Source organism: Tuberibacillus sp. Marseille-P3662, assembly GCF_900178005.1.
GTDB lineage: Bacteria > Bacillota > Bacilli > Bacillales > Sporolactobacillaceae > Marseille-P3662.
Genome location: NZ_FXBS01000005.1, coordinates 346,029 through 403,699, shown reverse-complemented (window position 1 = coordinate 403,699; position 57,671 = coordinate 346,029). Strand labels below are relative to the sequence as shown.

55 protein-coding genes and 1 pseudogene (2 of these 56 cut by a window edge) are annotated in these 57,671 nt (G+C 38.8%); 11 read left to right on the top strand and 45 right to left on the bottom strand.

Annotated features, from left to right (window positions below; genetic code table 11):
* Together B9Y89_RS08060 and B9Y89_RS08055 are read left to right on the top strand one after the other, a co-directional pair.
* Window positions 1-1,411: the 3' portion of an AbgT family transporter gene (locus B9Y89_RS08060; RefSeq protein WP_085522715.1), read on the top strand. It extends 101 nt beyond the left edge of the window; the window shows 1,411 of its 1,512 coding nt (coding positions 102-1,512); the start codon falls outside the window, past its left edge; its stop codon occupies window positions 1,409-1,411.
* 23 nt (window positions 1,412-1,434) lie between these two features.
* Entirely contained in the window at window positions 1,435-2,730 is a 1,296-nt protein-coding gene (locus B9Y89_RS08055; protein WP_085522714.1) for an amidohydrolase, read from the top strand.
* A gap of 469 nt (window positions 2,731-3,199) precedes the next feature.
* Here the strand turns inward: B9Y89_RS08055 and B9Y89_RS08050 are convergent, their stop codons facing one another.
* The 5 genes from B9Y89_RS08050 to B9Y89_RS08030 all read right to left on the bottom strand — a co-directional run bounded on the left by B9Y89_RS08050 (window position 3,200) and on the right by B9Y89_RS08030 (window position 8,857).
* Complete coding sequence (locus B9Y89_RS08050; RefSeq protein ID WP_085522713.1) at window positions 3,200-4,687, bottom strand: aldehyde dehydrogenase family protein; 1,488 nt, start codon at window positions 4,685-4,687, stop codon at window positions 3,200-3,202.
* A 66-nt stretch (window positions 4,688-4,753) separates the two neighbouring features.
* On the bottom strand, window positions 4,754-5,656 hold the full coding sequence (dapA, locus tag B9Y89_RS08045; RefSeq protein ID WP_085522712.1) for a 4-hydroxy-tetrahydrodipicolinate synthase: 903 nt from the start codon (window positions 5,654-5,656) through the stop codon (window positions 4,754-4,756).
* Window positions 5,657-5,723: 67 nt separating this feature from the next.
* Window positions 5,724-6,638 (bottom strand): proline racemase family protein, encoded by a 915-nt coding sequence (locus tag B9Y89_RS08040; RefSeq protein WP_085522711.1) that lies wholly within the window; start codon window positions 6,636-6,638, stop codon window positions 5,724-5,726.
* A 14-nt stretch (window positions 6,639-6,652) separates the two neighbouring features.
* Window positions 6,653-7,675, bottom strand: coding sequence for a proline racemase family protein (locus B9Y89_RS08035; RefSeq protein ID WP_085522710.1), 1,023 nt, complete (start codon window positions 7,673-7,675; stop codon window positions 6,653-6,655).
* The gene (locus B9Y89_RS08030) at window positions 7,676-8,857 is read right to left on the bottom strand and encodes an NAD(P)/FAD-dependent oxidoreductase (protein WP_085522709.1); all 1,182 of its coding nucleotides are present in this window, start codon (window positions 8,855-8,857) and stop codon (window positions 7,676-7,678) included. It abuts the gene before it with no gap.
* 153 nt (window positions 8,858-9,010) lie between these two features.
* Here B9Y89_RS08030 and B9Y89_RS08025 point away from each other — a divergent pair, with 153 nt between their 5' ends.
* From B9Y89_RS08025 to B9Y89_RS08005, 5 genes are all read left to right on the top strand, one after another.
* Window positions 9,011-10,729 carry a sigma-54 interaction domain-containing protein gene (locus B9Y89_RS08025; RefSeq protein ID WP_254901214.1) on the top strand — a complete coding sequence of 573 codons (1,719 nt, stop codon included), beginning with the start codon at window positions 9,011-9,013 and terminating at the stop codon, window positions 10,727-10,729.
* A gap of 62 nt (window positions 10,730-10,791) precedes the next feature.
* On the top strand, window positions 10,792-11,064 hold the full coding sequence (locus B9Y89_RS08020; protein ID WP_139822754.1) for a (2Fe-2S)-binding protein: 273 nt from the start codon (window positions 10,792-10,794) through the stop codon (window positions 11,062-11,064).
* Window positions 11,057-11,395 carry a (2Fe-2S)-binding protein gene (locus B9Y89_RS08015; protein ID WP_085522708.1) on the top strand — a complete coding sequence of 113 codons (339 nt, stop codon included), beginning with the start codon at window positions 11,057-11,059 and terminating at the stop codon, window positions 11,393-11,395. The genes B9Y89_RS08020 and B9Y89_RS08015 overlap by 8 nt, the downstream gene beginning before the upstream one ends.
* On the top strand, window positions 11,388-12,614 hold the full coding sequence (locus tag B9Y89_RS08010) for an NAD(P)/FAD-dependent oxidoreductase (protein WP_085522707.1): 1,227 nt from the start codon (window positions 11,388-11,390) through the stop codon (window positions 12,612-12,614). Before B9Y89_RS08015 ends, B9Y89_RS08010 begins: the two co-directional genes overlap by 8 nt.
* A 204-nt stretch (window positions 12,615-12,818) precedes the next feature.
* Window positions 12,819-13,928, top strand: a complete 1,110-nt coding sequence (locus B9Y89_RS08005) for a M24 family metallopeptidase (RefSeq protein WP_085522706.1) — start codon at window positions 12,819-12,821, stop codon at window positions 13,926-13,928.
* A 333-nt stretch (window positions 13,929-14,261) separates the two neighbouring features.
* Here B9Y89_RS08005 and B9Y89_RS08000 read toward each other — a convergent pair whose 3' ends face one another.
* The 5 genes from B9Y89_RS08000 to nhaC all read right to left on the bottom strand — a co-directional run bounded on the left by B9Y89_RS08000 (window position 14,262) and on the right by nhaC (window position 22,021).
* A complete protein-coding gene (locus B9Y89_RS08000; RefSeq protein ID WP_085522705.1) occupies window positions 14,262-15,614 on the bottom strand; it encodes a purine-cytosine permease family protein in 1,353 nt (450 codons plus the stop codon).
* A gap of 276 nt (window positions 15,615-15,890) precedes the next feature.
* On the bottom strand, window positions 15,891-17,654 hold the full coding sequence (locus tag B9Y89_RS07995) for a hydantoinase B/oxoprolinase family protein (protein ID WP_085522704.1): 1,764 nt from the start codon (window positions 17,652-17,654) through the stop codon (window positions 15,891-15,893).
* Window positions 17,655-19,700: a hydantoinase/oxoprolinase family protein gene (locus B9Y89_RS07990; protein WP_085522703.1), complete on the bottom strand. Its 2,046-nt coding sequence runs from the start codon at window positions 19,698-19,700 to the stop codon at window positions 17,655-17,657.
* A 42-nt stretch (window positions 19,701-19,742) separates the two neighbouring features.
* The gene (locus tag B9Y89_RS07985) at window positions 19,743-20,285 is read right to left on the bottom strand and encodes a helix-turn-helix domain-containing protein (RefSeq protein WP_085522702.1); all 543 of its coding nucleotides are present in this window, start codon (window positions 20,283-20,285) and stop codon (window positions 19,743-19,745) included.
* A 308-nt stretch (window positions 20,286-20,593) separates the two neighbouring features.
* Complete coding sequence (gene nhaC, locus B9Y89_RS07980; protein WP_085522701.1) at window positions 20,594-22,021, bottom strand: Na+/H+ antiporter NhaC; 1,428 nt, start codon at window positions 22,019-22,021, stop codon at window positions 20,594-20,596.
* A 559-nt stretch (window positions 22,022-22,580) separates the two neighbouring features.
* Here nhaC and B9Y89_RS19350 point away from each other — a divergent pair.
* A pseudogene (locus B9Y89_RS19350) lies at window positions 22,581-22,708 on the top strand (IS256 family transposase); the annotation flags it as partial.
* Window positions 22,709-22,726: 18 nt separating this feature from the next.
* Here B9Y89_RS19350 and B9Y89_RS07975 read toward each other — a convergent pair.
* The 9 genes from B9Y89_RS07975 to B9Y89_RS07935 all read right to left on the bottom strand — a co-directional run bounded on the left by B9Y89_RS07975 (window position 22,727) and on the right by B9Y89_RS07935 (window position 30,692).
* Window positions 22,727-23,503 (bottom strand): SDR family NAD(P)-dependent oxidoreductase, encoded by a 777-nt coding sequence (locus B9Y89_RS07975; RefSeq protein WP_085522700.1) that lies wholly within the window; start codon window positions 23,501-23,503, stop codon window positions 22,727-22,729.
* Window positions 23,504-23,622: 119 nt separating this feature from the next.
* Window positions 23,623-23,781, bottom strand: coding sequence for a restriction endonuclease (locus B9Y89_RS19580; RefSeq protein WP_085522699.1), 159 nt, complete (start codon window positions 23,779-23,781; stop codon window positions 23,623-23,625).
* 57 nt (window positions 23,782-23,838) lie between these two features.
* The gene (locus B9Y89_RS07965) at window positions 23,839-25,038 is read right to left on the bottom strand and encodes a M48 family metalloprotease (protein WP_085522698.1); all 1,200 of its coding nucleotides are present in this window, start codon (window positions 25,036-25,038) and stop codon (window positions 23,839-23,841) included.
* A gap of 259 nt (window positions 25,039-25,297) precedes the next feature.
* Window positions 25,298-26,473, bottom strand: coding sequence for a M20 metallopeptidase family protein (locus B9Y89_RS07960; RefSeq protein ID WP_085522697.1), 1,176 nt, complete (start codon window positions 26,471-26,473; stop codon window positions 25,298-25,300).
* A 78-nt stretch (window positions 26,474-26,551) separates the two neighbouring features.
* Window positions 26,552-27,571 (bottom strand): TRAP transporter substrate-binding protein, encoded by a 1,020-nt coding sequence (locus tag B9Y89_RS07955; protein ID WP_085522696.1) that lies wholly within the window; start codon window positions 27,569-27,571, stop codon window positions 26,552-26,554.
* 29 nt (window positions 27,572-27,600) lie between these two features.
* On the bottom strand, window positions 27,601-28,383 hold the full coding sequence (locus tag B9Y89_RS07950; RefSeq protein WP_085522695.1) for a creatininase family protein: 783 nt from the start codon (window positions 28,381-28,383) through the stop codon (window positions 27,601-27,603).
* A 19-nt stretch (window positions 28,384-28,402) separates the two neighbouring features.
* Window positions 28,403-29,680, bottom strand: coding sequence for a TRAP transporter large permease (locus B9Y89_RS07945; RefSeq protein WP_085522694.1), 1,278 nt, complete (start codon window positions 29,678-29,680; stop codon window positions 28,403-28,405).
* Entirely contained in the window at window positions 29,677-30,183 is a 507-nt protein-coding gene (locus B9Y89_RS07940) for a TRAP transporter small permease (RefSeq protein ID WP_085522693.1), read from the bottom strand. The genes B9Y89_RS07945 and B9Y89_RS07940 overlap by 4 nt, the downstream gene beginning before the upstream one ends.
* 323 nt (window positions 30,184-30,506) lie before the next feature.
* Window positions 30,507-30,692 carry a helix-turn-helix domain-containing protein gene (locus B9Y89_RS07935; RefSeq protein ID WP_085522692.1) on the bottom strand — a complete coding sequence of 62 codons (186 nt, stop codon included), beginning with the start codon at window positions 30,690-30,692 and terminating at the stop codon, window positions 30,507-30,509.
* A gap of 164 nt (window positions 30,693-30,856) precedes the next feature.
* Between B9Y89_RS07935 and B9Y89_RS07930 the strand changes: the two genes are divergently transcribed.
* Window positions 30,857-31,237 (top strand): helix-turn-helix domain-containing protein, encoded by a 381-nt coding sequence (locus B9Y89_RS07930; protein ID WP_176222153.1) that lies wholly within the window; start codon window positions 30,857-30,859, stop codon window positions 31,235-31,237.
* 117 nt (window positions 31,238-31,354) lie between these two features.
* Here the strand turns inward: B9Y89_RS07930 and B9Y89_RS07925 are convergent, their stop codons facing one another.
* The 12 genes from B9Y89_RS07925 to B9Y89_RS19345 all read right to left on the bottom strand — a co-directional run bounded on the left by B9Y89_RS07925 (window position 31,355) and on the right by B9Y89_RS19345 (window position 43,458).
* Entirely contained in the window at window positions 31,355-32,308 is a 954-nt protein-coding gene (locus tag B9Y89_RS07925; RefSeq protein WP_085522690.1) for a ribose-phosphate diphosphokinase, read from the bottom strand.
* Window positions 32,309-32,331: 23 nt separating this feature from the next.
* The gene (locus tag B9Y89_RS07920) at window positions 32,332-33,309 is read right to left on the bottom strand and encodes a 2-hydroxyacid dehydrogenase (protein ID WP_085522689.1); all 978 of its coding nucleotides are present in this window, start codon (window positions 33,307-33,309) and stop codon (window positions 32,332-32,334) included.
* Between the two features lie 27 nt (window positions 33,310-33,336).
* Entirely contained in the window at window positions 33,337-34,839 is a 1,503-nt protein-coding gene (locus B9Y89_RS07915) for a xylulokinase (RefSeq protein ID WP_085522688.1), read from the bottom strand.
* Between the two features lie 9 nt (window positions 34,840-34,848).
* A complete protein-coding gene (locus tag B9Y89_RS07910; protein ID WP_085522687.1) occupies window positions 34,849-35,676 on the bottom strand; it encodes a class I fructose-bisphosphate aldolase in 828 nt (275 codons plus the stop codon).
* A 38-nt stretch (window positions 35,677-35,714) separates the two neighbouring features.
* Window positions 35,715-36,752: a zinc-binding dehydrogenase gene (locus B9Y89_RS07905; RefSeq protein WP_085522686.1), complete on the bottom strand. Its 1,038-nt coding sequence runs from the start codon at window positions 36,750-36,752 to the stop codon at window positions 35,715-35,717.
* Window positions 36,753-36,865: 113 nt separating this feature from the next.
* Window positions 36,866-38,143: a TRAP transporter large permease gene (locus B9Y89_RS07900; RefSeq protein ID WP_085522685.1), complete on the bottom strand. Its 1,278-nt coding sequence runs from the start codon at window positions 38,141-38,143 to the stop codon at window positions 36,866-36,868.
* 2 nt (window positions 38,144-38,145) lie between these two features.
* The gene (locus B9Y89_RS07895; RefSeq protein WP_085522684.1) at window positions 38,146-38,628 is read right to left on the bottom strand and encodes a TRAP transporter small permease; all 483 of its coding nucleotides are present in this window, start codon (window positions 38,626-38,628) and stop codon (window positions 38,146-38,148) included.
* A gap of 100 nt (window positions 38,629-38,728) precedes the next feature.
* Window positions 38,729-39,784: a DctP family TRAP transporter solute-binding subunit gene (locus B9Y89_RS07890; RefSeq protein WP_085522683.1), complete on the bottom strand. Its 1,056-nt coding sequence runs from the start codon at window positions 39,782-39,784 to the stop codon at window positions 38,729-38,731.
* Between the two features lie 165 nt (window positions 39,785-39,949).
* Window positions 39,950-40,816, bottom strand: coding sequence for a MurR/RpiR family transcriptional regulator (locus tag B9Y89_RS07885; RefSeq protein WP_085522682.1), 867 nt, complete (start codon window positions 40,814-40,816; stop codon window positions 39,950-39,952).
* 310 nt (window positions 40,817-41,126) lie between these two features.
* Complete coding sequence (locus tag B9Y89_RS19575; protein ID WP_085522681.1) at window positions 41,127-41,354, bottom strand: restriction endonuclease; 228 nt, start codon at window positions 41,352-41,354, stop codon at window positions 41,127-41,129.
* An 838-nt stretch (window positions 41,355-42,192) separates the two neighbouring features.
* The gene (locus B9Y89_RS07875; protein ID WP_085522680.1) at window positions 42,193-43,191 is read right to left on the bottom strand and encodes a PDDEXK family nuclease; all 999 of its coding nucleotides are present in this window, start codon (window positions 43,189-43,191) and stop codon (window positions 42,193-42,195) included.
* Between the two features lie 138 nt (window positions 43,192-43,329).
* Window positions 43,330-43,458, bottom strand: coding sequence for a hypothetical protein (locus tag B9Y89_RS19345; protein WP_254901213.1), 129 nt, complete (start codon window positions 43,456-43,458; stop codon window positions 43,330-43,332).
* Window positions 43,459-43,500: 42 nt separating this feature from the next.
* Here B9Y89_RS19345 and B9Y89_RS07870 point away from each other — a divergent pair, with 42 nt between their 5' ends.
* Window positions 43,501-44,301, top strand: a complete 801-nt coding sequence (locus B9Y89_RS07870) for a winged helix-turn-helix domain-containing protein (protein WP_085522679.1) — start codon at window positions 43,501-43,503, stop codon at window positions 44,299-44,301.
* A gap of 527 nt (window positions 44,302-44,828) precedes the next feature.
* Window positions 44,829-45,275 (top strand): VanZ family protein, encoded by a 447-nt coding sequence (locus B9Y89_RS07865; protein ID WP_254901220.1) that lies wholly within the window; start codon window positions 44,829-44,831, stop codon window positions 45,273-45,275.
* A gap of 48 nt (window positions 45,276-45,323) precedes the next feature.
* Here the strand turns inward: B9Y89_RS07865 and B9Y89_RS19010 are convergent, their stop codons facing one another.
* The 14 genes from B9Y89_RS19010 to B9Y89_RS07805 all read right to left on the bottom strand — a co-directional run.
* On the bottom strand, window positions 45,324-45,482 hold the full coding sequence (locus tag B9Y89_RS19010; RefSeq protein WP_176222152.1) for a hypothetical protein: 159 nt from the start codon (window positions 45,480-45,482) through the stop codon (window positions 45,324-45,326).
* A gap of 63 nt (window positions 45,483-45,545) precedes the next feature.
* The gene (locus B9Y89_RS19005) at window positions 45,546-45,692 is read right to left on the bottom strand and encodes a hypothetical protein (RefSeq protein ID WP_176222151.1); all 147 of its coding nucleotides are present in this window, start codon (window positions 45,690-45,692) and stop codon (window positions 45,546-45,548) included.
* A 122-nt stretch (window positions 45,693-45,814) separates the two neighbouring features.
* Window positions 45,815-46,756, bottom strand: a complete 942-nt coding sequence (locus B9Y89_RS07860) for an LCP family glycopolymer transferase (protein WP_085522677.1) — start codon at window positions 46,754-46,756, stop codon at window positions 45,815-45,817.
* Between the two features lie 41 nt (window positions 46,757-46,797).
* Window positions 46,798-46,920, bottom strand: a complete 123-nt coding sequence (locus B9Y89_RS19340; RefSeq protein WP_369596725.1) for a hypothetical protein — start codon at window positions 46,918-46,920, stop codon at window positions 46,798-46,800.
* Entirely contained in the window at window positions 46,917-47,849 is a 933-nt protein-coding gene (locus B9Y89_RS07850) for an LCP family glycopolymer transferase (RefSeq protein ID WP_085522676.1), read from the bottom strand. The genes B9Y89_RS19340 and B9Y89_RS07850 overlap by 4 nt, the downstream gene beginning before the upstream one ends.
* Before the next feature lie 27 nt (window positions 47,850-47,876).
* Window positions 47,877-48,860 carry a UDP-glucose 4-epimerase GalE gene (gene galE, locus B9Y89_RS07845; RefSeq protein ID WP_085522800.1) on the bottom strand — a complete coding sequence of 328 codons (984 nt, stop codon included), beginning with the start codon at window positions 48,858-48,860 and terminating at the stop codon, window positions 47,877-47,879.
* A 465-nt stretch (window positions 48,861-49,325) separates the two neighbouring features.
* Window positions 49,326-50,444 carry a hypothetical protein gene (locus B9Y89_RS07840; RefSeq protein WP_085522675.1) on the bottom strand — a complete coding sequence of 373 codons (1,119 nt, stop codon included), beginning with the start codon at window positions 50,442-50,444 and terminating at the stop codon, window positions 49,326-49,328.
* A 70-nt stretch (window positions 50,445-50,514) separates the two neighbouring features.
* Entirely contained in the window at window positions 50,515-51,459 is a 945-nt protein-coding gene (gene fcl, locus B9Y89_RS07835; protein WP_085522674.1) for a GDP-L-fucose synthase, read from the bottom strand.
* Between the two features lie 22 nt (window positions 51,460-51,481).
* Window positions 51,482-52,444: a GDP-mannose 4,6-dehydratase gene (gene gmd / locus B9Y89_RS07830; RefSeq protein WP_085522673.1), complete on the bottom strand. Its 963-nt coding sequence runs from the start codon at window positions 52,442-52,444 to the stop codon at window positions 51,482-51,484.
* Window positions 52,445-52,500: 56 nt separating this feature from the next.
* A complete protein-coding gene (locus tag B9Y89_RS07825; RefSeq protein WP_085522672.1) occupies window positions 52,501-53,886 on the bottom strand; it encodes a sugar phosphate nucleotidyltransferase in 1,386 nt (461 codons plus the stop codon).
* 4 nt (window positions 53,887-53,890) lie between these two features.
* The gene (locus B9Y89_RS07820) at window positions 53,891-55,132 is read right to left on the bottom strand and encodes a glycosyltransferase family 4 protein (RefSeq protein WP_085522671.1); all 1,242 of its coding nucleotides are present in this window, start codon (window positions 55,130-55,132) and stop codon (window positions 53,891-53,893) included.
* A 19-nt stretch (window positions 55,133-55,151) separates the two neighbouring features.
* On the bottom strand, window positions 55,152-56,270 hold the full coding sequence (locus B9Y89_RS07815) for a glycosyltransferase family 4 protein (protein WP_085522670.1): 1,119 nt from the start codon (window positions 56,268-56,270) through the stop codon (window positions 55,152-55,154).
* 45 nt (window positions 56,271-56,315) lie between these two features.
* Complete coding sequence (gene tagD, locus B9Y89_RS07810; RefSeq protein ID WP_085522669.1) at window positions 56,316-56,705, bottom strand: glycerol-3-phosphate cytidylyltransferase; 390 nt, start codon at window positions 56,703-56,705, stop codon at window positions 56,316-56,318.
* A gap of 89 nt (window positions 56,706-56,794) precedes the next feature.
* On the bottom strand, window positions 56,795-57,671 hold the 3' portion of the coding sequence (locus tag B9Y89_RS07805) for a hypothetical protein (RefSeq protein WP_139822752.1). It continues 299 nt past the right edge of the window; only the last 877 of its 1,176 coding nucleotides appear in the window; its start codon lies beyond the right edge, outside the window; the stop codon is at window positions 56,795-56,797.

Here is a 57,671-nt window from a genome sequence, read left to right as displayed (position 1 = left end):
TCTCATGATCATCGTATCTTATGTCTTCAGTCTATTTAATGCCTCTGTTGTTCACCCAGGTACCGGTGAAACATTGCAGATTAAAAACTTATTATCAGCTGAAGGTCTACAATTTATATTAACGTCGATGCTTGACAACTTTACTGGCTTTGCCCCATTGGGATTGGTGCTCGTTATGATGATGGGCATCGGTTTGGCGGAAAAAGTCGGTCTGCTAGATTATGCTATTAGAAAAACGATTTTACGATCACCGCCATTCCTCATCACATATACGGTTGTCTTTGTAGGTATATTAGGGAATTTGGCCTCAGACGCTGCTGTCGTCTTAGTCCCTCCTTTAGCTGCATTAGTTTTCTATAAGGTTGGCCGACACCCGCTTGCTGGTTTGGCGGCTGGTTTTGCAGGGGCAGGAGCTGGGTTCACAGCTAACTTATTCATAGCCGGAACCGATGCTTTACTTTCTGGCATTTCGACGGAGGCAGCTGCTATTATCAATGATTCCATCGTTGTGACAGCCATTGATAACTGGTATTTTAACATTGTCTCAGTATTTGTTATGACCATTGTTGGGGGACTCATCACTCGTCACTTCATTGAACCAAGACTGGGTGAATATGCAGGCGATGCCGTTGAGGAAGAGGATCATGAAGAACTGGCCCATGCAGGCAAAGGACTCAGAAATGCGCTTATTGCTGGGTTTGCCTATATCGCACTGATTGCTTTGGCTATCTTTATTCCAGGGAGCCCTTTAACGAATGAGGATGGGGGCATTGTTCCATCTCCCTTTTTAGATGGAATTATCCCAATTATTTTATTTTTCTTTGTCATCATTGGCGTTGCCTTTGGCGTGACGGTAGGAAAAATAAAGTCTGGTAAAGATGTTGGTGACTATATGGCTGATTCGATGAAGGATATGGCCAGTTACATCGTTTTAGTCTTTGCCATCGCCCAATTTATTGCTTACTTTAACTGGTCTAACTTAGGAACATGGGTCGCTGTCAATGGAGCAGAATTTTTAAAAGATATCAACTTTACAGGAATCGGGTTAATCTTAGCTTATATTGTTTTCACAGCCCTGATGAACTTCTTGATCACATCCGGGTCTGCGAAATGGGCCATAGAAGCACCTGTCTTTATTCCCATGTTCATGCAACTGGGTTATCATCCCGCCTTTATTCAGGTCGCTTATCGTGTGGGAGATTCATCGACAAATATTGTAACACCGCTATTCCCATATATGGTCATCATTCTAGCGTTTATGAAAAAGTATGATAAAAGTGCGAGCATTGGCACTTATATTTCATTAATGCTCCCTTATACAATTGCGTTTCTAATTTCCTGGATCATCTTAATTTTGATCTTTTTCTTTGCAAGTATTCCGTTCGGCCCTGGCATATCCCCATTTCTGTAATTGTATAAGGAGGTCATCAGCAAATGGAGAAAGAAAATTTATCAAGACAATTAATTCAATGGAGACGCCAATTTCATCAATATCCTGAAACGGGTTTTCTAGAGATGAGAACTGCTTCAATTGTGGCATCGATTCTAGATCAGCTAGGTTTTGACTTACAAATGGGACAAGGCGTCATGTCCAAAGATCACTGCATGGGAAAGCCCAATGAGCAAACAACCTATGAACATTACCAATGGGCACTTGAGAATGGCGCTGACAAAGATTATATCGACTATTTCCGGGATGGTTACACAGGCATTGTTGCGACTTTAGATACAAAGAAAGAAGGCCCAACAATCGCTTATCGATTTGATATGGATGCGCTAGATATTCATGAATCACATTCAGACGACCATTTTCCAACCCAAGAAGGTTTTCAATCGAAGGTGCCTTATAAAATGCATGCGTGTGGACATGATGCCCATACTTCAATGGGTCTCGGTCTAGCCACTTTAGTGGCTGCACACAAAGACAATTTAAGCGGTAAAATCAAACTGATTTTTCAGCCTGCCGAAGAAGGTACCCGTGGAGCGAAATCCATGGTTGCAGCCAATGTGGTTGAAGATGTTGATTATTTTATTGCGACACACATTGGTACTGGCATTCCACATGATCACTTCGTTGCCGCTAATAATGGATTCTTAGCAACGTCGAAGCTAGACATTTCGTTCAATGGGGTTGCATCTCATGCGGGCGGTAAGCCTGAAGAAGGTCGAAATGCATTATTGGCTGCTGCCACTGCGTCGTTAAATATATATGCCATCCCTCGACATTCAGATGGTACAACAAGAATCAATGTCGGTGAACTTCACGCTGGGTCTGGAAGGAATATCATCGCTGATCACGCCCAATTAAAAGTAGAAACCCGGGGAGATACTGCTCATATCAATCAATATGTCAAAGATCAAGTCGAATCGATCGTCTCAGGTGCAGCCAAAATGTACCAAACAGATTATCATATTGAGACAGTCGGTGAAGGTTTAAGTTGTCAAGGCTCAAAAGCCTTAGCTTCCATTCTCAATGAATGCGCACAGGAATCTCCAACAATAAAAAGGAGCTGTGTTGAGAGTAATGAGAGTGCGGGTTCCGAGGATGCGACGTATTTTATGGAGGCTGTGCAAAATAATGGGGGTTTAGCGACTTATTGCGTTTTCGGAACCGAGTTAGCCGCGGGACACCATAATGAAAGATTCGACATTAATGAAGATACCTTGCTTCCGTCTGTGGACACTTTATATCAATCGATTGTGAAATTGAATCAGACATACAATCAGTGACTCTTTAACATGGGCTGTTCTACAGAGGACAGCCTTGATTTTTAAAGGCACGAAACATTAGCTTACGTTACACCTGGAAGCCATATGATCTTCCGAGTGCTCATTAGGTAACGTCCTTTAGAGACAGGGACTGATCAAAAAGGGTACCAGAAATAATTGGGCTCAATAGATCCAAAATCCAAATTTTGCAACATTTTATTTCTTGATATTAATAATGAAAGTAGATATCATACTAATAAAAAGACCCGAATAATCGGTGCCCTACAGCTAGCAAAACCAAGAGTTAGAAAGAAGTAGCTTACCCCACTAATCTTTGGTAGGATGCAGGGTGGCTACTTCTTTTTTGACTGAAAAATGACTTGAACAATCGAAAAATTAACACACCAAAACTGATGAGCAATCCAAAAACATCAAGCGTTCTGCCTTATAGGGATATCAGATTCGCCAGCCATTAATTGGACAGTCCTTTTTATTCTTGCAAATTCACCCATACACTTTTTACTTCCGTATAATTGTCCAGCGCATAGTTGCCCATTTCCCGGCCAATACCGGATTGTTTATAGCCGCCAAATGCAGCTGCTGGGTTTTCTTGGTTGGTATCATTGATCCATACCGTTCCTGCTTTTAGACGGCGTGCCACCTTGTGCCCTGTGCGGATATTTTCCGTAAAGACTGCAGCAGCCAATCCATATTCACTGTCGTTCGCCCGGCGGACTGCTTCCTCCATTTTGTCAAATGGGAACACCGTAACGACGGGGCCGAAGATTTCTTCTCTGGCGATGCGCATATCATCTTCTACATCTGCAAAGACAGTCGGCTGTACAAAGTAGCCTCGATCAAATGCTCTGTCACCGCCGGCAACAAGTTTGGCGCCTTCCTCTTTTCCAATCTCAATATAGTTCATAACGCGATCAAATTGTTCTTTGGAAACGAGCGGCCCCATGTCGATACCTTCATTCATCCCGTTACCCATTTTAGTAGCTTTAGCACGTTCAACTAGTCCTTCCACAACACGGTCATAATGTTTGCGATGCACGTAGACGCGTGATGTTGCGCTGCAGTTTTGTCCGTGATTATCCATGATCCCTGAAAATGCTGCGTCAATAGCTTTTTCCACATCAGCATCCTCAAGAATAATGTTTGGCGATTTGCCGCCAAGTTCAAGGGTCACATGTTTCACTTGGTCTGCAGCTTTGCGCATAATCGATTTGCCTACATCAGTTGACCCAGTAAATGCAAGTTTGTTGATATCGGTATGATTTACAAGCGCTTCACCTGTCGTTTCCCCATATCCTGAAACAATGTTAACCACACCATCAGGGAATCCAGCTTCTTTAAACAGACCAGCAGCATACAACATTGAGAGCGGCGTTTGCTCAGCCGGTTTTAATACAGATGTACATCCTGTTGCCAGTGCTGCACCTAATTTCCACGAAGCCATGGACAACGGAAAATTCCAAGGAATAATTTGACCGACAACACCAACCGGTTCATGTTCTGTATAATTTAAATAATCAGACGAAATCGGTGTTGTCTGTCCTAAGACTTTGGTTGCCCACCCTGCATAGTAACGGAAATGCTCTACCGTACCATCAATATCATCTTCCAAGGCAATTGTATATGGCTTGCCATTATCTAAAGATTCTAATTGTGCCAGCTCTTCTCGATTTTCTTCGAGCAAATCAGCAAACTTATAAATAAGATGGGATCGTTCCGCTGTTGTCATAGTGGCCCATTCACTGTTTTCAAATGCGTTTCTAGCAGCTTTAACAGCTTGATCAACATCTTCTTCCTGTGCTTCACTGACTTCAGCCAAAACGTCCTCCGTTGCCGGATTATATACTTTGAACGTTTTGCCACTGGCTGCAGGTATATAGGCACCGTTCATGTAAAGTTGTTTCTCCCCTTCCAGAAACCCCTTTACTTTTGGCTTTAATTCTACCTGTGATGTAATCAATAGAGTATCCTCCTTCTGAATGATAAGTATATAGTTTCATATCAACTTTTGCTGTCAGTCACCGATTCAGCTTCTCAGAGCTGGATTCTTATCAAGTTCATTTAACAATCCTTGCAACGTTTTATCCTCATCCCCTGTTAAACCCAAGCGTGGTTTTCTCGATGGGCCGCCTGCCAACCCTTTAAGATCCATCGCTCGTTTAACGATTTGCACATACTTGCCGGACCCTTCTATAAAGTTGCAAAGCGGAAGAACTCTATCATACAATTCCCAAGCGCGTTCCATGTTGTTTTCCTGTACACTATTATACAAATCCGTTACTAATTCCGGTACAATATTTCCGGCAACCGAAATCCATCCGGTTGCTCCGACTAAAAGTGATTCGAGTGCTAGGTCATCGGATCCGCAAAACGTTTCAATGAATCCTTTCCCTTGTCTGGATATGTCACGCGCTTTACTTATATCCCCGCTTGATTCCTTGATGTGAGTGATATTATTGACATCACGGGCAACCTTTAAAATAGTCTCTGTCCCAATATCCACACCAGATGTGAACGGATTATTGTAAATCATGACCGGAAAATCGACCGATTCTGCTACAGCTTTGAAGTGTTCGTAAACTTCTTCATCCTTTGGGTGTGCGTAATAGGAATTAATGAGCAATGCAGCATCAGCACCTGCTTCCTCCGCTTGCTTCGTATACATAATCGCATCTTTTGTAGTCTCTGCCGCGGTACCGAGAATCAGAGGAATACGGCCATTCACCTGTTTGACCGCGATCTCGGCAATTTTAAATTTTTCCTCATTCGTTAAGCTGACGAATTCACCGGTACTTCCATTAACAGCAATTCCTGCTACACCTTGATTAATAAAATACTCAATATTCTCCTTTAAGCCTTCATAATTAATCGCTTCATCCTCATGCATCGGCGTAGCGAGCACAGGAAATGCTCCTTTTAAAGCTTTCATTCTAAAGCGCCTCCCTAAGTAGTAGTTTTTATTTTTATAATTTAATGGACACAACAACACATAGAAACTACTTCAGTAAAAAACCCCTTTCCAATGGGTCATCCGGATCATACAAAAACTGATGTTCACCCGTAATAAATGCTTGTGCTGCCATAGCATAACGCTGTCCCGACTTCTCTTCTTGAACAGCCGTCAGCTGGCTCCCGAAAATACTATGATTGATAAGTTTTGACGGTTGTTCTTTTTTTTCTGCTAATGCGGTACACAATGCAAACGTGCTGTCCACCCCCGGCGACCGCAGTATAGCCCCATCTTTTTCAAATGTGACGGACCGGATTTCGCCTGAAGATATGGTCGACATTTTTAAAATAACACCATCAAGTGAGTTCTTAGCCATTTCTATGGTTATTTGCTTTCCCCAGTTCATAATGGAAGATAGATAGGTCATGTCAATCGCTGGTATCGATTCAGGAAGAGGATAGATCGCATAACGTCTTGAAGAATCGACTTCCACCAGTTGAAATTCCTCATTAGTCGACTCTATCAAGCGACAATCACCACTTTTAACTTCTGTTTCCTCAACTACCTGATTGTGATATGATGCATAAACTGTATAAATGCCGTTTACCGTCTCCACTTTGTATAAGCCATTGTCTTTTTCAGCTATATTGCCTGTTTCCAGCAATACGGTTAACGTCGCGATCAACCCACTATAACTGAATCGGTTTTCGTTATTATGATTCACAAACAATACGCCATAATCTGCTTTATTCGACGGTGTGACAATGCATCCATTAACCCCTCGGTGACCACGGGGTTCATTGAATAAAAGTGCTTTTTCCTGTCCATAATGCTGTTCCAATACAGATTGTTTGGATGCGATATCCTGTGTATGAAATTGTAATGGTGAATGCAAAATTATTCGAAACACCTCTCCAGCTACATGTGTATCAATGGCGGTAAACATTTTTTCAACATTCATCCAAACCCTCCTTTCTAATGGCCTTCCATTGGCGGAATCAGCAAAAAACCTTCTTTAAGGGAATCGCTTTCATTATAGAAAAAGCGATGCATCCCCATCAGCCATGCTGAGCCTGTTACTTCAGGCAAAATCGCTGGATATCCTTGAACGTTTGTCAATTCCAGAATACGTGCTTTAAATAAAGTCCCGACGATACTTTCATAAACAAACAGATCATCGATACCAAGTTCATCCCGGTTCTGTAATGTCGCAAGTTTTGCTGATGTTCCTGTGCCGCATGGAGACCGGTCAATACCGCCTGGTGGCACAACAACCGTATTTTTTAAATCGGCTTCCGAATGAACCGGATCCGTGAAAAATTCGATATGAGTTAATCCATTAATGAATGGAAATTCCGGATGGACAACTTTCTCTGCCGCATTGATCGCATTTCGTATGTTAATAGCTTTGTTGGTGATGACGGAAGCGTTTTCGGTCGTTAGTGCCAGCCCGAGTTTACGTGCATCAATAATGCCGTAAAAATTTCCGCCGTAAGCGATATCACATTCAACGCGACCAATCCCCTCAACATCAACTTCAATTGATTTCAGTAGAAATGAAGGAACATTGGCAAACGTGACTTCTTTTGCTTTTCCATCTTCCACCTTTATCTTTGTTCTCACTAAACCGGCCGGGGTATCCACATTTATTTCGGTATATGGCTCTTGAACCTCAATCATCCCCGCTTCAATCAACGCGGTGCAGTATCCAATAGTATCATGCCCGCACATCGGTAAATAGCCACCCGTTTCAACGTAAATCACACCGACATCAGCTTCCGGATGACAAGGTGGAACCATGATCGCGCCGGACATCACATCATGGCCTCTTGGTTCATTCATTAAAAATTTCCGGATCCAATCATAATTTTCTTCCATGTAGAGCATTTTATCTGACATCGTTTCACCTTGTAATTCGGGCATCCCGGTAAGGACGGTACGGGTTGGATTCCCTCCGGTATGCGTGTCAATAGTTGTAAACAGGCGCTGAAAGTCCATTTAATTTGTCACCCTCTCTTTGAAACGGTCATAACGTAACGGTTCCAGCGGTATCGATGCCTCTTTTCCGGAAATCATTTCTTCCATGACTTTCCCTGTAATCGCCGCCAAGCTTATCCCGTCACCCTCATGTCCAGCGGCAATGTAAAAACCAGGGACTTCCTCGACATGCGAAACAATTGGCAAATGATCTTCCGTCCATGGTCTTAATCCAGCATACGTCCTAATGGCCATCATATCTGCCATTTTAGGATAAAAACGTACAGCCCGTTTTGCAATATATTTTGTGACTTCTTGATTGACTTTTAAGTCAAATCCGTTAAATTCCCTGCTGCTCCCAATTAGGAAATTCTGGCTTTCCGTTGGCTCAAACACAAGAGCCACCCCATATTTGTCAGTTACCGGATCAACCACCCGTTCCCCACCAAATTTTGATATTAGATACCCAAACTCCATCACTTTTCTGAGTCCCACGGGTTGTTCTCTTGAAGCAACAATTATTTGACCTTTCCGAGGTTTGATTGGGACATCCACATCAAGCATTTCTCCAATAAATGGCGCCCAGACACCACACGCATTGACAACTTTGTTCGCTGTAAAAGTCTCGCCGCTCGTCTTTAGGACAAATTGACCCGTGTTGTTTCTGGAAACATTTTTAACTTCGGTATGTGTATATAATGTTGCACCATATTTTTGAGCACTATGAAACATGGAATATGTAAGCATATATGGATTAACCGTCGAATCCGTCTTACATTCCAATCCCCCATAAAGATCGTCGGCAAAATAGTTTGATTCATTTCGCAAATCTTCCCGGTCAAGCATTTTAAAATCCAATCCTGCATCCTGCTGCTGATTCACCCATTTCTGTGCTGCATCAAGCTCCTGATCATTTTCACAAACAAGAATACTCCCCGGATTACGATACTCAAATGAAAGTTCCAAGTCTTTATTCAATTCATGTACAAGCTGTTGACTTTCTAAGGACATTTGACTATCAAAGCCAGGGTCTTTATCAATAGCCAAAATATTTCCGTCACATCTGGAAGACGTACCACTTGCTAATTCCTTTTTTTCAAGGACTGTTATATCCAAACCCGCTTTTGAGCAGTAATACGCAATTGCTGCGCCCATAATGCCGCCACCGATAATAACAATATCCCGATGCTGTGTATCTCCCATACAATCCTCCTTTCCACTATCCTTCAATATTAATCATGCAAATACTATGCCAATAATGAATGGTTCCTTCACTATTGATTTTATTAAGAAAATGTGTAAAGATATTTTTGAATTGTCTAGAAATTTATACACATTATAAAGGGGTTGAACCATTTGCTGACATTTCAATCAATCGAACCATTTATGAATAAGCAATTTTTTTTGGCTGACAGTGAGGTAGTAGCTGAAAGGCAATTACAACAATCGGCCACCGTAACTTCTTCAGGGAAAATACTGCTGAAATCAAACATGCTTTATTTTGACGTCCAGTTTTCAAATGACACGAACCAACCCAACTATGTGTTATGCGGAACGGCTTCTATTGATGACAATCTGGAAAACATATTAACTCACCTGACAGAACGGGAATGCTTAGTCGTTTTAGATAAACAGCAATGTGTGACTGGCTATATAAGTGCACGTGACTTATGTCAACATTTATATACAAACTATCAAAAGCTGAATGCCTATATTGACACGATTCTTGATACAACAGATGAGTCCTGTACGGTTATTGACCAAGATCAACGTGTGATTGCTTGGACAAAAGGCGCCGAACAACTCTTTTCCTTAAACCGGGATAACATCATTGAAAAACCAATCACCGAATTTTTCAGCCCTAATCGGTTGGAAATCCTTAACACAATTAAGGAAGGAACCTCTGTCCATCATCAGCAGCATAAAGCAAAAGAAAATCAAGTTGTGCTCATTAACTCAAACCCAGTCTACTTTAACAATGAAATTATTGGTGCCGTCGTCTCTGAAACAGATATAACGAGTCAGATTAGATTAAACAAAGAGCTGTATCATGCCAGTGAAAGATTATTTAAACTGGAAAAGGAAGTAACAAAATTAACAGCAAGCGAAGACCCTTTTCAGAATATACGCGGTAATAGTGCGCCTCTCAAGAAAACAATCGATAAAATTGAAAAGGCTTCCTCAACAAATGCGAGTATTTTAATCCATGGGGAAAGTGGTGTGGGTAAAGAACTTTTTGCCAAAGCAGCCCATAACGCACGCGAAGACAAAAAGGCTCCATTTGTTGCCGTCAACTGCGGTGCCATTCCATCTGCTTTGTTTGAAAGTGAAATATTCGGATATGAAAAAGGAGCTTTTTCCGGAGCAGATCAACGGGGCAAAAAAGGGAAAGTACAGCTAGCTCAAGGCGGAACCTTATTTTTAGATGAAATTGGTGAAATGCCCATGGAGATGCAAGTAAAAATGCTTCGGTTGCTGCAAGAGAAGAAATTTTATCCTGTAGGCGGCACAAAGGAGATTGAAGTCGACTTTCGTGTCATTGCAGCCACCAACAATGACCTGCAAGAACTTGTAGAGGAGCAAAAATTCAGAGCTGACTTATTTTATCGGCTGAATGTCGTTAGCATCGAAGTACCACCATTGCGTGAACGACCAGAAGATATCATTGAATTAACACATTACTTTTTACATGAAATATCCATTAAATATAATCGCCCCATTCACGGAATATCTCAGGACATTATGCAGGCACTGCTTAAGCACCATTGGGCTGGAAATGCAAGGGAGCTAAAAAATGTTATCGAACGATTAATTGTGTTTTCAGAAGATGGTGAAATAAAACGTGATGAAATTCCATTTGATTTTGATACACCCCAAACGCCTTCTTCTTCTAACCCAATAGAATTCAACCACAACGACAGTCGCCCGCTAAATGATCGATTGCTGGATGTTGAGAAAAATATTATTTTAGACGAGCTGGAGAAAGTTGACGGAAATAAACTTCAATGTGCTAGAAACCTTAACATCACTCGAGCTACATTATATAACCGAATCAAAAAACTGGGAATAACATGACTTGGCATTATTTTTGCATGTAATTAGACGAAATTTATTTACTATTTCTGGTGGTGATCTAATTGACTGAACACGAATTAATGGTATGCCGATGCGAAGAGGTAACCTTTGAAGAAATTACTGAAACGGCTTATAAACATGGGTGCTCAGCCAGGGAGCTTAAACTTCGCACCCGTGCAGGTATGGGCTATTGTGGTGGTCGAACATGCCGACCGCTCGTCGATAAAATAACACGCGATTTGGAAAAGAAAGGACAACGTAACGTAACATTGAAATACCAACCACCCATTCGCCCAATCAGCTTCGGTGACTTAGGAGGCGAGCCTAATGAGTGAACGAATTACTGACCATCCCATCCTTGGTCCATTGGAAGATAAACAGGACGTAACGTTCACATTCAATGGACAAACGTTAACAGGCAGAGAAAATGAATCAATCGCAGCGGCACTGCTTGCCAATGGCATTCGCACATTGCGTTATCATGAAGACAGCGGTTCCCCAAAAGGCATCTATTGCAACATTGGTCACTGTTTTGAATGCCGATTGTCAGTAAACGATAGGCAAGGTGTCCGCTCCTGCCTTACCCCTTTAAAGGACGGAATGACGATTCAAAGTGGGGGGCAGCTCCCTTCACCAGTAAGAGAATGGAGGAATACACATGAATGACGTCATCATTATTGGAGCAGGTCCTGCAGGATTGTCAGCCGCAATCACTTGTGCTCAGGAAGGTTTGCACGTGCTAGTAATAGATGAATACATGAAACCAGGCGGACGCTTGCTGGGACAGCTTTACGAAGAACCGGACGGCTCATGGTGGAATGGTATCAAAGAATCGGACCGCTTATATCAACAAGCAATGAACCTTGGGGTGCACGTACAACTAAACACACCTGTGTATAATATAGAACAATATAACAGTCAATGGACTATCTATACAGACCAAGACGCACATTCTACTAAACATTTGTTACTGGCAACCGGTGCTGCCGAATCACCTGTTCCTGTACCTGGCTGGACATTACCAGGGGTCATGTCGGTCGGTGCAGCACAAGTGATGACCAATGTCCAACGTGTGAAACCAGGCAACAAAGGTGTCATCATCGGTGTTAATGCCCTCTCGGCTGTCATCGCTTCAGAATTGCAGATGGCAGACGTTGATGTGGCAGCGCTAACATTGCCGAAAATGAACCAACTTACAAAAAGAGCGGCAGAGCCAAAAGCCGTGATGAATGATTTGCTCCATGTAGCACATATGGCTCCCTCTGCTATGCTTCGATTTGGCAGTAAGCTGATGAAAAGCGACCTGATGAAACAGTTGGGAATTACCTTTTATCCTAAGAATGGTTTTAAAATGTGGGGAATTCCGATTCAGCTTCGCAAAGCCGTCGTGGAAATTCACGGTGAACAACAAGTAGAAGGGGTCAAGCTGGCACACGTTCGTCCCAACGGGGATATAGTTCCTGGTACCGAGGAGAGTATCTCCTGTGATTTTGTATGTATCGCAGGTGGTTTATATCCATTAACAGAACTGGCAGCAGTTGCAGGTTGCCCATTTTACCTAATTGATGAACTTGGCGGCTATGTCCCGTTGCACAATAATAGAATGGAAACAACTTTAGACGGTCTATACGTTGCCGGTAACATTACGGGGATTGAAGGTGCAAAAGTCGCAATTGCTCAAGGGGCCGCTGCCGGGTTAGCCATTGCCGCTAATCATGGCATCAGCGGACTTGGGGAAAAGATTGACCAAACCATTCAGACGATTGAACAAACAAGGGATCAGGCACCATTCCAATTCGACCCGAATATAAGAAAAGGAAAACAGGTCATGCAGGAAAAGTGGCAGGAATATCAAACAACCAATAGCAAATCCCTAGCTGAATAAACAGATGTGTGGAAGTAGCAGTCAGCGAATCACTCAAAGTGAAATGCCCATGAAAGGAATTCGCTAGTAGCGATTATGATGCCTGCTCTTTATCCCTCTTATTTTTGTTACCCTAACTTAGTAAGCAATTTTTATGCTAAATCATAGATTATCAGTCGTACAACTTTTGCATGTTATAATGGAGACAAAATTTGGAGGCATTCGATGACAATTAATTACAATAGCCGCTTAACAACGTTAGAAAACTATTTAAAGGATCAGGGTATTGACGCTGCAATCGTTACTGATCCGGCTAACGTTTTCTATTACACTGGTTTTCATTCCGATCCGCATGAGCGTTTCCTAGCACTGGTATTGAATAATCACAACCAGACATTCACCCTTTTCATACCGGCATTAGATAAAATAATAGCTGAGCGAGATTCTTACATAAAGCATATTGTTCCGATTGCTGATGCAGAAGATCCATTTGCCAAGCTGCAAATAGAACTAGGATCAAATGTGCAACAACTCGGAGTGGAGATGAAATCGGTTAGCATGTATCGTCACCAGCAACTGCAGGCGGTTTTTCCTGATGCTTCTTATACCGATATTAAACCCGCGATTAACAAGCAGCGTCTCAAAAAATCAAGGAATGAAATAGACTATCTAAAAGAAGCCGTGACCATTATTGAACAAGTACTTTCTGAAGGTATTAAGAAAGTAAGAATTGGTATGACTGAGGCAGAGCTGGCTGCCGAATTAGAGTTACTCATGAAAAAATTCGGTGCGGCCGGGCCTTCTTTTTCAACGATTGTTCTCGCCGGGGAAAAAGCCGCCTTGCCACATGGCACGCCCGGTGATCGTGCCTTTCAAAAAGGTGATTTTTTGTTAATCGATTTCGGTGTTATAACAAATGCCGGCTATTGTTCCGACATCACAAGGACGTTTATTATTGGAGAAGCAACTGATGAACAGCGAAAAGTCTATGAAATTGTTTTAAGGTCCAATCAGGCAGGCATCAATGCTGTACAAGCCGGTGTCCCACTTAAGACATTCGACGTTTCTGCACGAAAAGTTATTGATGATAGTGGGTATGGCGATTATTTTAATAACCGCGTTGGACATGGACTTGGAATCGAGGTACATGAGGAACCATCCATTCATGAAAAAAATGAAACCATCGCAGAAAATGGACTCATGTTCACCATTGAACCGGGGATTTACATACCTGATTACGGTGGCGTTCGGATTGAAGACGAGGTTTTTATAAATGAATATGGGGAAGCAGAAGTTTTGTCTGCGTATCCAAAAGACCTGCAAATACTTACATAAGCATTTACGGTGAAAGGAAGAAGGTTATGAGTCACCTTCTTCCTATTATTTGATCTTATATCAATTAACCGATGCTCAGCACATTATAGTACACAAAGTAAATAAGATATCAAAACGCTAAACAAATAAAAAGGCGCGATACATACCTAAATCACCAGTGTATCTAGAAATTAATAAAATGGAATTTTAGTGTATAAAGGCGCTTAACCGCAGTTATATATATTTTAAGTTCGATAAGTTAAAAATGACATAAAGTACATACACACCTTTTATATCAAAGGAATGATTGTAAAACGTGATGAATTAATAGCATTATTGTTTTGATGATTCAGCTTAAACGCGAGAATCAATTTGCTTCTGATTAACATCTCTATCATCTTCATTAATAATATGGGTAAAGTGATCTGGGGCTATCTGCGCTTTTATTTTCATTGCTATATAATAAACTATCCCTGTAACAATTAATGATTGTACAGCTGGGATTCCAAAAACAATCACATATTGCGTTAAATAGCCTACTAATATCCCCACTACCATGGCAATGGTAGCCATCCAGTTCCATCCATGATTATCTTTCCAAGTCTGTTTTCTGATAAAAAAGAAATCGGCCATCATTATACCTGCAATTGCAGGATATACGATTGCTGTCATATTCAAAAAATCCATAAAGTAATCAAGAATCCCCGCGAGTGCCACGATGATAGCCAGTAAAGTTCCCCCGAAAGTGAGAAGTGCTCTTCCTCTATTCGAATTAACATTAAGCATATTGGAAAGGGCAAGTCCCATACTGTAATTGTTCACTAGTTGACTTGTCCATGTTGCAAACCATAAAATTAAAAAGCCCCAAAAAGGAAATCCTAAATTCATCATTACATTAACAATATCAGCATCCCCAACTCCTACAGACATAACTGCTCCGACCAAAAATAGAGGAAAACCTACAAGAACAATACCTGTTGGAATCAGTGCATTATCTTTAATTGTTGGCTTTGCATAGCGAGTGTAGTCAGCCGCTATCACCCACTGTGAAACGTTTGCACCGATAATAAGACTAATCGCTGCAAGAATTCCAATTGTAGGCTCTGGATCCCAACTAGTTATTGATTCCACTCCGTTACTATCTAAAGCAAAATAAATACCAGCAGCAACTAATAATAGTCCAGCAGGGACTGCAATATAATCCGTCCATTTCATCGAACTATAGCCAATAATTGATGGTACAGCAAATAGCAATCCAGCCACTGTTGTAATCAATGCCCACATGCCCCATTGAGATGTATAATCAACACCCAACATTGCGGAAATGGCATTTCCGGCAACGGAGGTCTGTACAGCCCACCAGCCAAGTGACACCACGAAAATAGTTAAACCAACAATAAATCGTGCCTGTTTTGCCCCAAAACTGGTGCGTGCAATGACCGAAGAAGCCCGCCCAGTTTTTGCTCCAATATAACCTTGTAGGGCGTTACCAATCCATTGAATACCAAATAGAGCAATAATTAAAATAAGGAAAATCTCGCTGAGACCATAGCTGCCTACTAAAGTCGCTGCCACCATTAAAACAGGAATAGTAAACTCTAATCCACCAAAAATCATAGCCGGAGTGATCCAATGTTGTCTTTTGTCATCTGGTATGGCCTGCAATGCTTCATCTTTTTTGATGCTACCTTCATTTACTTCACTCATTGATTACACACACTCCTTTTTATTTGTATTCTTTTATATTCATTATTGTTTTTTATGATATTTAATAGTTGAATTTTCTGAATAAAAATATAAATATAGTAGTAGAAAGATTAGACCTTTCTACTACTGATCCTCAATTTGACTTTTTTTGATAAATGTCCAGACTATTTGAGATCATTCATCACACGAATTGATAGTCCAATGTTGCTCTTCGCGGATATAAAAGTTGCACTTGATTCAGATACCTTAAACCACTATTATCTAAGCCGTACTAATTTAATTTCCATTTCGCGTCGTCTTTTCAAATGACTTTCGAGTATTCAACTCTTGATATTCGAATGTTGTTGGGTCAATTTCCACGCCAAATAAAGACTTTGCTTCTTCAACAGTGTAATATTCATTTTTCACATCGTTTACAACTTGTTCTGTTGGACGCTTTAATGGATTTCCATATCCGCCACCAGTTGCAGTCATCAATTTTAAAACATCATTTTTTTGTAATGAATAGCGTGGATATACCCCAAACGGACCATCTACTTCTCCATTAGCTTTATTAATGTAAAATTCATTGACGGATCCTTCTAATCCACCACCTGTCCCCCATAGTCTATATTGATTGCGCCCAAAGGTAATGGTAGCTTCTTGTCCATCTGTGAGAGCCCGGTATGATCGGATGACACCCTTCCCACCGATATACTCACCAGCTCCCGTACCATCCACTCTCAAACTATACTCATCAATGTTTACACCATAACGTGTTTCAGCAACTTCTACTGGGACATTATAAGTTTCACCATCTAAAATACAGAACTGTCCACTTGCCCCGTCTTGACCATCGGCTCCACCCCAACCCCCAACAGAGGGCTCTACAATCAAAAATGGTTCATGAGTATCTTGATGTGATCCGGTTAGAGTAACGGAACAAACTGATAGCAAGTGTGCTGCTGCAAGCCTATGTGGTATATATGGAGCCAACGCTTTCCATATCAAATCCGTACATCCAAGCATCGTTTCAAAATAATTCGACGTAGGAGCAGGTCTTTCAGCAGACATAATTGACTTTTCATCAGTAATTATCTTTAACTGTCTGAATACACCATCGTTTACATTTTGATCCGGATTTGTAATCGCTAAGAAAATGGTTCTGACAGCAGATGCAAGGCCAGTATACGAACAATTTACGGGGCCAGGAACTTGTGGGCTGCTGCCCCTAAAATCACAAACAAATTCGTCATCCGTTACCGTAACTTCCACTTGAATTGGAAAAGGACCATTTCCAATTCCATCTGTTTCCACATAACCATTCGCTGTAAATGTACCTTTTGGTAATTTTTCAAGTTCCTGTTTTGATATTGTTTCACCATGATCCAATTGGTTGTTAATTGCGGAAAGCACAGTTTCTTTCCCATGCTTTTCACAAATTTCCTTAACCCTTCTTTCTCCCGTTTTAAGCGCTGCAACTTGTGCCCACATATCACCAAGAGATAAGTCAGGAAAACGAACGTTTGAACGAATGATTTCAACAAGTCCCTCATTAAGTTGACCTCCATCATACAATTTGACAGATGGAAATTGTAATCCCTCCTGGAAAATATCTCTTGAATCGTTAGTAAATGAACCGGGGTCTTTTCCACCGACTTCTGTCCAGTGTGCTTTATTCGCAGAAAAAGCGACTAGCTCATTTTCATAGAATATTGGCATGACTAACCCCACGTCTGATAAGTGAGAACCACCTCCACCATACGGGTCATTGATGACAATGATATCCCCAGGTTTCAACTCACCTTTATCACTATATTTTTTCAAAGTTTGCTTAACCATAAAAGAAAGCATTCCAATGAATCCTGTAACCCCATTACCTTGCGTTAACAGCTGACCTTTTGAGTCCGTTAAACCACTCGCATAGTCCAATACTTCATAAATGATTGGACTCATCGAGGTTTTCGCCAAGGCAATAAACATTTCATCTCCAGTAGCAAGCAATGAATCTTTTACAATCTCTAAACTAAATGGATCAACCTTAGTCTCATTCAACGTCATTTATCTCGCCCCCGTTTCAATGATTAAGTTTCCATAATCATCTACTTTAAGTGTTTGGTCTTGATAAAGTACGGTCACCGCTGCTTTTTCTTCAATAATTGCTGGCCCTTGAATAATTTCATTTGACGGCAGCATTTGTCGGTTATAAACGTCTGTTTGAATCCATCCTTTTGGGTCTTCAATATAAATATTTCGGGTTTCTATTTTGGCATCTTCCAAAGTTGTACTTATCTCTCTCTTCTTTAATTTAGGCTTCTGAACTTTGCCAAAAGCTGTAACATGTAAATTAACAATTTCTGTTTCTGTATCATCAAGCCTGAATGTATAGTTTTGCTCATGTAGCTGGTGAAATTGTTCAACAATTTCTTGCTGATGTTCTTCAGACCAATCACCATCCGGAATAGGCACTTTCACCGTATGTTCCTGACCAAGGTAACGCATATCCGCAAAGCGATTGAATATGACATTCTCTTTTTTGATACCTTCATTACTAAACTGATCGTATGCCTCATCATCAATCTGATCCCACTGTTTCAAAATTTCACTTCGATCAAGTTTTTTCAGTCGCTTAATAAATGTTTTTATATAATCATGGCGGAGATCACTCATCAACATGCCCCATGCAGAGAATACCGGTGATGCTACAGGGATCACGACTTTCTTGACCCCTAATTCTTTTGCAAGGGCAGGAGCATGCATTGATCCACCGCCACCGAACGCAACTAAGGTGAAGTCTTGGGGATTATGTCCTTTTCTGATTGAAATCAGTTTAAGTGCGTTCAACATATTTGAATTAGCTATTCGAAGAATACCAAGTGCCGCCTCTTCAGCAGTCATATCGAAATAATCAGCTATTTTTTCTTTAATAACTTCTTTCACTAAATCTATATCTACATCATAGTCGAAATTATCTGCTGAAAGACGGCCGGTTATCAAATTGGCATCAGTCGTTGTCGGCTCTGTTCCACCTTGACCATACGAAACGGGACCGGGAACAGCTCCAGACGACTCAGGACCCACTTTGAGAGCGCCAGCTTCATCCAGCCAAGCAATTGACCCCCCACCATTGCCGATTTCCACAATATCAACTACTGGTGCTTTAATTGGATAACCTGCATTACGGTCATTTCGCTCAATATAATAATCCGTAGAAACTTTTACCTCACCTTTTTCAATCAGGGAGCATTTAGCTGTTGTTCCACCAATATCAAATGCAATCATATCCTCTTCACCTATTAACTCCCCAAGTACGGCTGCACCATAAATTCCTGCAACAGGTCCAGATTCCACCATGTTAATCGGAACGTTCTTTGCTTGTTCAAATGTTGTTGTGCCGCCATTAGATTGCATTATGAAATTTTGACTCGCGGCATTGAAGTCTGCCAATTTATTGTCCAGCCTATTGACATATGAAGTTGCGGTTGGCTGAACATAAGAATTCAATGCGACAGTATTTGTCCGTTCATATTCACGCCATTCTTTAGTCACATCATGTGATGCAGATACGGAAACCTCTGGCCACAATTCTTTAATTAGTGCAACTGTCTCTCTTTCATGATCCCGATTTACGTAAGAGTGCAAGTACGACACCGCTATTGCATCCACACCTTGCTGTTTGAAATAGTCAACTACATCTTTCACCTGTGTTTTATCCAAGGGAGTAAGAACTTCCCCCTTATAATTAAGGCGTTCGCTTACTTCCTTTCGCAAATGTCGTTCCACAAACGGTTCAGGTTTCTTATAGCGAATATTAAATAAATCAGGACGATTTCCCCTAGCAATTTCCAGAACATCTCTGAATCCTTTTGTCGTAATTAATCCGGTTTTAGCCCCTTTTCTCTCTGTTAAAGCATTAATGATAACGGTAGTGCCGTGAATAAATGAAGACATGGCTTCTTTATCGATGTTACTCCTATCCAATATATCAATTACGCCCTGTTCAAAGTTTGGAGGTGTCGTGGGACCTTTGGCAACTTCAATCTTTCCATTATCATCAACATAAACCAAGTCTGTGAATGTTCCTCCAATATCAGTTGCAACCCTCATACTTTCCACCCTTTCCTAGTTTCAGCTTATTAGATAAGTTTTCTAAAAAATAACTGGTGTTAATACACTCAACAGTACTGCTTTTTCATTCAAAGGGTTTTTCCACTCATGTACTTTCTCAGAAGGGAAATGAATCGAGTCACCCGCAGTTAAAATGTATTCCTTTTCTTCTATTTTGAAGATAACCTCACCTTTTACCACATGATAAAACTCCTCTCCTGGGTGACTGTGCTTTTCAACGTACAATTTGTTTGGAGGCAATGTTACTAGCATAGGTTCCATTTTTCGCTCTGGAAAGTTTCCAGCTAAACGAATATGCTGAACATCGGAGCCTTCCAATTTAAATGGTTTTTGCTTCGCTTCATGGACTGCATAATTATGATTTTCAATCTCCCTAAAGAAATAAGTGATATTAATGTTGAAAGCATCCGAGATTTTTTTTAAAGAAGTTATCGCTAGTGAAGATGATCCCCTTTCAACTTGCGAAAGAAAGCTTACTGACAACCCTGTTTTTCCGCTCAAATCTTTAAGTGTCATTTCCTTTTCTAATCGCAAACTCTTAATTTTTCTATGAATATTTTCCATTACGTTTTACATCCTTTTAAGTATACTAATTTCAGTATTAACGGAATTTTTACACATTCATTAAACTTTTTCTCATGTTAACACATGAATCGTATAATTGAAAGAATAATTTTTTAATTTTAAAATTTATAAAATAAAAGCTATGGCAAATAAGCTGTATTTGAAACATTCACTTGATATAAGGATAAAATAGTAAAATCCCGTTCCACTTTTTCAAGGAACAGGATTATATTTGAGCTAGATGAACCCGGACTACCTTTTGGATCAGTTTCACTAATCATTTTTCCGGATGCCGAAAACCAACACGTTTATTCCGCCTTAAATACCTCTGATTCTTTTTCGGCATCTTCTTCAGTCTGTTCTTTATTCTTCCAAAAATACCACCCCATATAGCCATAAAGGAATGTAACAATAATCCCTACAAAGTTGTACCACAAAAACGGTAAGTAGGAGATGGTGGAAATGCCCAGAGTGGTAGCCATAAAAACACCAGCATCCGACCATGGTATCATGGGAACTGTTACTGTTCCGCCACCTTCCGAATTTCTTGATAATACTCTGTGGTCAATATTTCTGTCATCATACAGTTTTTCTGTTGTTTTTGACCCTGTAATAACACCTACATAAGCGGCACTCCCGAACAAGTTACCAAAGAAGGCGGTTGCCATCGTTGAAAATGTGAGTTTCCCAGTACTTTCCTTTACCCAACCATCAAACAGATTGGATAGAGCCTGCAATATACCTAATTTATCAAGCAATCCCCCAAATCCAAGAGCCAACAAAATCAAGGCAATAACGCCCAACATGGATTCAATTCCACCTGTATTCAATAACTCATTTAAAAATTCACTATCAGAATTGATTTCAAAGCCAGAATATGACGTCGTTATGGCAGAAACAACATCCACTCCTTGGAAAATAGCTGCCCATATAATTCCCAGCAAGGCACCAAAAGCTATAACAGGTATCGCTGGTTTATTCATGGCCAGCAAACCAATGACGATAACAAGCGGGATCAAAACATACCAATGAATACTGAAAGTGCTGATCAAAGCCTCAGATGCAGCATTGGCCCGACTCATGTCAATTTGATCTCCAACATAGAAGAATCCAACTAATGTAAATAGAATACCCGTGATAAGTAATGAAGGAAGACTGACAGGCAACATTCCTTTCACATGCTTGATGACCGGCACTTCTGTCAGTGAAGCTGTCATGACTGTTGTATCTGATAAAGGAGACAATTTATCACCGACATAAGCACCCGATATAACGGCTCCTGCTACCAATGGTAATGGAATGCCGAAGCTTTCGCCGACTCCCATCATGGCAATCCCGCTGGTACCAACTGCCCCAAAAGATGTACCCGTTGATAAAGCCGTAATAGCTAACAGAATCATGGCAACCACTAAAAATACGTTTGGATTGATAATGGCCAATCCGTAATAAATGAGTGCTGGCACAATGCCACCTGCTATCCAAGTGCCAATCAAGGCCCCTACAGTAAATAAAATCATGGTTGCTTCCAGACCTTTTGATATACCCGTTATAATCGAGTCTTGAAGACTTTTATACGTGTGTTTCAACTTTAATCCAAGGCCAATCATGATAAACCATGAAGCAAAGAGTGGAATTTGAAATGGTATGTCGAAAACAGCGACTGATACCGACATCATGGCTAGAAATATAAAAAGGACGAGAAATACTTCAATAAATTTCGGTTCTTTTGGTTTCATTTTTAAATCCTCCCATTTTTATTAATAAAGTTATTAAGCACTTACAAAACACTTTATTATTTAACTTGAACCCCCCATATAACAGAATATTCCTTCTTTTTTCAATATATTTTTCCATTAATGATAGCTAAAAGTAATGATGCATTTAAAAAAACTTTACACATTTAAATCTGACTGTCATAAAAATTTGACATTTACAGAAGGTACTCATTTTCTCTGAAATAGTTGTCAGCAGTACCTCGTTTCTTATCGTCTGCAACACTATTTATCCTGATTATTTAAACCATGCACATCTCCAGCCACTCCATAAGTAAGCGCATTCAAATAAAATTTTATCTATTGCTAATATGCAATGTTTGTGCCAATTATTGATTACTAGTTATTAATACTCTGGATCCACAAATATACAACAAAGAATTAGATGAATGTAAAATTACACCTTTAAAATGGATACAGCCTCAAAAAGATAAGAACAATCAAATCAACCCATAAAATCGGGGGTAAAAAGAATAAACGAATTCACGGAAAAGGATAAAACAAATGATAGGAGGGCGTTCTATTGGGGAAATCCAAGGGTGAGGCGACATCCAGAGAGCTGGCGAATCAAATTCTTGAAAACTACCAACCAAAATCTGTGGAAGATAGCAGAATGCACTGAAGGCTGTATTCGGACCCATGTTCGAATCAAATTACGTTATCATTTTTTTATTTGAAATTAGTATTTCCTAGAGTTAATCCGCCATCAACTGTAATCGATTGCCCCGTTACAAAGTTTGATTCTTGCGTAGCTAACCAAAACGCGGCTTCTGCTATATCCTCAGGTTTTCCGATACGCTGCACTGGATGACGTTTGGCTAACTGATTTCTTGCTTGTTCGGGGTTACTTTGTGTTTTCATATAGCTTTCTGTCATTTCAGTTTCTATGTATCCTGGACATAGGCAGTTACACAAAATTCCATCATGAGCAAAATCTAATGCAATCGACTTTGTTAGTGATTGGACTCCACCTTTTGAAGTACAATAAGCACCTAGGTTCGGTTCAGCCCAATATCCATCAATGGATGCTGTGTTAATGATTTTTCCACCACCTTGATATCGCATATGTGGAATCGCATATTTACTGCATAAAAAAACACTCTTCAAGTTTACATTCATCACTTTATCCCAATCTTCTGGCGATGTATGTTCGATGTTTTGTTCATATTGCACTCCTGCATTATTTACCAAAATATCTAGTCGCCCCGTCTGTTGAACCGTTTGATCGATCAGGTTTTTAACTTCCTCTGGTTTAGATACATCTGCTTGAATAAAAGAAATTTGCCCTTGTGTATCTTTTACAACTTTTTCTCCAGCTCCCTTATTTCGACCAATGATAAAGACACTGGCTCCTTCGTAAGCAAGTTTAATGGCAATTGCCATACCAATCCCTTTGGTTCCTCCTGTAACAATTGCTGTTCTATTTTTTAGTTTCCGCTCATTCATATGTAATCTCCCATTGAAATTTATTTAATGTAGTTTAAGATTCAATTCATGTAGAGTTGCTTTTACAAGATTTATTTTTTATAATTCACTTTAAATTCATTAATGATGAAAATAATCTTTCATAAAAATTCTAACACATAAGAATAGGCTTTACTGGTAAAGTCATTGGTTGTAACGAAAAATCCCTCCTTGGCTTTTGAATCAATGATAGCACTGTGGAATTGTTGAATCTGGGGTCTTGTAACTTTCTGCACATTATTTCTCTTGCATTCTACAATACCTAGGTAATTCTTCTTTTCTAATGACGCATGCGTACATAGGCAATTCCATACGTTTCATTGAGACAAGTCATCTTCGGCCTTTCGATAATGTTCCACTTCTTCCCTTGACCCCCCGGACTTTTGAACGATCCATCTAACTCGACGGGCAATTGAGCGTTTGGTTTTACTCGGACAATCCTTAAGCTCTTTGATTTTGAGTAATGCTATTGTAAAATCCCGATAATCCACACCTTGGTCCAAGACATATTGATCGGCTCGGCGCTCCATGATACGGAAAATAAGGGGCGATAAAAAGCAGGAATAGAGAACAAAACAGATGACGTACATCCCAAAAGTGATCAATCCAGGAACGACCACCCCATTGGCATTTTCATACCAGTTGATTAAGGATGCCACCCCGTACAGTGGAAGCAAAGAAAACAGCAAAATAGCGTAGTGAATCAACGAATGCTTCTGTTTGATCTGACTGAGACCACGTATTACAACACTCTCAAGTTGCTTGACCGTAAAGTCCTCAAAGAGATCTTCTGCAAAGAAAAAACGCTTCGTCCGAAAGCCTGTCACGATGACATTTGCCTTTTCTCTCTTTTGGTTTGAGAAGGTATAAAAGTTTACGTCCCGAATACCTTCCCTTTTTACATAATCCTGAAGGTGTTGTCCAAGTTCCTGATCCTCCAGCGGCTTAACATCCGTGGTTTTCCCTGATAAAAGGTCGGTCAAAATTCCCATGCACAGGCCGGCAAGAATAACTAGAACCGTGAATCCATAATCGTCATAATGACGATTGACAAACCCATAGGCAATGAAACATACGACAAGTAAAAAAGCGAAAAGCATCAATTGTACACGTATGGTTCTCCCCAATTTTTCTTTCCTTGTAACAGTGAATCCTTGAATCGTCTGTGTTGCGTTAAATGAGATCTGTTGATTCACCATGGTGACAAGACAAAATAAAACGAACGCTGCCAATAGACTAATATAAACGACGACATCAGGATCATCGACAAGCACTTGAGATAGTTCCGTCCAAATCAGTAAAAAGTTCAAGACAAAGTCTAGAAAAAGCAATAGTAGGTTCATAGGTTTGTTAAAAAATTTGATCCGACTAATGGTATGCTCAGGAGACTTCGTTTGCTGATGGACATTAAGCGTATAAGTTGTTAACCAAAAGACATAGAGAAAAATCACAACAAGACCAGCAATCCCAAAAAGAATTTTATGGGTCAGCGATAAGTAAAAAAACCAAGCAATCACTCGATTTTCCCCTTTCTTAATATGCCAAAAATTGAATGTTATATTATCCATTATACCTTGCATTGTTGCATTATGATAGATTTGTAAGCAAACACGACACTATCTTCACAATTTAACCCAGTCCCATCCGATAAAGACGTAGGAATGATATCACCTTGAAGGGACATTACTAATCAACTTTTCCCCATAAAAAGTCTACTCGCCAAAAGCCGGACAGCTTTCAACAAGTAGACGCCCGATCAACCCAACACCGTGCTCACTAACCCTTTAAATATCTTAAAGCCAATTCACTCATCGCGGTCATCCCCGGAACCAGGGCCGCTTCGTCAAAGATGACACCAGGATTATGCAACGGTAGTTTGGAAGCTTCTGTGCCGTTATTCGTCCCTAATCGGAATAACATACCCGGGACATGATCCAGATAAAAGGCAAAATCCTCTCCACCCAGCGATGGCTCTTTTAACTCATGGAAATATTCTTTCCCCAAAGCACTTGTGACCGTATCTTCCAATAAATCCACAAGATCATCATCGTTAACGAGAGAAGGTGACCCCTTATGATATTGGATATCTGCTTCCCCATTCATGCTTTCAGCCGTCTTGCTGACGATTCTTTTCATAATGTCAGGGATCTCCCTTCGAGTTCCGGGATCCGTCGTCCTCACCGTCCCTGACATCTCAACGTCTTGAGCAATGACATTTCTTGCCGACCCGCCATTTATTTGTCCCACCGTCACCACAGCTGGATCCAAAGGTGCTACTTCTCTTGACACAATGTGCTGCAAGGCCGTCACAACATGGCCGGCAATAGGGACAGGATCAGTGCTTTTGTGCGGATGAGCGGCATGTCCCCCTGTTCCTTTTATATTGATATTGAAAAAATCACTAGCTGCCATAATGGGCCCCTTACGAACACCGATCGTCCCTGCCGGAAGAGGCGGCCAACAGTGCAAACAAACGAGGGCATCAACACGAGGATTCTGCAGGACACCAGCTGCGATCATGCTTTGTGCGCCTGACATATTTTCTTCCGCCGGTTGGAAAATAAACTTCACGTTATCTCTTAGTTGATCGCGACATTCACTTAAGATAAGCGCCGTGCCTAATAAAATTGATGTGTGAAAATCATGACCGCAGGCGTGCATGACATCCGCGGTTTCTGACGAAAAAGCAAGATCAGTTTGTTCACTAATGGGTAGAGCATCCATATCAGCCCGTAAGCCAATGGTCTTTCCAGGATGCTTTCCTCTTAACAAAGCGACCACACCAGTACCACCCACTTCAGATGAAATTTCAAAACCTCTATTTTCTAACGTTTCTTTAACCAATTTCGATGTTTGATATTCAAAGGAACTCAATTCTGGATGTTGATGCATACGTCGCCGAATCTCTATGACATGGCTCTCCAGACTTTTGGCCATTTCCTTGACTTCCATATAATCCTTCCTTCAGCTAAAAGATTGTGGATGCAAGGTCGTTGAGCGGGCAACAACCTTGCATCATTTCTATGAAAACTAGTCTTCTGTATTAGCTTGTCCTAACTCCTTAATTTTTTCGTACGTATCTTCACCCCAGACTTTTTTGCCGAGGCGATCTCGCACCGACTGGGTCGCCTGAATAAACGGTTCCAAATCCGGTTCAATAAACGTCGCGCCGTCCTCTTTCATTTCCTTTTTCATTTTGGCATGTTTTTTCTCCATATCTTTCTCCGCATATTTTTGCGCTTGCTTCGCAGCATCCGTAATAATGTTACGATAATCTTCCGGCAAATTTTGATAGAACTCTTCATTAATTGTGACAAAAGCCGGTTTATACATATGATGGGTGATAATCATATAATCTTGAACTTCGGAAAATCCTGCCGAATAGATGGTTTCAAGTGGATTTTCCTGACCATCAACCACACCCGTTTGTAACCCTGAGTACACTTCACCAAAATCCATCGGGGTTGGATTGGCACCTAAAGCTTCAAACGTTTGCACATAATAATCACGCGTCGGCACCCTGATCTTAAGCCCTTTCATATCTTCAGGTGTGTGAATCTCTTTATTGGCTGAGACAATGCGCGGCCCTCTAGGTAATAAGCCGATATTGCGAATCCCCTTATCGTCAACAAGTTGTTTATTCCACTTCTCTCCGACTGAGGAATTCAATACTTTCAGCCAATTATCATTAGACTTCATCAAATAAGGAAGAGCCAAATACTCTAGTTTCTTCATACCCGGATTCCCGCTGGACATCATTTGAATCGTGCCCATTTTTACTTGTTCAAGCTGTTCCTCTGTAGTACCAATTTGATTGGATGGAAATAATTTTACACTGACGTTACCACCGGTCTTATCTTCCACAATTTTTTTAAACCGCTGCATCCCGACATATGCTGGTTCTCCTTCATTCGCCCATGTGCTATAACTGATTTCATAACTTTTCTTATCATTGCTTGTACCGCTGGATTTGTTGCCACCACAACCAGCGAGAATGAGACTTAATCCTAAGACAACAAATACCGTAAGTAACAAAGATTTCTTTATCATGACCATCCCTCTTTCTTGTCTTTTGATTTTTATTCACGCATGTCCGTTTCTTTAACCATGCCTACCACAGCTGCGGCTTTATGGACTATGTGATCGATAATGGCTTCCCCCTTTTCTGCCGAAGCAGCTTGAGGATCTCCCAGAATGCCTTCCGAGGAGAGTTCTTCCATATTAAAGTAAATAGCGTATTCAGTGTTATCGGTTCTGACTTTTGACAACCCAGAAACGTCCAAGTCCCGCCATTGGCAGACTCTCTCCATGTTCGGGAGTTGATCCATTCTCATATCTGCCGGATAAAGGTATTGCATCACCGATGTTAAGGGCTCACCCCCATGCCCTGAAGGATCGTTCTCTCCATAGAGTTCCTGCTTAAATGCCGGGCTCAAAGAACGCCACAAATCAAGTGATGCCACCTTCAAACGTTTTTCCCGTTTGATTTCTCTAGCTACATGTTCAATCGTTGAAGCATTCCCGGCATGACCATTTATGAATATGATTTTTGTCACATTATGCTCTATTAAACTCTCACAAATATCCGTCAACAAACCCTGTACCGTTTGCGGTGAAAGCGAAATCGTCCCTGGATAACCGCGGAAATATTCTGAACAACCAAACGGAACAGCCGGCAGATACAGCACTCCGAGTTGTTCCGCCGTTCTCTTGGCAACCTCAGCCGCTGCTAGGAAATCACCTGTCAGCGAGTGAGGACCATGCTCCTCCATCGAGCCAAGAGGGATTAGAACGACCGGATCCTCTGAGAATGCCGCCTCAACTTCTTTCCATGTCATATGATGCAATGCGTGTTTCTTCATGACCTAACGTCCTCCTTCGTTATTCCAAGAAAAATAGATTGGGAATATACATCGTCAATTGTGGAATAAAAGCTGTTATTAATACTGCAATCAATAAAGGAATATAAAATGGACCCATGGATCGAACAAGCTTCATAAAAGGTACTTTGCCAATATCCGCTACAATGTATAAAAGAATACCAACCGGCGGCGTGGCTCCTCCAATTGTTAACGTTAAGACCATCAACACTCCGAAATGAATCGGATTGACCCCCACTTGAGCTGCAAGTGGTGTTAAGATCGGTGCAAAAACTAGAATCGCCTCAGATGGAAGCATGAACAGACCAATCAATAGCAAGAATAAAATTAATAGGATCATGATGATCGTCGGATTCGTGGAAAATCCTAAAACAAAATCAGCGACAACCGTAGAAATTCTAGCTCGTGTAACCACCCAGGCAAATATTGAAGCTGATGCCAGAACAAATAGTATGTTAGCGCTTTCAACACTGCTCCGCTTAACAATTCCAACAAAACCTTTGAGATCTATATTCCGGTAATAGAAAACCCCAATCACAATCCCGTAAAATACAGCTACAGCTGCGGATTCTGTTGCCGTGAATACACCGCTTAGCACTCCGCCAATAATAATCAAAGGCATGAGCAGCGCCGCAATACCCTGACCAAATGCCTTTCTTCCTTCCCGAAACGTCGCCCGCGGATATTGCGGATACCCTCTCTTGGCCGATACAAAATAGGTATAAACCATGAGGGAAAGCGCGATCATCACACCGGGTACAATGCCGGCCATCAATAATGGGCCGATTGGCTGCTGGGTTGTAATGCCAAAGATAATTAACGTAATACTAGGTGGAATAATCGGTCCTACAATCGAGGACGCCGCCGTTATCGCTGCAGCGAATCGATCATCATAGCCTTCCTTCTTCATCGACGGGATGAGAACCGAGCCTAATGCAACAGTGTCCGCCGTAGCAGAACCTGAGATCCCTGAGAAAAATAGACTCGCCAAAATGTTAACCTGTGCCAATCCGCCTTTGAAATGCCCAACCAACACACGCGCCATTCGAATAATCCGGTCAGTGATCCCTCCAAAATTCATCAATTCCCCAACCATTAGGAAAAACGGGACAGCAAGAATCGTAAATGAATTCACCCCGCCCACAATACTTTGGGTCACCATGGAAAGGTCGTAGCCTTCAATCAAAAGATAAACCAATGAAGATGTGCCCAAAGCAAAGGAAATTGGCATCCCCAAAATGATGAGGAACAGTAATATAGCAATAATCAACAAAATCAAAGCATGTCCTCCCCTTCATCGCCCTCTCGCGGATACAACCCTTTCATATACAACCGACAATCTTGGTACAGCCGAATGACACCATAACCGATGATGAACAAGAACCCGATCGGAGCAGCAACTCTCCAATAAGCATAAGATATTCCTAATGCACCGGATGCAATGTCATTTGAGACCCTGATCAAATGAAAACTCGATATGATGGTGGTTATCAGAAAGGCAAAGATGATCAATTGCAAGCACATCGACAGATAAAACCGTGGACGGACCGACAATTTTTGATAGATTGCGTCAACTGAAAGATGAACCCGATCATAGGTCACCACCCCAGCCCCGATCATCACCATCCAAATCAATAACAAACGGGAAAGCTCAGAAGTCCAAGTTAATGGGCTGTCCAAAACAAACCGACAAAAAACCTGAATGATCGTCAGCGCAAAAATGATAAACAACATGAGGCTGATTAAATAACGAGGGAGCATAGCCAGATCTCTTTCTTTCACGACAAATCCCTCCTTTCATACAGCATTTAAAACAAGACCATAAAACACCAATACATATACGATGTCTCACCTAGAACCAGGTATATTTCATTTAATAGATCTTCCTATCGATGATGACACAATGGAACCTAGATAACGGGCAGCGATAATCCAAATCTAACTTCTTCTTAGCACTGTCCGGGATCGCAATACTCGGGTTTCCAATACTGAAAGAATCACCCTCCTAAAATTGGTCTAAAATTCACTCTCTTTTTTGTGTCCCTACACGTCGCCCGAATGTCGCTCGATCACGTTTTCTTCATTTGTGATATTAAATCACAATTTTAATCAAAAAAAATCATCCATTCAAAATCTAAAATTTGTGCAATCCTTTGAGCCACCTTGACACTTGGAACAGTACCATTTTCAATTTTTGTGTAGTAAGACCTTTCAATTGACGAAAGCTTAGCCACTTCTTCCTGAGTCAGGTTCCTATTTGTCCTAAGAGTTACTAGCCAATGATTTTTCATGGCTGTAGACCTCCTCGTGATCTAACCTCACTGCAACTATAGTGACATATTATCACAATAATCACGTTTGTCAATATTTTTTGTGATTTTTTATCCCATAATGTGAATTTCAGTCACATATCTTTTAAAATGAAAGCATCATGCTGACGAAGGAGAGCCATCCCATGACCGTTGGAGAGCGATTAAAGGAACTAAGAAATAAAAAAGATCTATCCCAGCAAGAACTTTCTAACCGCATAGGGATTCGTAGAGCGACATATGCAAGATACGAAACCGACGCTAATCAGGCGGATTATGAAACGCTTCTGAAGCTAGCCGCTTTTTTCAATGTAACAACAGATTATATATTAACTGGCAAAAGCCAATTAGAATATAAACACTATGATCCAGAACTCCTTCAACTTATCAAAGACCCAGAAGTCCATACAGCTTTTAAGGAAATCCCCGGATCTAATGAACAAGTTAAGGATGAGCTTTTGGATATTCTGCGGTTTCTTAAATATAAGGAGAGGTATAGAGATTCTGAAGATAAGGGAGAGAAGTAAGAAATTTTTTCCAAACGACCATTAAAAAAAACGGTCCCGGAAGACTATATTTTAAAGTCTACCCGGGACTATTAGAAGTGATGTAAATTTAACAAGGGTTTCCTAAAAATGAACATTTTAACTCTTTTCAAACAATTCACTTACAGATAGATTATCATAAACCCTTTTTATAGCTTCAGCTAAAAGAGGCGCAACCGACAAAGTTGTCATATTGTCAATTTGCTTTTCATTAGGAAGAGATATTGTATTAGTGACTACAAGCTCCTCAATTTCTGATGACTCAATACGCTCAACCGCGGGACCGGATAGTACAGGATGTGTACAACACGCAGAAACCTTTCTAGCACCGTATTGCTTCAAAACCCGACTGGCCACTTTGATCGTGCCTGCAGTATCGATAATGTCATCAATAATCACAGCATGCTTGTTTCCTACATCTCCAATTATATTCATAACTTCTACCGAATTTGGCTCAGGACGACGTTTGTCTAGAAAAGCAATTGGGACGTTTAATCTCTCAGCCATCTTCCTTGCTCTATAAACTCCTCCATTGTCTGGCGCTACTATTATTAAATCATTTTTGTTCTTTTGCCTAAAATAGTTTGATAGAATGGGGACCCCTAATAATTGATCCACAGGTACATCGAAAAATCCTTGAATTTGTGGCGCATGTAAATCAATTGTGAGCACCCGGCTGGCTCCCGCCGTTTCGAGTAAATTTGCTACTAATTTAGCGGTAATCGGCTCTCTTGCACTAGCTTTACGATCCTGACGGGCGTATCCATAATAAGGGATAACAACGTTAATGTTTTTTGCGGATGCTCTCTTAAGCGCATCAATCATAATCAACAATTCCATTAGATTCTCATTAATGGGATCAGATGTCGATTGGATAACAAAGATATCACATCCACGAATACTTTCTTCAATATTAATTTGAATTTCACCATCACTGAATTTTTTTACTGAGCAAGAACCAAGAGGAATTCCTGTATGTTTAGCAATTTCCTCAGCTAAACATGAATTGGAATTCAAAGTGAAAAGCTTAATTTTTTGATTGGTGTTTTTCATAAGGCGTTATTCTCCTATTATACCTAATTGGAAAGTTCCTCATTGACTAAGTGTACAGGTTTATCTCCTGCCAGACTACGTATTAGATTTTCTGTATTAAGATATGCCATTCGCATCCGTGTTCCGTAGCTGGCGCTTCCGATATGTGGGAGTGTAATAACATTATTGAGTGATATAAGCGGATGATCAATAGACGTTGGTTCTTGGTTAAAGACATCCAACCCTGCCGCCCAGATATCACCATTTACTAAAGCATTATACAATTCGTCCTCATTAACCACACCACCTCTCGAGGTGTTAACAAGAACAGCATTGTCCTTCATCAAAGAAAATTGTTTTCTGCTAATCAAATTTTCTGTATCCTTAGTAAAAGGAACCAAAATACATAAAAAATCAGATTGTCTTAGAATGTCTTCAAACTCTGTATAGTGGATCCCTAACTCTTGTTCAGCATCAAACTTTCTAGATCTATTGTAATATAAAACTTCCATATTGAATCCCTTGGCACGTCTAGCAACAGCCTTACCAATTTGGCCTAAGCCTATAATACCAAGTGTAGATCCAAAAACATCTTGCCCTGTTAATAAAAAAGGAGACCATGTCTTCCACTTACCCTGTCTTAGAAATTGATCAGCTTCCAAGAGACGTCTTGAAGTAGCCATCAATAATGAAAAAGTCAAATCTGCTGTCGTTTCTGTTAAAACTCCCGGTGTATTTGTAACCATAATCCCTTTTTGAGTGGCATAGTTAATATCAATATTATTGTATCCGACAGCCATATTACTAATAACTTTTAAATTCTTTGCTTGATCTAACAGTTCCCGGTCAATCGCTTCTGTTAAAAGGCAAAACAATCCATCTACTTCTTTGACCTTTTCTTCTAAAATCGATCTAGGGACCGGTGTGTCTTCCTTTTCCCACATCTCTACCAAAAAGTACTTAGATAATTTGGCTACTATTTCATCTGGTAACCTTCTCGTTATATAAATCTTTCTGTCCAAAGAAAACACACCCTTTAAAGTATTTTTTCAGGATGACAAGTAACCATTTGCTTTTTCAAAATGTTGTTTTAGTGCAGGGTATAACCCGGCAAACAATTCATATAAATGTGAATACTGTTCTACTCTCTCTTCAGAGGGTGTACTCCAAAATAATGTATTGTTTTTTATTGTTGAAGGAAGCTGCTCTAAATGTGGTAAATATCCCAATCCCGAACCTGCTATTAAACAGGTCCCATATGCGGCAGCCTCATTAACTTCCAGCGTTTCAATGTTTTTATTCAACACATTAGATTTAATTTGGGTCCAAATTTTATTTTGCGATCCACCGCCAATTGATTGATATGAATCACTAAAAAGTTGGTATTCCTCCTCTATAATCTCCTGAATTTCCCTAAGGCCTAAGGCGCACCCCTCAAATATGGCTTGTAAAAAATCCGCCTTAGTAGTATTTAAATGCATTCCCACAAATACCCCTCGAGCATTCGGATCCCAGATTGGAGATCTTTCACCTTGCATATAAGGTAAAAAAAACAATCCATTCGCTCCAGTTTTTGATTTCTGGGGCAACTCCTCTAAAATAGTTGAAGACTCCCCATCATCTTTCAGAAATGTCTCATAAAACCAGCGAATACTAGCGCCTGGTGTAGACATTGCACCGTGTGATAACCAACTTCCTTTGGTCACATGGCATCTATTTAGAAAGCGGCTATCCAAGAAATCTGAGTTATCTATACAAACCGTTAGAACATTTGAGGTTCCAACTGATTCAAACACCTGATTATTCCCTATACCTACAGAGAGGGCGGAGCAGGCCGTATCTGCCCCACCAACAATGACTGAAATACCATTTAAAATATCAGTATCAAATCCACTTGTCATTCCTACGATTTCACCGGGAGCTACTATTTCAGGTAAAAATGATGAAGGAATACCTAGTTTAGAACACAAAACTTCCGACCATTCATACCTTCTTATATCAAAGACACCTGAGAAAGAAGCTTGGGTCCAGTCCATAATGAATTCACCTGTCAACTTGCCATAAATGAAAGTTGACAGATTACCCCATCTACACGTCTTCTCGTATAATTCCGGTCTAGTCTCTTTAAACCACAACAATGTTGTAACTGAAAACATGCCTGGTTCAATTCGATTCCTTGTAACTTGGTATAATTCATCAATTCCTATCGTATCTTTGACCCAATTTGCTTGCGTTTTACTTCTCTGATCCATATAAACAATTCCGGGATATAAAGGATTCCCTGTATCATCCATTATAACCGTCGAATTACAAAACGTTGAAAGGGATATCCCCACCACTTTACCGCTGTTCTCCTTCACTTTATGAATCGCTTTAACAAGCAATCTTTTAACTTTCTCCCATACTTCTACCAAATTGATTTCCACATGATCCCTATTAGGATATTTGAAGTAGTAACTTTCGCTGAAAACAAAATTGAGATTTGCTCTATCATCCATTACTGCAACCTTTATGCTACTACTTCCGATATCAATTCCAACAACGTGAGACAAGCCAATCACCTAATTTACTTTAACATTTTCATGAACCAATTGATTATATAACTCACTAGCTTCATTTACTGTGCCATTACCATGAATAATGTGGGCACAAGCTTTTACGACAGCAGTAGGATTACTGTTATTCCAAACAAAGCGACCAAACGTAATACCAGTTCCACCTGCATCAATTACATCATAAACCATTTGAAAATAATCTTCTGGATTTGAACCAATATTTCCTCCTGCCACTACAACCTTTCCAGGAGTTGATTCTACGACTTTATTAAATGTCTCTGGTGAACCAGTATATTTTGTTTTGACAATATCTACACCTAATTCTGCACCTGCTCTGACCGCGTATGCAGTATGTTTCCAATGATTCTTTTCATCATCTGGAATTTGATTTCCTCGTGGATAAATATGAGCGACAACTGGGATTCCATATGAGGACGCTTTCCCAGAAATATAACCTAAATTACGAAGCTGTTCAGGTTGATCATCACCACCAACAATGCATCCCATTGATACCGCGTCGGCTCCTAATTTTATAGCTTCTTCAACTTCTGAGACTTGAACATCATAATTAGGTTGCCATGGTGAAAAGGTGGAACACTTTAAGATTAACCCTGCTTTACCAGCGTTGGGGGCAAAGCATGTGTCAGCAAGACCTTTATGCATTGTAATTGCGTCTGGACCGCCTGCAATAATTTCGTTAACTTTCCTTTCAATTGGCATTAGTTCTTCAAAAATACCTCTTGCCATTGCCTGATCTACTGCTACTGCCAACAAACGACCATTCTCTGGATTCAATAAACGATTTAAACGGACTTTTTTTCCTAACAATCCCATGAAACTCACTCCTATTTTTTATATTTTATAAGTTTACACTATATATGAATTAGGGATTTCATTCCGATACCGTTCTTCACGTCAAGAATTGCCTTTTCAATGTCATCCAAGGAATATCCCTTAGAGGTTAGCACCTCGGTATTGATTTGTCCGGACTCAATCAATGCTAATGCATTAAGATAATCTGAGCGTTTTAACGCAGAGGTCCCAACAATATTAACTTCATTATAATGAATGAAATTTGGATCAATGTCAGATGTTACCCCTTTAGTAAAGCCAGCAAAAAGATTGATTGTACCTCCTTTTCTTAACAAGCTAATGCTCTCATTCACAATTGCAGGTACCCCTATTGCCATTACTACAGCATCAGCACCAAGATGTTCTGTTTCTTTTAACACTACCTCATTTAATGATTCCTCATCAGGATTGATTGCAAGATCCGCACCCGCGATCAGGGCTTTTTCCCTGCGATGACTGACAAGTTCGCTTACTATTACTTTTTTAGCACCAGCAATTTTCGCGAGTTGGACATGCATTAGTCCAATCGGCCCACCACCTACAACAACAACAGTGTCGTTGACTTTAATGTTTGACTTCCTATGTCCGTTAAAGCAGCAAGCCAATGGTTCAGTAACAACCGCTTGTTCATTAGAAACTTTATCCGGCAATTTAACTAAATTTCCGGCTTCAACGGCCTCTTTCGGTACTTTTAGGTATTCTGCGAAACCTCCATCAAATTCATAGCCGATCGCAACTCGATTAAGACACGCATTTTCCATTGCATTTAAACAGTAATAACATTTACGACAAGGGATTACGGGAATCACACCTACTCTTTCTCCGACGTTATACTCATCAATGCAATCCCCAATTTCCTCAATCACTCCCGTTGTTTCGTGGCCAATAATTGATGGAACCCTGACTCCTTTAGTCTTGTTTCCCAAGAAGATTCTTACGTCTGTACCACATACGGCACTAACGGAAACACGCACCAAGATTTCATTTTTGGTAATTTTCGGCGTTTCCATCTCTTCCACTGAAATTTTGTTTTTCCCCTGAAATTTGGCTGCTCTCATCGATTTCCCTCCCTTGAATCATTCAAGTTTTAATGATTCACAATATTACGGTGGTAATTTCCTTCATTATAACACACAAAAATCGCGAATATAATCTTCATATAAAATATTTTTTATAAACCAAACCAAGTTAATGGGACTGTAATCAAACTTGGAAAAACGATAAACGTAAATAATATCACAAATGTTAGTAGAATCCACGGTAACGTACTTTTAGTGATTGTCTCGATTGAAAGCCCCGTAATGTTTCCTGCAGCATAGAGACAGACACCAATTGGAGGTGTAATCAAACCGAATGATAAAAGAATAACCATGTAAATCACAAAAAATATTGGGTCAATACCTACAGCATTTATTGTTGGCATTAAGATAGGTACAAGTATAAAAATTGCTGCCGTAGCGTCCATAAACATTCCAACAACGATGAGAAAGACAAACAACATCGCCATGATAACAAAGGGATTGTTACTTACATCGCTTATGAAAGTTGCGATTCTTATCGGAAGCCCATCATACTCAAAAATCCAGCTAGCTGGTTTGGCTGTGACTGCAATAAACAAAATTGTCCCCGATAACTTTGCGGTTCTAAAAAAAACATCCGGTAACTGTTTAAAACTCATAATTTTATATATAAACAAAGAAACCACAAGTGTATATAAAACCGCTATTGCCGCTGCTTCAGTGGGTGTGAAATAGCCACTTAATATTCCTCCTAGAAGGACAACTGGTGCTAGTAACGCCGGTAATGCTTTAACAAATGAGCTGATCAACTGTTTAAAATCAAATGGAATATGCTTGCCGTATTGGTGCTTTTTCGAATAGAAGTAATTAAAAATCATGAAAGCAATGGCAACAATTAATCCCGGTATCAATCCCCCGATTAAGGCCTTTCCGACTGAAACACCTGCAACAGATGCTGCGATAACCATTAAGATACTTGGAGGAATAATAGTTGCAAGCATTGACGCAGCCAAAGTGATTCCCGTTGCATACCTTAATGGGTAATGATTCCTGGTCATCGCATTGATGCTAAGTTTCCCGATACTGGCCACTTCAGCAACGGACGAACCAGCCATCCCGGCAAATATTAAGTTTGCCAATATATTCACATGACCGAGTCCGCCAGTAATCCACCCTACAACATTTTTTGCGAAATCAAATATTCTTTCTGCTATTCCGCCCTCGTCCATTAACATCCCGGCCAGAATAAACAGCGGGACTGCTACCATAATGAAACTGTTCATCGAACTATACATTGATTGAATAATCAGACTTATCGGCACATCTGTAAATAGAACAATTGTAAAGACCGACGCAATACCCAAAGAAACGGCTATTGGTATACCAAAAAACATTAAAACAAAGAATAACATGATCAGAAATATAGACACCGTTACCCCCCTTTCTTAATTATCTCCTTATCATACAACAATGACTGAACGACATTTAACACACCTGTTAATGCAGCAAAAGGAATACTCATTCCTATAATCCACATTGGTAATTGAAGAGCCGAACTGGTTTCGTTAACCGTCCATTGTTGTAGGGTCAATTGGATCCCTGAGTACAACATAAATAAAAAGAAACCAATTGATGCAATTGCATATATCCATACAGCGATTTTATTAAAATATAATGGTAAATAATTAATTAGAAACGTTACTCTTGGAGATTCTGCCTTTCGAAATCCAATACTTATACCTAGGAAAATCAGCCAAATAAACAGAAATCTTGTTAATTCAACAGTCCACGGAAATGGATACCCAATCAATCGGCCGATAACTTGTAGAATTACCACAATAAAAATGCAAACAGATGAGAGCCCAGCTAGAACATCCGACAGTAGATTTATATATTTAAAAATTAATCGGAACATTGATATGCAACCCTCCCTCCCCAATAAATTGGTAAACAGCCCCTAAATGAATAAAAACTTAATTATGTTCAAATAAGGGGCTGTTTTTTGTAATATTTACCTATTCAGACTTCCCAGCAAATTTTATGACAGATTGGAAAAACTCATCATTTTCTACTAACTTCTTAAATGCTGGATATGCCTCTTTCGAAACCTCAACAAATGCTTTTTGCTGATCTGAAGTTAGTTCATTCACTTTCATACCGTTTTCCTTAAGAAAATCAACAGTTGAATTAAAGTTCTTTTCATCCTCTTTTAATTTCCAAGATTGCGTTTCTTTTGCGGCCTCTTGCAGAACCTTTTTCTGATCATCAGTTAAATCGCCAAACTTGGCCTGATTAATTCCCAAAATCCATCCATCTGCCATATGATTAGAGATCGTCAAATACTTTTGAACTTCATGTAGTTTAGCAGACTTAATAACACCTACTGGATTTTCCTGTCCACCGATCGTTCCTAACTGAAGGGCGTTATAAACTTCTGAAAAGTCCATTGGTGTTGTTACTGCACCCGTTCGTTTGAAAAACTCTACCCATAAAGGATTGTTAGGCACTCTTATTTTAATACCCTTAAGATCTTCAGGCTTCTTGATTGGATGTTTTGAGTTTGTTATTTGTCTAAATGGACGAGTCCATAACCCTAACCCCTCAATTTTCAGTTCATCCAGCATTGATAATAATTTATCGCCATGTTCTCCATTGAGAAATGATACAAATTTTTCTTTACTATCAAATAAGTATGGAACACTTATGGCATTGAATTCCGGAACAAAATTTGCATAAAGAGATGTTGATAATGCCAGCATGTCAATACTGCCTGCACCTAGCTGTTTTACTGCTGCAGAGGGATCTCCTCCGTACAGTGTTCCATTTGGATGTACAGAAACTTCAATAGACCCGCCACTCTTTTCCTTAACTAATTCTGCAAAGTGCTTTCCTGCCAAAGTAATTGATGAGGTGTCAGGATCCGGAGTTGAAAGATTCAACTTAATTTTTTTAGCCCCTTCATCGTTTGACCCATCACTAGTACCGGATGTTGATTCACTCCCACAAGCAGCCAATGAAATGACCATGACTAATGCCATCAACAGTGTAAAAAGCTTAAGCTTCAATTTCATTTCCCCCTTTTAAATTTGTTAATGTTAACGGTTTCATTACAGGTCAAAAAAAATAAATTGATATCGAATTCGGAAAATTACCACCGTTAAGAAAAGCTTATCATATGATGGTTATTTCCTTCAATACTTTTTTTAAAAAAATGAAGAAAACCTTCACATTAGGTCCTACATCTTTTTATGGCTCGTTGATCGCCTTGTTAATTGAATGTTGTTATAAAAATAATCGTAATTCGCATTGGCTACAGCCGCTACCAAAATATCAATAATTGTCAATTGAGCTATCCTTGATGATATGGCATCTGTTCTGAACATTGTTTCGTTTGACATGGTTTGTAACTCAATATCAGAAATCTTTGTCATCGGAGATCTCGACAAATTTGTTATACAAATGATGGTTACGTCATTTTCTTTAGCAAGTTTCATAGCATGTAGTATATCTGTATTAGATCCTGTGTGAGATATTCCTATTACCACGTCATTTTTTTCGAGAACGCTTGCTGACATTGATTGTAGTGTAGCATCCGTATAGACAGCACTCTTAACTCCTAACTTTAATAGTTTATGCTGAGCATCCATCGCAACTGCTCCGGAAGCACCAGTACCATAAAACTCAATCCGATTCGCCTTAGAAATTGCCTCAATTGCCTTTATTAGCATATCTTCATTTAAAACCTCAATAGAGTCGTAAAGGGCCTGAACGTTTGATTGAAATACTTTTTTCTTGATTGTCTTAACATCATCACCAGGCTCAATCACTTCGTGAATTTGTTTTTTCGGTGTAATAATATCTCTAGCCAGATTTATTTTTAAATCTTGGAAACCTTTATAGCCCAGTCTTTTACATAGTCTTACGACGGAAGACTCACTTGTATCACTTCTTTCTGCCACCTCGGTAATAGAAAGGTGAATAATTTCTTCAGGACTTTGATTAATAAAATCGACGACTTTTTTTTCTGCTCCTTTTAATTTTGAAAAAGCTGCTTCAACTCTTGAATTAAAACTTGTTGGTTTATCGACTTTAAACTCTACCATTTTAATGGGTCACCCTCTTGTAGATTTTGTCACTATTATAACCAAGAATATTATACTTTCGCTACTCCCTTTTAAAAATCCCTTGAGTGAAACGATTCTGTCTAATGTTATTCACCAGTAAAATTCTTAACTGCGTTTATATCTTTTTCTGGCGTTATAATATCGACAGTATAACCATATGTTCGTCACTTTTCTTTGAAAGCGATTGCTTTGCTTTCAATAGAGAGATCAACCAGCTTGTACGTTCGTGTTCATCTTCTTTAACTAAATTAGAAAATTCGTCCTTTCTCTTGGAACATAACCAATATAGCTAAGATTTAATTCCTTTATATTTTTCAAAAGTATGTTTGGTGAATTTCTCAATCATGTTAAGCAGCTGATTACCATTAATTAAGTGAATAGGTTTGTCTAACATATAAGAATAGGCTTTACCAGTAAAGTCATTGATTGTAACGAAAAATCCTTCTTTTGCCTTAGAATCAATAACAGCACTATGGAATTGTTGAACCTGTGGTCTTGTTACTTTTTTGTGCGTTATGTCTCTTGCATTCTACAATACCTAGATAATTGTTCTTTTCTAATAGCACATTCTTGGCTACCGCCTTTCCCTGTAATGTTAGTAACACTGGAGTCTCTTAAAGACATACCTTTTAATTCTTTAAATTTCTATCCACTGATTCAGGTATTTCTTCAATTGGTAGCAACCATAGCACAGGCAAGAACTTCAGCCATTAGTAGTCCCGGTATATCAAATCCTTTTGACTTTCGCCTTTTAGTCATAGTTTCACCTCAAATATATCTTGTACACTTTAGTACAAAAATAAAAAGGAAAACCGCATTCAATGTGCCATCGCTCTTTTCTTTATTTTTTTGAGGGTAACCCTGATATTGTTCTTCGCTTTTTTATAATTCATCGCAATATACTTCATTTCATCGAAGGTTAGGTTGGTTTTGACGTTATTACTGATAGCCTAAAAGATGTCTTTGTAGTGAGTAAAAGATGAGAAGTTGGCCGCTTTATCAATCACTGCTTTAGTAACTTCACGCTTGTGTTCATATCTCGTGAAGTCGGAAGTCGCCACCTTCAAGATAACGCATGCGCACAGCCAATGGGTTGGTCACCATTCAAGTTCAAATTACCTCATGATACAAGTAACCCTTTATGTAGTAACCGGGATCGTGCCAGCTGTCATTATTATAGACCGTGATCCCGCCAATCGCGTTAGCGAGATCGACCATGTGACTAAAATGCAGGCGTTCTAGCGCTCTTTTCCTGAGGTTGGCCGTTGATTGCGAAATGTTGGATCACTGACCTGTCCTCAACCATCGATTTTATACATCACACTTACAGGTTTATTTCTTTGCTTTAAATTTTCTTACAAACAATTATCCTTTATATATCTCCAGATTAATTCCCCTCTTTCTTTTCCAACTGAAAACATCGTTTGGTTGAACATGAAGTTGGATTCAGTGATTTCTTTCATTTTTGCGGCACTGAGTGGAGATCGAAGTATAGTAAAATCTTCAAGCTTCATATTATACTCTTCATCAGGTTTTCCTTCGTATTCTTCCTTATTAACAATTCCAGTCCCAATCCCCATGGCGACAATGCCTTTTCCACTTTTATAAAGAAAGACTTTATCATTTTTTTGAATGCGTTTAATTTTAGTTTTCCATTGAGAATAATACGCTGCAGCCTTGCCTTGATTAATCATATCCTCGTGTGCCTCGGGATTCCTTTTATAATTCGTATTAAGTATATAGTTAGACGCTTCTTGTTCAATGACATCCTGATAAGGTGAATAAGTGTTAAATTCAATCAATTGTTCACCCGCGTCCGTAACGTAAACGCGATAAACAATGGAATCAATATTAAGTCCTGTATCCTTCCAATAATTAATCGCATTCCGTGTTCTTATATCTGTTCCATCTGTTACAATTAAAAAGTGCTGATCACTATTAAATTGTTTTTCACTTAGTGCCTTATCTAAATTAAAGTATTCTTGATGTTCTTCAAAAAGGGACTTAGCATTTTGGTTAAATTTATGAAATAACCTATCTAACTCTTTATAGCTTTTTTGACCGTAGATTTGTCCATACCTTAAAACTTGTAGCAGGTTGCCAGAATTAGAGGCCCATCTTTTCAACTCAAAAATATACAATTTACCCTCATGATCTAATGCCATAATATCCGGCTCTTCCTGGAATCTTCGTTCAGAAAAAATCGGCATCAAGTTTTCTTCATCGAATACCCGATCCATATTTTTTTCCAGCAATTCTTCTAGATCTTTTTCCTTCCAACCTATCTTTTTCAAGTTTGACCTTTTTAACATCCTTAAATTTTGTTTATCATGATCATCTAAGTAATAAAGCATGTTATTCCCCCTTTGGAATTTAAATCCTTAACCCGTTATTAAATCATTCTAAAATTAAATGTATCCCCTTACATATCATCTTAGAAAAAAATTCCCGCAAGCGCAATTACGAGGTTTTAATCATTTATTTCCCAACCTTCATTTGCTCTTTGTCATCCTATGTACTTTCTGAACCTCAGCATCACTAACCTTTCTTTCATCGACGCCGATTATTAATAGAAATTTATTTGAATGAACCCCAATTTCCCCGTATTTGTAATAAGACAAATTCTCCCTCCCATATATATTTGGGTACAAAGGAGGATATCAATGTCCGACATCAGGATTAAGGCATCTCAGATAAAAGAAATATTTTTTCCATCCAGCTTTCCAGGAAATAAAGCAAAATTAAAGCGCTTTTATGAGTATTATAAGCACCTTGAGGGTTACCCAGTAATTGAGAAGATTCGAGGAAATACTTACCGCCTCATCACCTACTACGAGAATTATTTGTTTTACAAAGCCAACTATCCAAATACATTTTTTGAATGCCAACTAAAATCATTTAATAACGACATTGAGCGATATCTAGAAGTGTTAAAACAATTATTTGACGGAAAGGCTACATCAAGCTTCGCAGATAGGTATGACATTATACAGCGATTAACTTTAAGGGGATTAACGGCCAATGACATTTCAAAACGTATTAATGTACCTCGACCTAATATTAATCAACATATATATAGCAATGATAAATACAAACATTACCGTGAAAGAGCGTTGGTTATGAGGGTAAAAACGACAATGGATGCCGTTGTTAGCTACCTAAAGAAAGTGAACCACATTAAGGAAACAGCTGAAACCTATTTACTTGATATAGTGCTCAATGGTAATCATTATATAGGCTTTTCAGGGAGTAAATGGAGGACGATTGTCAAGCCGATCCTGATCGGGATTTCAGAGCGTTTTAAGCTTTTAAACTCTGAAAAACAATGCCAGATCATAAAAGAAATATGCCGGGATGGTTGGACGGTTCTTATAGATGAATTTAATACTCGGTGCGATGCATATTTAGACGGAGATAACCCTTTTCCTCCTGATGATGACCAACCAAGTATGCCATTGCATTAATCTAATTAAAATGTTCCTAGAAATTTGTTTTTCCTTACACAACGACATATAGAAATTGTACCTTGCAACCAGAAGATAAATTCTGATTGGCCTTAAAATACGAATAATCCCTCATATGCGTTTTTAACCGGCGCTGAGGGATTATTCCCGAAATGCTGCCTAGCCCCTCTTGTTGGGGTTCGGTCTATTGTGACCGGCGATGTTCCCGCATCGACGGTCTTTAATATTATACGTTTGTTTAATTGTTTTCATGTATATTATATCATGAATTATGAATTTGTACACATTTTAGGATATTAGTAACTATTGACTTAACATTATTGCCAATTTAGGGGGGCTTTGTTAGTAAAAAGAACCTTCACGCTGGCGCTCATTCCCATGACAGGCTATTTAATTAACCAACCACCCACGTATACCACCCTGAACGGTGTCTAGAATAATATTAAATCCGAAAAACAACGCCGTCGTAAGGGGACTTAGAATTGTTTCTTAGAAAATGGATCTTAAGAGGTTTGCCAGTGATATATATGATGTTCATCTGGTTCCAATCAAGCCACGCTATCCCTCAACAACTATTAGACATTCATTTATTCGCATTTAATATTAGCCTAGCTCAGACCGCCATGGCGAGCACTAATGGGGCAGCTGATCCAAATATGGACATCAACTTTGGTTTGGTTCTGGAGGCTGCTCATCTCATGGAATTCGCGATACTCTATGCATTATTAATCATTGCTAGCTCTACATTGGGACCCTTAACTTTCAGAAAGGAATTCGTCGCCATAATGATTGCTATCTTATATGCCTTTATGGATGAAATCCACCAAAGCTTTGTCCCCGGTCGGTCGATATCCTCTGTGAATTTAATTAAAGATTACATCGGCATATTTGTTGCGTGGCTCTTGATTCGCCAAAAATTCACTCATAGAAAAAATCAAAATCGAAATCGAAAAATGGGTAAGAATCTCAGTTAGATAACCCGAAGATATTAACCTCACCGCACAAGTAGATAAGATAGCGCTTTATTCTGGATTCTTATTAAAATTGAACTCCGTCAGTCTCTTTTCAATATTGCCGATAAGATCTTGAGCTTTCAAGTCCTTAACATTCTGTCCCAAACGGTAAGCATCTTTAAGAATTGCTAAAAGCTGTTGCTTATCCAGGTCTTTTAATTCTGCCATAATAAGCACCTCCTGAGGTGTATGTTTATTGACGCCAGCAAATATCCTCTGTTTAAATAACGCTCAATCTTTGTTACCCAGTCGTCTTTCCCTTTGGTTAATGGCATAGCTTATGGCTTGCTTGATATCTTCTAATTTTTCTTCTGAGGCATCTTGCTTAATATATCGAACGGTCTTTTTGACTGATTTCGGTAAATGATCCAAATCCACTGTAATCACCCTGAACTGTTTAAGACTTTTTCATGTTGAAACGTTAATTCGAACAACGGTACAAAAAAAGGGAAAGTCCCGTTGACTTCCCCTAACCCTCCATTTTCACGGCCCTAAAGACTTCAAGAACTATACTTCTTAATCATCTTATGAACCTTTTGGACCTCTTGATTGGGCACCTGAAGATAATAAATTCCGTTAATACGAGTTCCTTGTCCAGATACTTCGTAAGTCTTCATATTTTTCCGGGCGCTGCGATAATCCGTAGCCAGATGGCGCATATCCTCAAACTGCATATTGGTAGTCATGTTCTTGCCAAGGACATCCATAACATCGTCAATTTTGTTCACCACATTTAGATGAGCGCCTTGATTAATGATGCCTTTAATAACCTGTCTTTGACGTTCATTCCGACCAAAGTCACCGTCGGGATCCTGCTTTCTCATGCGGGCATAAGCTAATGCCTGATCGCCATTCAAGTCAAGCTCACCCGTGCCGAATTGATGGCCATTTTGAGTAAAGGCAAGGTCATTTGTCACTGTTATGCCGCCGACAGCATCAACTAATTGATCTAGCCCTTCCATGTTCATTTTGACATAATAATCTAAGCTGATGTCGAGAAAGTTCTCCACTGTATCCACGGACATCTCACTGCCACCGAAGGCATAAGCGTGGTTAATCTTATCCTGTTCGCCACCATGCGGACCTTCGCCCACGAGTTCTGTCCGCGTATCGCGAGGAATGCTCACCATTTGCATGCGATTATCATCCGGATCCAAAGTCATTACAATCATCGTATCCGAACGGCCCGTATCATTCTTCCGTTCATCAACACCTAATAATAAGATATTAATAGGATCCTTCTTGTCTACCTTTTTCTTCGTGAGCTTATTATCAATCCCTGAGACCGGCTCATGCAACTGTTCATCTACCGTGCTCTTCACATCACTATAGATCGAATAAGCATAGGCTCCCCCTCCACCGACGAGGAGAAAAACAACTAATAAAACTAACCAGAGCCATTTTTTCTTTTTGGGCTTATGTTTTTCTTGTCTTGTAACCATTGGTACACCTCCCTAACCAACCAACTTGCATTAAAATGAATCTACGCTTTAACTAAATTTTCGTAACCACGAGGATTTTTCTGCTGCCACCGCCAGGCATCTTCACACATCTCTTCAATGCCTCTTTCCGCAGACCATCCCCATTCAGCCTTTGATTTCATCATTCACTATTACTCAACTGTTCCTCAATCATCCCATGCACTTTCTCCACCTCAGCATCACTCACAGACAAGTAATAGGTTCCGTCTATCATCTTCCCATTGCCTTTAACTTCATACGTCTTGATATTGTTCTTCGCCTTTTTATCATTCATCGCAATATATTTCATGTCGTCAAAGGTTAGGTTAGTTTTGACATTATTACTGATAGCTGACAGGATGTCTTTGTAGTGAGTGAAGGATGAGAAACTGGCGGCCTTTTTAATCACGGCTTGAATGACTTCGCGCTGGTGTTCATTTCGCGTGAAGTCGCCGCCTTCGAGATAGCGCATGCGGACATAACCGATAGCTTGGTCACCATTAAGGTTCAAATCACCTTCGTGATAAAAGTAGCCCTTCTTATAATAGCCAGGATCGTGCCAGCTGTCGTCATTATATAGCGTAATCCCACCAACCGCATCGACGAGGTCGACTAACCCTTCCATATTCATCTTAATATAATAGTCAAGATTAATATTTAAAAAGTTCTCAACTGTGTCCATCGACATTTTGGTTCCGCCAAAGGCATAAGCATGGTTGATCTTATCAACGGTTCCATGGCCAACAATCTTCGTCCTTGTATCTCGGGGGATACTGACCATCTGCATGGTTTCCTTCTTTGGATTCAGTGTCATCACCATCAAGGCATCTGAGCGACCCTTGTCGTTCTTCCGTTCATCGACGCCCATTAATAAAATCGAGATCGTGTTCGCCTCTTGATCCTTGTTATTCTCTTGTAAAGATTTCTTTGGTTGCTTTTCCTCAGATTGATCGACCGGCTCATGCATTTTCTGCGCCGTGTCTTTCACAGAACTATAGACGTTATACGCATAGACGCTCGTCCCTATCACCAGAACCCCTATTATACTACCTAATATAATCCAAAATTTCTTCATTTAAAAAATTCCCCTCTGTAAAAAACCCTATTCCGCAAATCCATCCGGATGATCCTTATGCCACTGCCAAGCATGTTCAATAATCGTCTCCAACTCTGCATATTTCGGCTGCCAACCCAGTTCAGTCTTGGCCTTTTCTGATGAAGCCACCAACACCGCTGGATCACCCGCACGCCGTTCTGCAACCTCCGCAGGAATCGCGTGACCCGTTACCTTACGACACGTATCAATCACTTCTTTGACGGAAAAACCAGAGCCGTTCCCGAGATTATAGATACCACTTTCACCCGTCTCAGCGATTTTCTTCAGCGCTAAATAATGCGCCTGAGCGAGATCCATAACATGAACATAATCGCGGATGCAGGTACCGTCCTTTGTTGCATAGTCATCGCCAAACATATAAATCTGATCACGCTGGCCCAATGCCACCTGCAACACCAAAGGGATCAAATGCGTTTCCGGATCGTGATCTTCCCCAATTCGGCCGTCTGGATCGTCACCCGCAGCGTTAAAATACCGCAACGCAGCAAAGTTCAATCCGTAAGCCTGATCCGCCCAGTGCAGCATCTTCTCAATCGCCAATTTCGTCTCACCATACGGATTCGTCGGTTCCGTTACCTCAGTCTCCGGAATCGGCACCTGTGACGGCTCGCCATACGTCGCAGCCGTTGATGAGAACACAATGTTCTTCACATCATGCTCTATCATTTTCTCCAATAATGCATGCGTCCCGACAACATTATTCCGATAATACTCAAGTGGCTGCTTCACACTCTCACCAACCACCGAACTCGCGGCAAAATGAATCACCGAATCAATGGTCTGCTCAGAAAAAATCTGATCCAGAACCTCACCGTCAGAAATATCCCCTTCATAGACCTTAACATCCTGCAATGCCTCGCGATGCCCCTTGGTCATGTTATCCAAGACGACAACGTTTTCGCCTTTCTGATGTAAATAGAGAACCGTGTGCGAGCCGATATAGCCCGCACCGCCTGTGACTAGTATCATAAAATCGCTCCTTACACAAAAATGGTCCGGGGAACCCCGGGGTTGATCAACCAACATTCTTTTATCTTCGTCAAAAAACATGGATTATTGAGATCCTCTTTATTGTAGTACTTCAACGGTTCGTCATTGTTTGTCTGTTCAACAGTACAAGCAGAAATTTTAACAATTGCCTAACGGTTAACACATACTTACCGTCCTTAGTGAAATTCATTCGTTCCGACCAATAGATAACACTTTAGGTTTTTACAATTCGCCTACTATTCGCCTTAATGTAATGCTTGGTTTCTTTGGGAACCGATCAGACATCACCTAGTTGTACTTTTGTGAAGTTACCATTAGCAATTCATCTTTAACAATCGTCCAAACTTCTTTGCGCTAAAAATGGGCGTGTCGAATATCAAATTATTCTAAGTTCTTTTATCATTCTAATCCCAAAAAACAATTAAATCCAATTGAAAGTCGATTCTAGCCCCATATATATCTATTCAAAATACTTATTTTTTCTTCTTTAGTAAAATCAGGTTCATAAAATATACTCCACCAAAAGAGTAATTTTAAATCTTTGGGTAATTCTTCCTCAATTTTTTTTACAAAATCGATACAACCTTGCAGAGAATCAGTTAAAAAATCCATATCAACGTTCATGAAGGGCTGCAAATTTGATATTTGATTTGTTGGATTGATAAAGGCCGAGGTATGTATAAAACGATCACGTACATCCACAATTTTAATGTACTTTTCATAAAGTTCATTATATCTTTCATCACCAGTAATATTTTCACAAACTTTATTTATTAATCCTTTTAGAATCTCTTTATCATTTATTTTCTGGGGATTTCTTTTCATAATCTTTTTCAACTTTTGTGAGTTTCCATAACTATCTGTCTTCCTAGCATTATAGAACACATAATATAAATACGATTCAACAAAGGTAACACCAGATATTATTAGCCATCTAGCAGACGAACTTATACTGAGTTCAAGCTCTCGTATGGCTTTTTTATCATCACTCTTATCATCAATTAGCCTGTGAAAATTGTTCTTTTTATGGATAAGGTCATTCCATAGGTTAATTAGATCCGAATAATTTATAAACTCTGGATATGTTGGTGTTAGGCCATCCTTAGGATTTATATCTATCCAAATGTGTTCTTTTAGAGCTATTCCTTTAGCCTGAGCCATGTAACTGTCGATATACATAATAGGTTTAAACTCTGGTACTAAGTAAAGCGTTTTTCCCTTATTCAAATAATCATTTATATAGGATCTGAAGAAACTTATAATTTCATTTACATTACTTTTCCATTTAAAATTGTTTGAATCCAAAATGACCTTAACATCATTGATTTTAGGCTCAAAATTAATTTCTTCTAAGTTATCATCATCAAACCTATTAATTAAAAATTTAATTTCAGAGTACCAATGGGGATGTGGATGATTATATATGAATATACCGTGATTAAAAATATCACAGAGTAACCCACATAAAAAATATTTATAGGCTTCCCGAGATTTTCGACCAAATTTGCTCATAGTATCCCGCTTTAGCATATCCGATATTTCATTAAATATTTCTTCACTCATTTAATCCCCCCTAAAAAGGTATAACAATGCCCCAGGAATCAACCTGGGGCATACCTTATTTTAACTTAAATTAATTCGCAACAACTTCCTTAGCATTTTCAAGATACCATTGATAAATATTTTTTAGTCCTTCATCTAATGAAGTTTGAGCTTCCCAACCTAATTGATTTAATTTGGTAACATCAACAAGCTTTCTTGGTGTACCATCTGGTTTTGAGGTATCAAATTGAATATCTCCGGTATATCCAACAACTTCTTTAATCTTTTCAGCTAATTCACTAATAGGGATATCCTTACCAACACCAATATTCACAATTTCATTACCTTCGTAATTATCCATTAAATATATACTAGCATCTGCTAAATCATCGGAATATAAGAATTCTCGTTTTGGACTACCTGTACCCCAGACAGTAACGGATGAATCGTTGTTGATCTTAGCCTCATGGAACTTTCTAACCAACGCAGGTAGCACGTGTGACGTTTTCAAATCAAAGTTATCATTTGGTCCATATAGATTTGTTGGCATAACAGAAATGAAATTCGTACCATACTGTCGATTATATGATTCACACATTTTTATACCAGCGATTTTCGCTATTGCATAGGGTTCGTTGGTTGATTCAAGTTCTCCAGTAAGAAGGTGCTCTTCTTTCATTGGCTGCGGGGCAAACTTTGGATATATGCATGTGCTACCTAGAAATAATAGTTTCTTCACATCATATTGATGTGCCGCATCAATGACATTTGTTTGAATCAATATATTATCTCGTATAAAATTTGCTGGATACTCGTTATTAGCCACAATTCCTCCGACTTTTGCTGCCGCTAAAAACACATAATCTATATTTTCCTCTGAGAAGAATTGATCCACTGCTTGCTTATCAAGTAAATCAAGTTCACTGCTTTTCCGATAGACTAGATTTGTATACCCTTTTGACTCCAAAGTCCTCAGAATAGCAGATCCTACTAGTCCGCGGTGACCCGCTACATAAATTTTGGATTGCTTGTCCATATTTTTACCTCCTACACATATATTATTTATTACTAAGACGACTCAAATCACTATCAACCATCATTTTGACCAAATCATCAAAACTAACTTCAAGTTCCCAATTTAATTCGCTCTTCGCCTTTGAACAATCACCAAGGAGAATATCAACCTCAGCAGGACGATAAAATTTTGGATCAACAACGACGTAATCTTTATAATTCAGATCTACATGTGAAAAAGCAATTTCCAATAGTTCTCGTACTGAATGAGTCTCCCCAGTGGAAATAACATAATCATCCGGTTCTTCTTGCTGAAGCATTAACCACATGGCCTTGACATAGTCACCAGCATAACCCCAATCACGTTTGGCATCAAGATTTCCCATCCTTAATTCATCCTGTTGACCAAGTTTAATTCTGGCAACTGCATCTGATACTTTTCTAGTTACAAATTCTAGACCTCTTCTAGGGGACTCATGGTTGAATAAAATACCTGAACAGGTAAACATATTAAAGCTTTCTCTATAGTTGACTGTAAGCCAATGGCCGTACACCTTTGATACTCCATATGGACTTCTTGGATAAAACGGTGTTGTCTCTTTTTGTGGCATTTCAACGACTTTTCCAAACATCTCGCTACTTGAAGCCTGATAGTACTTTGCGTCGGGTTTTATAAGACGTACAGCTTCAAGCATGTTATTGACACCTAAAGCTGTTATTTGAGATGTAGCAGAAGGCATTGGCCAAGAATCTGCAACATAGGATTGTGCTGCTAAATTATAAACTTCATCTGGCTGAGCTTGTTTTATTGCTTCAATTAATGATGACAAATCGGTAAGGTCACCTGGAATCCATTCAATTTGATCTTTAATATGGTCTACATTTTCATAATTGGGTGTACTAGTTCTCCTGCGTAACCCATATACCTTATAATCCTTTTCTAATAATAACTCAGATAAATATGAGCCATCCTGGCCAGTCACACCTGTTATTAATGCACTTTTCATTACGTAAAAACCACCTTGTATAAAGTAAAACACCACATTAGAGATAGAAACTATAACTAAACTATCATACTTGTTGATTTATTTAAGCAGTGTTTTTTGATTTCTTCCCAATTCATTATTACTCTTTTAACATCTTCTTCAACCAACTCGCTACCAGCCTGAACTTCGATAAACTCTAAATCAGTAGTACCATAAATAGCATGTTTCGTCCCCGGTGGAATTTCAACAATATCTCCTGGTTTTACTGTTCGAAGCGCATCATTAATTGCAAGTTGCCCTTCACCTTTTAGAATGGTCCAAGTTTCTTTTCTACGATAATGAATTTGATAACTGGAGCTTTTAGCTTTATTTATACAAATCCGTTTGGTTAATACTTCATCACCTTTATCATACTTTGTATAATCTAATACCTTATACCAGCCCCAACGTCTTTCTTCATACATTGGCCTAGTTGCTTCGTTTTGCTTAAGCATCTCTTTAATTCTTGTACTAGCTGATTTATCAGTTACTAAAATCCCATCAGGGCTAGCAGCCACAAGAGCATTGGAAACACCCAGAACATTAACCGGAATATCCAATTCATTAACAAGATGTGTGTGTTCACTATCCTTACTTATTTGGCCTTTACCAATAACTGTACTACTCATCTCTTCCGTTAAAGTGTTCCATGTACCAAGATCCTTCCAATCTCCTTCATAAGGCAAAGCCACGATGTTACTTGTTCGCTCAACAACTTCATAATCAAAGCTATTTTCGGGTATGAGAGAATATTGACCTAATAATTCTTCGTATTGAATTGGGAGATTATTATCTTTTAATAAATCAATAATAAATCCAAGTTTAAAACCAAAGACACCGCAATTCCATAAAGCCTGCTGTTCAATCAAGTGAACAGCTTCGCTTTCATTCGGCTTTTCTTTAAAATGGCTAACCTTTATATACCCATCTCTCACCTCAGCAGGAACCATATAACCATACTTTGCAGAAGGATAAGTCGGCTTCACTCCAACCAAAGCTAAATCAGCATCACCATAGTCTAATGTTTTTTCAATATCTTTGACTCTAGAGAAAAAATGGTTTTCCACATAAGGATCTACCGGTAAAACAGACACAGTTTCATCTAGGGAGACACCTTCAATTGAATACAAATAGGACGCCGCTAAAGCAATAGCCGGAAAGGTATCTCTTCTCTCCGGCTCAACTATTAACGGAATATTATCACCAAGTTGACTTTTAATCATATCAACTTGGCTTTTACTCGTAGCAATAACTGTATCCTTGTGTAAATTCACTTCGGACAATTGATCCCAAACTCTTTGAACCATGGACTGTTGCACATTATCTACATTCTTTAACACCCGTAAAAATTGCTTCGAGCGGGCATCGTTAGACAAGGGCCAAAGCCGTTTACCTGATCCCCCTGATAATAATACCAATTTCACTATATCACGTCTCCAAAACAGATTTTAATGTATCCCGATACTTGTTAATAGAAACTTCCTTACGTAAATGCTGTTCAAGATACTTTCTACCGTTTTCCCCTAAAGCTATACGTTCAACTTCACTTAAATCTAAAAATCGATCAATTTCCTTCTTTATCCCATCATAATTTTGTGGTTCAACAACTACTCCGCAATTACTTTCATTAATTAAATTGGAGGCCTCACTACCATCTTCTAACACACCGAGAATGGGTTTACCAGCTGCCATTACACCATAGATTTTACTTGGTACTGAAACACCTTTTATCCCTTTTTGATTAACTACAAGATGTATATCTGCAACGTTTAAAGAATATTTAATAAAATCTTTTGGCTGATATGGAAGGAATAATACATTTCTAATATTATTTTTTGCAACAAATTCCTTTATATGGGATTTCATAGCCCCTTCTCCTATAAAGAGGAAAACAAGATTTTCGTTATCTTTATAATCCGTCGTGATTTTTATTATATTTTCTAAATCATAAAACAAACCTATATTTCCGGAATACATAATAACCGTTTTATTTCTAAGATTATAAGTTTCAACAAATTCCTTAATTTGTTGTTCCTCTTTATCTAAAGGAATAATATTTTTATCATCTGTCCAATTATTTATAACCGTATGATCCGGAACGTTGCAATTTTTAAATCTTCCTTTCAATGTTTCAGCCATATCATTTCCAACAACTATAACCTGATCAGATAACTTACAATTCATTTTATCGATCGACTTGGCGAGTTTAACTAAAAAACCACTACTATAACTTATTGCGGCCGCCTGCTCTGGATTAAAATCTTGAATATTGTAGATATGCTTACTTCTTTTAAAAAACTTGCCCAATGTTCCAATTAAACCGCCTAAAACTGGCGGCTGAGAAATAGTATAAATCGCATTTAGTTTTTTAACCTTTAATAAGGCTATTAAAGCAAGAAAAAAGTAGGCCAAAATATACTTTAGCCTACTTAACTTTGAATTCTTATTTACCTCAGGCAAACGAATACGTATGACATCCATATTTTCTAATTTATCTTTTTCAAATAAAGGTTTGCTACTTACATTTTCTCCTGCGTAATTAGGTTGTGCTGCAATCACAGTTATTTCAAAATCATTTTGCAGTTCCGTACATAAATCGGTCATTAGTTGTCCTGTTGATGCTAAGTCAGGATAAAAGTAGTTTATTATAAAGGTAATATGTTTTTGCAAATTAATCCCTCCTAAACTTTTAATCATCATTTAAAATTCTAATTAATGATTTTAAATATTGCTCTTCAGTATAATAGCCCTCATAAACCTCTCTACTTTTTACTCCCAACTTTTTTCTATGATCATCGTTATTATAAAGATATTCAATCGCCCTCATAATATCTTCTATTTCTGTGTTAATAATAATTCCACATTCATTTATTAATTCAGGGATAACTCCTCGATTTGTTGAAATAATTGGCAAACCTGCAGCCATACCCTCAATTATTGAAATCGGCTGTCCTTCAACTTTATATTTCGTTGGTAATACCATTATATCTGACTCTAAAAAAAACGCTTTTTTTTCTTCTCCTTTTTTTATTCCATGATAAATAATTCTGTCTTGAAGTTTTTTATTTTTAAGGGATTGATAAATTTCATCAAACTCTTCCTGATTTTGTATCGCACCTACTAAATGAAGATTTAAGTCAAAGCCGTCTTCAATTAGGTTACAGGTAGCCTTAATTAGATTTATATACCCCTTACTATTCATCAAATTACTTAAATATAATAAGTTACATCCTTTATCATCTGAATATTTCCTTTTCAAAAAGTCATCTTTAGTAATAAAGTCACTTGAAACTCCATTAGATACATATTCAATCTTGGATACAAGACCCTTATAATTATGTTCTAATTTCTTTCCTAAAGCTATACCTTTGTCCACTTTAGAAATTGAATTTTCAATATAATTTTTGAACGGATTTTTAATATGATCAAGCACGGTTCCCAAGCTGTTGCCATGTAAATGTGTAATAACCTTATGTTTTCCTATAATTTTAAGAATATTAATTATGACACAGTCTCTAATTAAACCAAGTTTAGTTTGAGAGATGGAGAGGTATGCAGTTGAATATCTTTTTTTGATGGACCATAATAAAATATAAATTATACAACATAAATCCAACAAAATTTTATTAATAGATAATTTTCCTGGTTTAGTTATATTTTTTTTACTCGTATTTACTCTATTTACTTCAAATTTTTCGTGAAGTTCATCTGAGTTATAAATACTTTCAAAAGCAATACTTTCACCATGGATTGGCGGGGGAAATGGCCCAATCATTAATAGTTCCTTTTTGCTTTTAGCATTAAACATTAATTTCACCAAATTTCATTACGAAATTTCAATTCCTATTCCAAGTTAGACATTTCTTAAACTTTGTTTAATTTTCGTAGAAGATATATTTTTTGTTCTCTCTAAATAAGTCACCTCACAATATCTAGTTAAAAAGTTAAACTCACCCTCCCAATCATCACCTATTACGAATACATCAATATCATAATCTTTTACATCATTAATCTTTTGTCCCCAAGTTTCCTCTGGAATAACCTCGTCCACATATTTAATAGATTCCAAAACTAGTTGTCTTTCTTTATATCCAAAAAACGCACTTTTATGTTTTTCATCATTAAATTGGTCTGTTGATAGACCTACTATTAAATAATCACCTAAGAGCTTTGCCCTTCTCAGTAAATTTATATGTCCATAGTGTAATAAATCGAATGTACCGTAAGTTATTATCTTCCTCAAAAAAACACTCCCATAAATATAATTATGTTTCCTAAAATAAACATTGCCTTAAAGTTATATTATTTTCCTCTGAAACTAAATACAAACTACTATCCAGTAGAACTTTTCATTATTTCTTTATTAAAAATTAAGGATAAACTTATCCAAAGCAAAGGCTCTGAAAAGAAATAATTGGATGCCATAAAACTAAACAGTAATATACATATAACACTCAAGCATAATGGTAAGCTATATTTTAAACGAATTATTATAATTATAATAATTTGGGCTAATAAAATTACTCCAATTATCCCATATCTATACAACAAAGCCATAGGTAATAGGTGAATATTATGCACTTCACTGGCCCCAAGTAAAGCTGAGTGTTTTACAGACGTGTCATTTGATAAACTCATATTAAGAACTGAACCAGATCCCGTGCCAGTTATCCAAAAAATTTGATTCTCATTAAGGTTATTGAGAACTAATTTTGATTCAAATAATCTATTACTGATCGAAATATCATTTCTTATACCTTGATTCTCATTGCTGAAGACATCAACCACTTTGTCAACCCTCTTACCTAATGGGGTATTTTGAAATGTGGGATTTTGATACAACGTAAATGCCAAAACAAAAATTATTGGTATGAAGTATATAGCCTTTAAAGGAATTCTTTTGGTTAAAACAAGGGAAATATAGTATATTACAAGACATATTATTAGAGTCAATAAAAAGGTTCTATTTGAAAAAACTGAAACAGCAATAATTCCAATAATATTTGTAAGCATTAACATATTGTTATTCTTTTTTAATGAAATAATAAGTAAAACAACAGACAATAGTTTTATGGAAGTTATGTTCAAACTAAGAATACTTGAAGCTATGATAAAAATATAGAATATAATACAAGTTAAGGGCGAGAACTTTTCCATCGAAAAAGGACTCAAATAACAGCTTATTTTAATTGTAATCATAATTAAAATA

Excerpts from the sequence above, each read along its gene's own strand:
- B9Y89_RS07895 (WP_085522684.1), bottom strand. The coding sequence starts at position 38,628 with ATGTTCCGATTAATTTTTAAATATATAAATCTACTGTCGGATGTTCTA.
- galE (WP_085522800.1), bottom strand. The coding sequence starts at position 48,860 with ATGATACTAGTCACAGGCGGTGCGGGCTATATCGGCTCGCACACGGTT.
- B9Y89_RS07840 (WP_085522675.1), bottom strand. The coding sequence starts at position 50,444 with ATGAGTGAAGAAATATTTAATGAAATATCGGATATGCTAAAGCGGGAT.
- B9Y89_RS07960 (WP_085522697.1), bottom strand. The coding sequence starts at position 26,473 with ATGGAAGTCAAGGAAATGGCCAAAAGTCTGGAGAGCCATGTCATAGAG.
- B9Y89_RS07875 (WP_085522680.1), bottom strand. The coding sequence starts at position 43,191 with ATGCTTTATTACTTAGATGATCATGATAAACAAAATTTAAGGATGTTA.
- fcl (WP_085522674.1), bottom strand. The coding sequence starts at position 51,459 with ATGGACAAGCAATCCAAAATTTATGTAGCGGGTCACCGCGGACTAGTA.
- B9Y89_RS07870 (WP_085522679.1), top strand. The coding sequence starts at position 43,501 with ATGTCCGACATCAGGATTAAGGCATCTCAGATAAAAGAAATATTTTTT.
- B9Y89_RS19010 (WP_176222152.1), bottom strand. The coding sequence starts at position 45,482 with ATGGCAGAATTAAAAGACCTGGATAAGCAACAGCTTTTAGCAATTCTT.
- B9Y89_RS08030 (WP_085522709.1), bottom strand. The coding sequence starts at position 8,857 with ATGGGAGATACACAGCATCGGGATATTGTTATTATCGGTGGCGGCATT.
- B9Y89_RS07975 (WP_085522700.1), bottom strand. The coding sequence starts at position 23,503 with ATGAATGAGCGGAAACTAAAAAATAGAACAGCAATTGTTACAGGAGGA.
- nhaC (WP_085522701.1), bottom strand. The coding sequence starts at position 22,021 with ATGAAACCAAAAGAACCGAAATTTATTGAAGTATTTCTCGTCCTTTTT.
- B9Y89_RS08035 (WP_085522710.1), bottom strand. The coding sequence starts at position 7,675 with ATGGACTTTCAGCGCCTGTTTACAACTATTGACACGCATACCGGAGGG.
- B9Y89_RS07950 (WP_085522695.1), bottom strand. The coding sequence starts at position 28,383 with ATGAAGAAACACGCATTGCATCATATGACATGGAAAGAAGTTGAGGCG.
- B9Y89_RS07850 (WP_085522676.1), bottom strand. The coding sequence starts at position 47,849 with ATGAAGAAATTTTGGATTATATTAGGTAGTATAATAGGGGTTCTGGTG.
- B9Y89_RS08015 (WP_085522708.1), top strand. The coding sequence starts at position 11,057 with ATGAGTGAACGAATTACTGACCATCCCATCCTTGGTCCATTGGAAGAT.
- B9Y89_RS07905 (WP_085522686.1), bottom strand. The coding sequence starts at position 36,752 with ATGAGAGCAGCCAAATTTCAGGGGAAAAACAAAATTTCAGTGGAAGAG.
- B9Y89_RS07865 (WP_254901220.1), top strand. The coding sequence starts at position 44,829 with ATGATGTTCATCTGGTTCCAATCAAGCCACGCTATCCCTCAACAACTA.
- B9Y89_RS07935 (WP_085522692.1), bottom strand. The coding sequence starts at position 30,692 with ATGAAAAATCATTGGCTAGTAACTCTTAGGACAAATAGGAACCTGACT.
- B9Y89_RS07910 (WP_085522687.1), bottom strand. The coding sequence starts at position 35,676 with ATGGGATTGTTAGGAAAAAAAGTCCGTTTAAATCGTTTATTGAATCCA.
- B9Y89_RS07930 (WP_176222153.1), top strand. The coding sequence starts at position 30,857 with ATGACCGTTGGAGAGCGATTAAAGGAACTAAGAAATAAAAAAGATCTA.
- B9Y89_RS08010 (WP_085522707.1), top strand. The coding sequence starts at position 11,388 with ATGAATGACGTCATCATTATTGGAGCAGGTCCTGCAGGATTGTCAGCC.
- B9Y89_RS08000 (WP_085522705.1), bottom strand. The coding sequence starts at position 15,614 with ATGAGTGAAGTAAATGAAGGTAGCATCAAAAAAGATGAAGCATTGCAG.
- B9Y89_RS19340 (WP_369596725.1), bottom strand. The coding sequence starts at position 46,920 with ATGATGAAATCAAAGGCTGAATGGGGATGGTCTGCGGAAAGAGGCATT.
- B9Y89_RS08040 (WP_085522711.1), bottom strand. The coding sequence starts at position 6,638 with ATGAATGTTGAAAAAATGTTTACCGCCATTGATACACATGTAGCTGGA.
- B9Y89_RS07815 (WP_085522670.1), bottom strand. The coding sequence starts at position 56,270 with ATGTTTAATGCTAAAAGCAAAAAGGAACTATTAATGATTGGGCCATTT.
- B9Y89_RS07990 (WP_085522703.1), bottom strand. The coding sequence starts at position 19,700 with ATGAGGGTTGCAACTGATATTGGAGGAACATTCACAGACTTGGTTTAT.
- B9Y89_RS07985 (WP_085522702.1), bottom strand. The coding sequence starts at position 20,285 with ATGGAAAATATTCATAGAAAAATTAAGAGTTTGCGATTAGAAAAGGAA.
- B9Y89_RS08005 (WP_085522706.1), top strand. The coding sequence starts at position 12,819 with ATGACAATTAATTACAATAGCCGCTTAACAACGTTAGAAAACTATTTA.
- B9Y89_RS08055 (WP_085522714.1), top strand. The coding sequence starts at position 1,435 with ATGGAGAAAGAAAATTTATCAAGACAATTAATTCAATGGAGACGCCAA.
- B9Y89_RS07925 (WP_085522690.1), bottom strand. The coding sequence starts at position 32,308 with ATGAAAAACACCAATCAAAAAATTAAGCTTTTCACTTTGAATTCCAAT.
- B9Y89_RS07995 (WP_085522704.1), bottom strand. The coding sequence starts at position 17,654 with ATGACGTTGAATGAGACTAAGGTTGATCCATTTAGTTTAGAGATTGTA.
- B9Y89_RS07860 (WP_085522677.1), bottom strand. The coding sequence starts at position 46,756 with ATGGTTACAAGACAAGAAAAACATAAGCCCAAAAAGAAAAAATGGCTC.
- B9Y89_RS07890 (WP_085522683.1), bottom strand. The coding sequence starts at position 39,784 with ATGAAATTGAAGCTTAAGCTTTTTACACTGTTGATGGCATTAGTCATG.
- dapA (WP_085522712.1), bottom strand. The coding sequence starts at position 5,656 with ATGAAAGCTTTAAAAGGAGCATTTCCTGTGCTCGCTACGCCGATGCAT.
- B9Y89_RS07955 (WP_085522696.1), bottom strand. The coding sequence starts at position 27,571 with ATGATAAAGAAATCTTTGTTACTTACGGTATTTGTTGTCTTAGGATTA.
- B9Y89_RS07885 (WP_085522682.1), bottom strand. The coding sequence starts at position 40,816 with ATGGTAGAGTTTAAAGTCGATAAACCAACAAGTTTTAATTCAAGAGTT.
- gmd (WP_085522673.1), bottom strand. The coding sequence starts at position 52,444 with ATGAAAAGTGCATTAATAACAGGTGTGACTGGCCAGGATGGCTCATAT.